Origin of the sequence: Janthinobacterium lividum (assembly GCF_034424625.1) — a bacterium.
Classification (GTDB): Bacteria; Pseudomonadota; Gammaproteobacteria; order Burkholderiales; family Burkholderiaceae_D; genus Janthinobacterium; species Janthinobacterium lividum.
The window spans coordinates 3310741-3368411 of record NZ_CP139976.1 but is presented as its reverse complement, the minus strand read 5'-3'; the positions used below and the strand labels follow the sequence as shown (position 1 = coordinate 3368411).

The window sequence follows — 57671 nt, the reverse complement described above, 5'->3', positions numbered from 1 at the left end:
CCGTCATGGAAGCGAAGGAAACACCACCAGAACCGGCCGTGCCGCCCGTCGAACAGCCTAGCGGGGAATGACGGCCGGCCGCCTGGCCACGCTCAGGTGGCCCGTCGGCGACACGACCAGCGCGGCGGCCAGGTCGCGCCGCGATCGGGCCTTGTCGTCCGCTTCGCTGATGTACGCCAGTTCGGCCGGCTGCAGCACGGTAAGCGTCAGCAGCAGCACTTCGCCATACGGCGTGTCGAAGGATGGGGGAATGCTGCTTGCGCCCTGGGCCAGCAGCACAGCCACCTGTTCGTTTTCGTCTTCCAGTCCCTCCGGTGCCTGCTGCAAGTCCAGCACCATCGACACGCTGCCATGGCGCTGCACCAGCAAATCGATGGAGCCATGGTCGGCCACGTTCTGGCTGACCTGGTAAATGACGTCGAAGAGCCAGGAATGCGCCACTTCCTTGCCGTCGAAGGCGGACAGCGGCGCCTCGATGCACACTTCCAGCAGATGGCCGCGCGGGACGAATACGTCGTCGTCATCCTCGAACGGATCGCTCAAGCCATCGCTGGCGATGAGGATGGAATCACTCCGTCGGATCACCCTCCAGGCCTGGCGCAACGATGGCCAGCGCGGGCCGCCCATGAAGGCGGGGTTGACCAGCGGCGCCAGCACGTCGGCGTCCATGCCGCCCAGGGTGGCATAGAAGGCGTCGCGCGCGGCGCAGGCCGTGGCCAGCATCTGCGCGCCCGCCTCCTTGCCGACGACGGCGTCGTCAGGTTGCGGTACTTGGGGGATAGCGTTTTCAGGCATGAGAATACTCTTTGAATTAGTCGGCGGGAGGAAAGTCGTCGTAGGAACGGGGCAAATAGCCCCAGATGCGCGCCACCCGGTCGCGCACTTCAAAATCGAAGCCGATGCGTTCCAGTTCCGGCACGATCCACACGCCGTGGTCGATGATCTTCCTGGGCAGCAGCATGGCCACGTGTTCTTCCGAATACAGGCTGATGTCCAGCCACTCCACGCCCATGAACGGGAACGGCGGGTGGTAATCCCATTCAGTATCCCAGCGCGACACATAGCCGGTGACGGAGCCGTAACGGTACGACGGCGCCCAATCGGGCTGCCCGCGCATGAAGGCCAGCAGTTCGTTCCATTTGCAGTCGTTGGCGGCGCCAGCCAGGTTGCGCCGCGCGATGTGGCCGCGCAGCTTGCGCTTGATGTCGTCGCCGCCGGCGTCGGCCTGCGGCAGGCTGGCCTCTGCCATCAGCGGGCGACCGGTTTCACTTTGGAAGCGGCCAGCACGGCGCGCGCGCGGGCCGTGTCGATATCGTCGGCCGTGGCCAGCGCCACGCCCATGCGGCGGCGGGCGAACGATTCCGGTTTGCCGAACAGGCGCAAGTCCGCGCCCGGCACGCTCAAGGCATCGGCCACGCCTTCGAAGGCGATGCCTTTCGCTTCCATCTGGCCGTAGATGACAGCCGAGGCGCCGGGCGAGCGCAGCGCCACGTTGACGGGCAAGCCGAGGATGGCTTTCGCGTGCAGCTCGAATTCGCTCTGCACCTGGCTGGCCATGGTGACCATGCCCGTGTCGTGCGGACGGGGGCTCACTTCCGAGAACCACACCATGTCGTCCTTGACGAACAGCTCCACGCCGAACAGGCCCAGGCCGCCCAGGTTGTCCGTCACCTTGCGGGCGATGTCGCGCGAATGCTCGAGGGCCAGCGGCGCCATGCGCGCCGGCTGCCACGATTCCACGTAGTCGCCATGCACCTGCAAGTGGCCGATCGGCTCGCAGAACTGCGTCTCGATCCGGCCCGAGGCACCGACGGCACGCACCGTCAGCAGGGTGATCTCGTAATCGAAGTCGATGAAGCCTTCGACGATGACGCGGCCCGTATCGACCCGGCTGCCGCTGGCCGCATACGCCCACGCCGCGTCCACCTCGGCGGCGCTATCGAGCTTGGACTGGCCCTTGCCCGACGACGACATGACGGGTTTGACCACGCACGGGAAGCCGATCTCCCGGCAAGCATCCTGCAACTCCTGCAGGCTGCTGGCGAAGCGGTACGGCGACGTCGCCACGCCCAGGGTTTCGGCCGCCAGGGTGCGGATGCCTTCGCGGTTCATCGTCAGCACGGCCGCGCGCGCATTCGGGATGCAGGTGATCTGGCCCGCCGCTTCCAGCGCCGCCAGGGTGTCCGTGGCGATGGCTTCGATTTCCGGCACGATCAAGTCCGGCTTTTCCAGGGCTATCAGGGCTGCCAGCGCCACGCCGTCGCTCATGTCGATCACGTGCGAGCGGTGCGCCACCGGATGGCCCGGCGCGTTCGGATAGCGGTCGACGGCGATCACTTCCACGCCCAGTCGCTGCAGTGAAATGATCACTTCCTTGCCCAGTTCGCCGGAACCCAGCAGCATGACCTTGATGGCGGTGGAAGACAGGGGCGTGCCGAAGGTGCGGGGCGCGATGGTGCTGCTGGTGCTTGTGGTCATGGCAGGGTCAGTAAGCGGATGGAAAGATGGCTGGGACTATAGCAAATGCCGGCCATCTTGGACAGGGCGCGCCGCTGGCGTGCGCCCCGCTCCACCCGCCCGATCGGCCAGACTAGCCCGCGTAGGCCCGCTTGATCTCGTCAATGTTGATCTTTTTCATGCCCATCATGGCTTTCATCACGCGCTGGGCCTTGACGGGATCGGGATCGCCCAACAGCTTGACCATGATGGTGGGCACGATTTGCCAGGACACGCCGAACTGGTCCTTGAGCCAGCTGCACTGCTGGGCTTCCGGCGGCCCGCCTTCGGACAGCTGGTTCCAGTAGTGGTCGACCTCGTCCTGGGTCTCGCAATTGACCTGGAACGAGATCGCTTCGGAAAACTGGAACAGGGGTCCGCCGTTCAGGCCCGTGAACGTCTGGCCGTCGAGTTCGAACGCCACCGTCAAGACGCTGCCAGGCTCCTGGCCGTGGATTTCCCTGCCCTCCTCGCCATAGCGCAGGATCTGGCCGATCTTCGAATTGGGAAAAATCCCCGTATAAAACAGGGCCGCCGCCTCGGCGTGGCCGTTGAACCATAAACACGGGGTAATCTTTTGTATGCTGTGCATGATGTCTCCCTTGGTCGATAGCAACACCTCCCCGCGCGGGAAGGCCAGCCTCCAATATAGTCATTATTGCGCCGTCGAGGCGCGCAGTTTGCCGCCGCTTTTAACGCCACCGTCCGGGATATCGTCCCGCCCCAGCACCCCGGCGCTGGCCAGCAGCCGCAGCCGGGCCGAACGCCATTCCGCCTGGCAACGGATGCGCTCCTGCTGCGCTTCGAGCAGCGCCGACTGGGTGTTCAGCATTTCCAGGATATCCGCCGCGCCCAGGCCAAACTTGCGCTGCACGCTGGCCAGGGCATCGCGCGCCGCGTCCAGCCACGCCTGCGAGGCGGCCAGGTTGGACAGCGCCGTGCTGGCCTCCGCATGCGTCTTCACGAGTGCCATCAGGGTCTGCTGCCGCACTTCCTCGGCCTCGGCCTCCCTTTGCCCGGCCTGCGCCAATGCGCCGCGCACCTTGTATTGGCGCGCAAAACCGTCGAACATGGGGATGTTCAATGAGATGCCTACCAGGGTTTCGCGCGTGGAAGCGGCGGACAAGCCCTGGTTGGGCCGGCCGTTCTGGTAGAGATTGGCCGTCAGGTCGATGCTGGGACGGCCCTCCGACCGGGTCACGTCCACCCGTTCGCGCGCCGCCGCCAGCTGCGCCTGCGCGGCCAGGATTGCCGGATGTTGCGCCTGGGCCAGCGCCAGCCAGGCTTGCAACTCATCTTGCAAACCCTCACGCAAGCCCGCCGCCGCGCCATCCGCATCGTCGTCCAGGATCACGCCCGCATCGGCCGGCAAGCCCAGGGTATATATCAGCACGGCGCGGGCCTTCTGGAACTCGCCATCGGCGCGGCTGGCGCCCAGGGACGCCTTGGCCAGGGCGCTCGTCGCCTGCAGGGTGTCGCTGTGAGAGCCGAGTCCCCGCTGCGCGCGGCGTTGCGTGGCCTGCACCGTTTCATTGGCCAGAGCCTGGTATTCCTGCCGCATCCGCACGCTGGCACGCGCCGTCTGCGCCTCGAAATACGCGCTGACGGTGGCCGCCAGGGTCTTTTGCAGCACGGCGTCACGGTTCGCCAGGGCCGCGTCAAGCAATGCCTGTGCCGAACGCTGGCCCGCCGCGCGCCCGCCAAAGTCGAACAGGCGCCAGGACAGATTCAGCGAGGCCGTATTGCTGTTCAAGCTGCCCGAAGCAGTGCTGGCGCCCGGATAGGCCGTGCGGTCGTGTACGCGGCTCACGCCCGCATTCAGGGTCGGCAGATAGGCGGCCCTGGCCTCGCCCAGCCCGGCCGCCTGCAGCCGGATGCCGGCCCAGGCGCCGTGCACTTGCGCGTTATGGCACAGGGCCAGGTCGACGGCCGCCGACAGGGTCAAAGGCACGGTCAGCAGCACACCAGCATCATGCGTGGATGGGCATGGCGCGGCGTCCATGGACTGGGCCCGGACTGGCGCGGCGGCCACGCACAGGCACAGGCCAGCGGCGGACAGGGCGGCGCGGCATCTAGCGTTCATGCAGCGCCTCCTTCTGGTGCTGCACCAGCGGCGAGAGCACATATTCGATCACCCTTCTCGTCCCCGTGCGGATTTCCGCGCGCACCGCCATGCCGGCCGACAGCGGCACCAATCTGCCGTCGATGACGATGGACGGTTGCTGCAGCGTGATTTTCACGGCATACACGAGACCCTTCTTCTCGTCTTCGATGGCGTCGCGCGAGACGCTGCTGACGACGGCGGGCACGGTGCCGTATTTCGTGTAGTCGAAGGCGTCGACCTTGACGGCCACCGCCTGCCCTTCCTGGACGAAACCGACGTCGCGGTTTTCCAGCATGGCGTCGATTTCCAGCTTGCCCTGGCGCGGCACGATCTGCATCAGCGCCTGCGCGGCCGGCACCACGCCGCCCACCGTATGCAGCTTCAGCTGCTGCACCGTGCCGTCGACGGGCGCCGTCAGGCGCAGCAGGCTGCCGCGGGCGCCGGCGCGGCGCGCATCCTGGCCGCTGGCCGCCGCCACTCTGGCCCCTTCCGTCAGCGCGTCGTAGGCGTCCTTGCGCGTCTGCGCCACCAGGGCCGCGCGCTCGCTGCGGGCCGACGCCAGCTGGCCGGCCAGGTCGATGCGCGCCTGCTCCTTTTCCAGCCACGCGTGTTCGGCCACGTCGCGCGTCGCCAGCAGGGCCCTGTAATCGCCGGCGCGCCGCGCGGCCAGCGGCAGCGCCTGGGCATAGCGGGCGATTTCCCCGTCGAGATGCGCCAGCCTGGCGCGGAAACTGGCGTACTGGCCATCGAGGTGGCCCTGCGCTTCCTCGCGCTGGGCGGTGGAAACGCCATCGGGCGCCGCCAGCTTCGGCGTATTCAAGGTGTCGATGGCGGCGATCAGCGCGCGCGAACGGGCCATCTGCAGCGCGGCCGCCACCGCGTCGCCGGCGGCCTTGTCGCGCTCGGCGTCCGGGCCGCGGCTGTCGAGCTCCACCAGCAGCTGGCCCGCCTGCACGGCCTGCCCCTCGCGCACATGCAGGGCGCGCACGGCCGCCACGTCGACGGAGGCGATGGTCTTGGTGTTGCCGGACGGAATGATCTTGCCGGCCGCATTGACGATGATGTCGACCTGGCCAAAGACAGCCCACAGCACCACGCAGCCGACCAGCAGCATCAGCACCCTGGCCGTCAGTCGCAACGACGGCGACACGGGCCGCTCCTGCAGCGCCAGCGCGGCCGGCAGGAAGGCCGCCTCGTCTTCGCTGAGCACGGGACCGCGCAATGCGGCGCGGTCGCGCCAGCTATGCCGCAGCACCTGGCCGTAGCGTTTGAACAGCTCGCCATACGCGGCCAGACGGTGGCCGGCGCTCATGCGGCGCTCCCGCTCGTTCCCTGCTGCAGGCTGTACAGATGGGCGTAGATGCCGCCCGGGTTCGCCAGCAGCGCCGCATGCGTGCCCAGTTCGGCCACTTGCCCCCGCTCCATGACCACGATGCGGTTCGCTTCGCGCACGGCCGACAGGCGGTGGGCGATGATCAGCACGGTGCGACCCGCGCAAATGCCGCGCATATTGTCCTGGATGATTTTTTCCGATTCATAGTCGAGCGCGCTTGTCGCTTCATCGAAAATCAGGATGCGCGGATTGCCGATGAGGGCGCGGGCGATGGCGATGCGCTGGCGCTGGCCGCCCGACAGGCCCGTGCCATGCTCGCCCACCATGGTGTCGTAGCCTTCTGGCAACTCGCAAATGAAATCGTGGGCACCGGCCAGTTTCGCCACGGCGATAACGGCATCGATGGGCAGCGCCGGGTCGCTCAGGGCGATGTTGTCGCGCACGGAGCGGTTAAAGAGGATGTTTTCCTGCAGCACCACACCGATCTGGCGCCGCAGCGACGCCGTGTCGATGACGGCGATATCCTGCCCGTCGATCAGTACCTTGCCCCGCTCGGGAATATACAGGCGCTGCGCCAGCCGCGTCAGGGTGCTCTTGCCGGAACCGGAACGCCCGACGATGCCGATCACTTCGCCAGGTGCAATGGCAATCGACACATTGCGCAGCACCTCGGCCGCATCGGGCCGGTAGCGGAAGCCCACTTGCTGGAAATCGATGGCGCCGGCGATGCGCGGCAGGCGCGCCTTCTGGCTGCCTGCTTCCGTGCGGGCGTTGAGGATATCGCCCAGCCGGCTCATGGAAATGCCCACTTGCTGGAAATCGTTCCACAGCTGCGCCAGGCGCAGGATGGGCGAGGCCACCTGCCCTGCCAGCATGTTGAAGGCGACCAGTTCGCCCACCGTCATCCTGCCGTCGATGACGAGAGTGGCGCCCCACCACATGATGGCCGCCGTCACCAGCTTGCTGACCAGGGTGACGCCGCCGCTGGCCAGCATGCCGATATTATTCGCCGACAAGCCCGCCGAGACATAGCCGGCCAGCTGCTTTTCCCACTGCTGCTGCCAGCGCGGTTCCACGGCCATGGCCTTGAGCGTGTCGACGCCGCTGATCGTCTCGACGAGGAAGGACTGGTTTTCCGCGCTGCGGTTGAATTTCTCGTTCAGGCGGCCCCGCAGCACGGGCGTGAGCAGCATCGACAGGGCCGCGTAGACGGGAATGGAAACGAGCACGACCACGCTCAGCGCGGCGCTGTACCACAGCATGGCGGCGATGAAGATGAAGGAAAACAGCAAGTCCAGCACCAGGGTCATCGCGTTGCCGGTAAGAAAAGAACGGATGTTTTCCAGTTCATGGATGCGCGCCACGGAATCGCCCACGCGGCGCGCCTGGAAGTAGGCGATCGGCAAGGCCAGCAAGTGGCGGAACAGGCGCGCGCCCAGTTCCACGTCGATCTTGCTGCTGGTGCGCGCGAATACATAGGTACGGATGAGACTGAGCACGGCTTCGAAGACGATGGCACAGACCAGGCCGATGGCGACGACGTTCAAGGTCTGCATGGCGTGGTTGACCAGCACCTTGTCCATCACCACCTGGAAAAACAGGGGCGTGGCCAGGCCGATCAGTTGCAGCACGAAGGAAATCAGCAGCACTTCGCCCAGCAGCCTGCGGTACTTGACGATGGCGGGGATGAACCAGCTGAAGTCGAAGCGGGCCGTTTCGCCCGCAAAGCTGGCCTTGCTGGTGAAAAAGATCAGTTCGCCCGTCCAGGCGGCAAGGAACGCTTCGCGGCCAAGGATTTGCGGCGGCTGGCCCGGATGCTGGATCAGCACCTTGCTCACGCCGTCATCGTCCGTTTCGACCTTGCCGAGAATAAAGAAACGGCCTGCGCTATCGATGGCGATGGCCGGCAGCGGCGATTGCGCCAGCCGTGCCGGCGCCTGGCGCACCAGCTTGGCCGTCAAGCCCAGCTGTTGCGCGGCCAGCAGGACGGTTTGCCGCGTGAACACGGCCTGGCCGAACGCATGCTTGAGCTGGGCGCCGTCGGCGGCGATGCCGTGCAGGCTGGCCATCAGCAGCAGCGACAGCAGGCCCGTGTCGGGCGCAGGTTGTATGGGTGGCGGATCGTTGCGGTATGAGAGGACTGTCATCGGGCAATATCAGAGATTCAATGGCGCAGCCGGGCCGTGGCGGGTCACCCCGGCCCGGCTGCGTGATGATAAGGCTAACTAGCTAACAACGCGGGCGATCAATGCGCTGCCGCCAGCTGGATCTGCGCCGACGCAGCGCCTTGCGCCGACCAGGGCGCCGATGCGCACGCCGACACGGCAAAGCCGGCCATCGCTTGCACCAGCTGCGCCGGATCCGCTGACCAACCGCCGAAGCCGCCCTGGCTGGCGCCAGCCGCTGGTGGCGCGGCGCGCCAGTTCTGCGCCAGCACCGGCGCCAGGATGGCGGCCGTACCGGCCGGCAAGGTCAGCTGGCCCGCTGGTGGCGGCGTCAAGCCCGCCATCGCCTGCACCAGGTTTTGCACATCGCTGCCCAGCAAGACTTTGCCATCGGCCATGCGGAATTCCTCGATGCGCACGGGCGTGTCCGCGTACCAGTTATTGACGGTGATCTTGTCCGTGGTGCCGATGGTGCTCACTTCCAGGTGCGCGCCCGCCTGGCGGAACCACAGCTGCTCGGCGCTGACGCCGGCCAGGAAGGAAACGACATCGTGGCTGCCCGCTTCCACGCCCTCGGCGATGATGTCGGCGCCGTCGCCGCGGCCGAAGAGATAGGTATCGTTGCCCTGCGCGCCAGCCAGGGTATCGTCGCCCTTGCCGCCATGGAACGTGTCGTTGCCGAGGCCACCGAAGAGGATATTCTTGACCTCATTGCCGGTCAGCACGTCATCGAACTTGCTGCCGATGACAATGTTGAAATTGGCCAGCACGTCGGCGCCCGGACGACCAATCATGGGGCCGCCGACCGGTGCGAAGGTGGCCGTCACGCCTGCCGTGGCGCTGGCGTAGTTGAGCGTGTTGCCGGTCCCGCCGCCGTCGAGCACGTTGCCGCCAGGCGTATCGACATAAAAGACATTGTTGTTGTAGGCGCTGCCCGTTACCGTCAGGCCCGAGCCGATGAGGCGCACATTCTCGACGTTGTCGGCCACCTTGTAGTCGACGCTGGTGTACACCGTATCGCTGCCGCCGTTGCCCCGTTCGACGATGAAATCGCCCCCGTGGTTGACGTAATAGGTGTCGTCGCCGCCCAGGCCTTCCAGCAAGTCGGCGCCGGCACTGCCGTTGATGACATCGGCGCCCGCCGTGCCGACAAAGTGCTGCCCCGTGGGCTGCGTGGGACCGTTGAAATGCCAGGCCTGGGCCAGCACGGGCGCCAGGGCGGCGGCCGTGCCGGCCGGCAGGGTCAGCTGGCCCAGCGGCGGCGGCGTCAATCCCGCCATTGCCTGTACCAGCAGCTGCACGTCGGCACCGCGCATGACGTGGCCGGCGGCCGTGCGGAATTCCTCGATGTTCGGCTTGGCAATGCTCCAGCCGCGGATGGTGATCTTGTCCGTGGTGCCGATGGTACTCACTTCCAGGTCCGCGCCCACCTGGCGGAACCACAGCTGGTCGATATTGACGCCGGCCAGGAAGGCGATGCTGTCGTATTTCGCATCGGCGGAGGGCTCGCCGATGATGTCCGCGCCGTCGCCACGCGCAAAGACATAGGTATCGTCACCCAGCCCGCCGACGAGGAAGTCGTCGCCCTTGCCGCCTTGTAAGGTATCGTTACCGAGGCCGCCGGACAGGGTGTTGGCCAGTTCGTTGCCCGTCAACACGTCGTCATAGGCGCTGCCAGTCACGCTGGAAATATTGACCAGCACATCGCTGCCCGGACGCGCCACGGGGGTGCCGCTGATGGAGGCGATGGCCGCCGTGGCGCCCGCCCTGGAACCCGCATAGGTGGCTGAATTATTGCTGCCGATGCCTTGCACCAGGTGACCGCCGGCCACATCGATGTGGAAGACATTGCCGCTGCCGTTGCCCCTTACGCCCAGGCCGGCCGCACTCAAGTGCAGCTCTTCGACGTTGGCGCCCATGGTGTAGCTGACCGTCGTGTAGACGGTGTCGCGGCCGCCGCCAGGCTGTTCAATCACCACGTCGTTGCCATGGTTGACGTAATAAATGTCGTCTCCGGCCCCGCCGGCCATCACGTCGGCGCCCGCCGTGCCCTTGATGATGTCAGGGTTCACCGTGCCTGCTCCCTCGGTGCGCCAGTTCTGCGCCAGTGCCGGGGCCAGGATGCCGGCGATGTTCGGCGGCAGGGTCAGCTGGCCGGCCGGGGGCGGCACCAGGCCCGCCATCGCCTGCACCAGATTTTGCACGTCGCTGCCCAGCAGCACGCGGCCGTCGGCCGTGCGGAATTCCTGGATGCGGGGCACGATGCCCGCGCTGAACCAGCCATTGATGGTGATCTTGTCGGTCGTGCCGATGGTGCTCACTTCCAGGTTCACGCCCACCTGGCGGAACCACAGCTGGTCGGCGCTGACGCCGGCCAGGAAGGAAACGACATTGTGGCCGCCGCCCTCGACCACCTCGACGATGATATCGGCGCCGTCACCGCGGGCAAAAATATAGGTGTCGTCGCCCACCGCGCCGAGCAGCGTATCGTCGCCCTTGCCACCCCGCAAGGTGTCGTTGCCGATGCCGCCAACCAGGAGGTTCTTGAGTTCATTGCCGGTCAGGACGTCGTCGAACTTGCTGCCCACGATGCTGGCGAAATTGACCAGCACATCGCTGCCCGGCGCTGCCGCCACCGGACCACTCGCCCCGGACAGGGTGGCCGTCACGCCCGCGCTGGAGCCAAGGTAATTGACCGAGTTGCCCGTGCCGCCACCGTCGAGCACATTCCCGCCGGCCACGCTGACATGAAAGATATTGTTGGTGTTGGCGCTCCCCGTCACCGTCAGACCGCTGGCGGCGAGGCGCACGTTCTCGACGTTGTCGGCCACCGTGTAGTTGACGCTGGTATACACGGTATCGGTGCCGCCATTGGCCAGCTCGACGATCACGTCGCCGCTGTCGTTGACGTAATACGTATCGTCGCCGGCCAGGCCTTCGAGCACGTCGGCGCCCGTGGTGCCGTTGAGCACATCGGCATCCGGCGTGCCGGTGAAACGCTGCAGCGCTACGGCGGCGGCACTGTTCAGGTATGCCTCGATGGCGGAAATGCCATCGTCAGCGGAGGTGGAAGTTTGCGATGCAAATTTTTCAGTCATGTTGCAGTTTCCTGTCGTTAAACGTCAAAACCAAGATTGAATATGTCGGCGCAAGCTGACATGCAAGGCAAAAGTCCCGGCCGCATCCACTTGCAGTTCAGCATGCACCTTCAACGGTCCGGCACTTTCGGTGCATGGACGGCGCGCGGTTGGTGGTCGCCACGCATGCACCCCCTACTGACGTTCAAGGGGGCGGAACACTGTTGTTTGTCATGCAAATGTCACACTGCATGGAGGAAAGAAAAGGAAATGCGGAATGGCGGAGTGGCGGAAAGGAGGAAAAAGCGCGCGGCTGGCGCAGGGCAGCACAATTTCTTTCACTGCTGCACCCATTGTGCGAGAATGCCCCTCCCCCTTGGATGGATGGTGCGCATGATAAGCAAACTCGCCGCAAGCATCACTGTAATGACACTCGTGCTGGCAGCTTGCAAGCCCGCGGCCACGGCACCTGCGCATGACATTCCTGCGGCCATGCGCCAGACCGCGACCACCCTGCTGCAGTCAAAATTCCTGCACGCGACCTCGATTGCCGTCGTTTATCGGGGCAAGGAATTCATTCTGCATCAAGGCGAGCTGGAGACCGGCAAAGGCAATCCGCCGAACGATGCAACGCTGTATGAAATCGGCTCAATCAGCAAGACTTTTGCTGGCCTGCTGCTGGCGAACGCTGTGCTGGATGGGAAGGCGGCGCTCGACGATCCCATACAAAAGTACCTGCCGGCCGCCTACCCGAACCTGCAGTCGCAGGGGCAGCCAGTTCGCTTGCGCCATTTGATCACGCACACCAGCACCATGCCGGGCATGCTGCCATTGCAGGTGAACACCATATTGAAGGATTTCACCGCACACGCCACGCCGGCAAAGCTCAATGCAGCCTACGCCAGCTACGGACAACAGCAATTCTGGCAGGACTTGCACACGGTCAGCATCCAGGGGCCGCTTGGCAAGGACTACGCCTATTCAAGCGCCGGTACCGAACTCATTGCGCACACGCTTGAAACAATCTACGGACTGCCCTACGAAGTCCTGCTCACGCAATTCGTCGCGCGCGCAGCCGGCATGCACGATACCAGGCTGAGACTCACTGCCACGGATGCCGGCCGGCTGGCACCCGGCTACCACAGCGACAATCCCGTCATGACGACACCGATGCCGCAACTGCCTTGGGGCGCAGCCGGCAACCTGAAGTCGAGCATGCCGGATATGACGAAATACCTGCGCCTGCAATTGGGTGCCGATCCCGCGGTCGTCGAATCGCACAAGCCGCTGGTACGCTTTCAGGACGACTTCAGCATTGGCTATTTCTGGAATATCGGCAGCAATCGCCAGTTGGGCACGCATTATGTACACCATGGCGGCGTGCCGCGTGCGCAAAGCTACGCCTACGTCATTCCAAAATACCAGCTTGGGATCTTCATCATCACCAACCAGAGCGGCGACGCAACGGCCGGCGCCATGGAAGGTGCGCTGGCGCATCTTTTTGACACCGTCGAATCCATGGAAAGCGCGCGGTAGGCCGCCAACAATACCAACGGCGCCGAAGTTTGAGGGGAATCGCGCCTATTTGCCTGGCGCCGCGGCCTGCAAGGCGCGCAAGGTGGCCATGCGGCCAGTCCATGCTGCGAGCGCTGCGTCCAGCGCCAGGCCCGGCCGGCTGGCGGTAAAATCGGCCCAGGCTGGCGCATGGCGCGCCGCCTCATCCCGGCCCTGCTGGCCATCCAGGTAGGCAATGGCCGCCATGGCTTGCTCCTGATCAAAGTGCAGCTGCGGCTGGCGCAAATAATGTTCAAGATAGCGGTGCAGATAGTCGCGGCTGCCGGGCGTGTCGAAGGCGGCCAGCGCCAGACAATACGCGCTGCCCGCGTAGCAGACTTCACTGGCCAGCAGCAGGCCGCCCAGCTGGTCCGTGAAGCCGGGACGATGCATCAATGCGGCCAGATAGGCGCCCGCCGTGCGGCTGCGCCAGTCGAATTGCCCCAGCAGGCGGGCGATGACGGTATCGTCGGCCTGCGCCAGCCGGGCCAGGCATGCCTGCGCCTGAGGCTGGTGCAAGCCCATATACAATGGCCGTACCCAGCCGTCGCGCAGGGCCGCCGTCAGCGGTTCCTGCGGGGTCAGCTGCGGCATGGGAAACGGATGCGCGTGGCGCACGGTGGCGCCAGCCACATGCAACTGCAAGGGCGTCAGGGAAACATCCTGCGTCATGGCAAAGCTCCAAAAGTTTGATCCTGTAACTGCTCCACCAGGAAATCGATGAAGACGCGCAAGCGCGGCGGCAGGTGGCGGCTGGCCGGCCACAGCAGCCAGAATGCCGTGCGCGCCTGCGTATGCTCGTCCAGCAGCGAGACCAGTTGCCCCGCCGCCAGTTCGCGCTGCACGGCAAATGCGGGCAGGTAGGCGATGCCCTGCCCCTGCACGACCAGGAAGATGCGCATTTCCAGGCTGTTGCAGACCATGCCGGGCGCCGGCGGGCTTGCCTCGTCCATCAGCGGCCACTGTTCCAGGCGGCCCGTGGCGGGAAAGCGGTAGTCCAGGCGCGCGTGCCGCAGCAGCCCGGCGCCATCGGCGGGCCGGCCATGGCGCGCCAGGTAGGCGGGCGACGCCACCAGCAGGCGGCGGAATGTACACAGTTTGCGCCGCATCAAGCCCGAATCGGCCAGCTCGCCCGTGCGCACGGCCGCGTCAAAACCGTCGCTGACGATGTTGACCATGGCGTCGGAAAAATCGAGGTCGAGGTCGATGGCCGGGTAGGCTTGCATGAAGGCGCCGATGGCCGGCTCGAACAGGCCGCTGTAGCGTGGCAGGCTGATGCGAAGGCGGCCGCTCGGCGCGCCGCCCGATTCCCCCAGCTCACGCTCGGCCGCTTCCACCTCGGCCAGGATGCGCTTGCAGCGCTGCAGGAATTTCTCCCCTTCCGCCGTCAATGCCAGGTGCCGCGTGCTGCGCTGGAACAGGCGCGCACCGAGCCGCGCCTCCATGCGCGCCACGCTCTTGCCGACCGCCGACGAAGATAGCCCCAGCAGCCGGCCCGTGGCTGAAAAACTGCCGCTGTCGGCCACCTGCACGAACATGGCGATGCCGCCCAAGCTATCCATTCATTCCCCATTCAAGACATTTGTGTCCGATATGTTGATCAGTTTAGCCCATTTTTCTTCAATGACGGGCGCGCCATACTCGCTCCTCCTTCTTTCCTATCCGACGCCCATGCCCCATTCCTCACGTCTTTCACTCCCCCTGCAAGTGCTGGCCGCTTGCCTGACGGGCTTGCTGATTCCCCTGTGTTTCACGGGTCCGGCCGTGGCCTTGCCCGCCCTCGGCGCCGAATTGCACGGCAGCGCTGCCGCCCTGAACTGGGTCATCAATGCGTATATCCTCAGCTATGGCAGCGCCATGATGGTGGCCGGCAGCCTGACGGACGTGCTGGGACGGCGCCGCGTCTGGCTGGCGGGGCTGGCGCTGTTTTGCGTGGCGACCCTGGCCATTGCCCACGCGCCATCGGTGGCATGGATCGCCGCGCTGCGCTTCGTGCAAGGCCTGGGCGGCGCGGCCGCATTCGCCGCCGCCATGTCTTCGCTGGCGCCCCTGTTCCACGGCGCGGCGCGCAGCCGCGTGATGAGCGTGCTGGGCACGACATTCGGCCTGGGCCTGGCCTTCGGTCCGCTGGCGGCCGGCGCCATGCTGGCACTGGCCCGCTGGCCCGCCATCTTTTATGCCACGGCCGCGCTGGGCGCCATCGGCATGCTGCTGGTATGGAGCAGCGTGCCGGCCGATCCGGCGCGCGGCAAGGGCCGGCTGGACTGGCCCGGCGCCCTCAGCTTCACCGCCGCGCTGGGCCTGTTGACCCTGGGCATGCTGCTGGCGCCCGAACACGGCTGGCGCAACGGCGCCGTGCTGCTGTCCGTCGCCTCGTCCATGCTGCTGTTTCTCGCCTTTGGCGCGATCGAGCGCAGGACGGCGCGGCCCATGCTGGATTTGTCGCTGTTCCGCCAGCGTCGCTTTGTCGCCGTGCAAGTGCTGGCCGCTTCGCCCGCCTTCCTGTTCATCGTGCTGATCGTCATGCTGCCGGGGCGCTTCATCGGCATCGACAGCATGTCCGCGCTGGCGGCAGGCCGTTTGATGATCGCCCTGGCCGCGCCATTGCTGCTCGTGCCCATGCTGGCGGCGCTGCTGTCGCGCTGGGTGGGGAGCGGCGCCCTGTGCGCGGCGGGATTGCTGCTGGCCGCGGCGGGCCTGGCCTGGCTGGCGCAGGTGCTGGGCGGCGGCGACGCTGGCGAACTGACCGGCCCCCTGCTGCTGATCGGCGTGGGCATCGGCTTGCCGTGGGGCTTGATGGATGGCATGGCCCTGAGCGTGGTGGAAACGGAGCGGGCCGGCATGGCGACGGGTATCTTCAATACCGTGCGCGTCAGCGCCGATGGCGTGGCGCTGGCCCTGGCGGGCGCCGTGCTGGCCGGCCTGATCGGTGTAGCCCTGGCGCGGCAGCTGCCCGCCGATCTACCGCTATTGGCGGCCGCCAGCCGCGCCGCGCTCGGCGATCTCCAACAGGCGACACAGCTGCTGGGCGGCCAGGAAACGCTGCTGCGCGCCAGCTATGACGCCGCCTTTCGTCAGCTGCTGAACGGCCTGGCGCTACTGGCCGTGGCGCTGGCGGCGCTGGTGCCGTACTTGCTCAGGAAGGAAGAAAAGCGCCTAACAAAACCGTAGCGAGCGGAAGGTAGAGGTGGTCGAGAAGCGTAACCGTACTAGAGTACGGTGAGCATCGCAGGCCGCCTATACCGACGCGCAGTAGGTTTTGGAAGGTGCTTTAGGCGTCGAGGCCGTAAAACACGGCCACCAGGATGGCGATATTGTTACAGGCGCGCGCAAACGTCGTTGTCGCGTAGGCAACGGCGACACTGGGGCCGCGGTAGCGCAGGTAGACAAAACTGAACATGGAGCCCGACCCCAGCGCGACGATGGCATGCAGCAAGCCGCCGCTGATGAAATGCACGATGGCCCACAGGATGGTGGCGATAAAAATGCTCAGCTGGCGGCTGGCGCCCTGGCGCCGGAGGATTTCCAGCGGCAGCAGCTGGCCAAGGAAGGTTTCCAGGATGGGAGAATAGATGACGACCCAGAACACCAGCAGGGGCAGCGACATTTCGCGCTTGAACTTGGACAGGCCTGTGTGTGCGCCCCAGTATTCGGGCGGCAACAGCCATTTGGTGAGGAACAGGATGGCAAAGCACAGCATGCAGGTGAGCAAACCCCAGCCGAGGCCGGCAAGGGCCAGCTGCAGCACGGGCGGCGCCGGTTTGTCGTCGTCCGGGCTGGATAGATCATGGCTGCGGCGCACTTGCATGAGAAGTCCTGGCGGTGATCCAGCTCTCATTGTAGCGCGGAATACGACTATTGGCGCATGGCGCGCCGTGCTGCCGCGCTCTCGGCATCAAGCCGCCAGGCGCAGCGGTCCGTTGGCCGGCTTGGCCAGTTTGAAGATGCCCACTTCCTGTTCCAGCTGCGCCGCCTGCTGCTGCAATTCCTGCGCGGCGGCGGCCGCCTGCTCGACCAGGGCCGCGTTTTGCTGGGTCACGCGGTCCATGTCGACGATGGCGCGGTTGACTTGCTCGATGCCGGCGCCCTGCTCCTGCGTGGCGTGGCTGATCTCGGCCATGATGCCCGTCACCCTGCCGATGCCGGCCACCACGTCGTGCATGGTGACGCCGGCCTGCTCGACGAGCAAGGTTCCGGTACCCACCTTGCTGACGGAATCGTCGATCAGGGCCTTGATTTCGCGTGCGGCGGCGCTAGAGCGTTGCGCCAGGCTGCGCACTTCCGTGGCGACGACGGCAAAACCGCGTCCCTGCTCGCCGGCGCGCGCCGCTTCCACTGCCGCGTTCAAGGCCAGGATATTCGTCTGGAAGGCGATGCTGTCGATCACGCCGATGATGTCGACGATCTTGTTCGACGAGGCATTGATCAGGCCCATCGTATGCACCACTTCGGCCACCGCCTTGCCGCCCTGCTCCGACACCTTCGACGCTTCGCGCGCCAGGCGGTTCGCCTGCTGGGCGTTGTCCGCATTCTGGCGCACGGTGGAAATCAGTTCCTCCATCGATGACGCCACTTCTTCCAGCGAGCCGGCCTGCTGCTCCGTGCGCTGCGACAGATCGCGGTTGCCCGTAGCGATCTCGGTCGAAGCCATGGCGATGCTTTCCGTGCCGTGGCGCACCTTGCCGACGATGGCGGCCAGGTTGTCGCGCATGGTCTTGATGGCAAACAGCAGGCTGCTGTCGTCGCCATGGCGCGTATGCACGTCGATGGCCAGTTCACCGAGCGCGATGCGCCCGGCAATCGAGGCCGCATATGCCGGTTCGCCGCCCAGCTGGCGCAGCAGGCCGCGCGTGATGACGGTGGCGACCGCAATGCAAATGAGCACGCTGAGCGCGGCCAGCACGCCGATCCAGCGCAGCGACTGGCCGTAGATGGCGCGCGCGGCCACGCTGGCCTGCTCCGATTCGCGCTGCACGTTTTTCAGCACCGTATCGATATCGGCGACGATCTGGCGCCGCAAAGGGCTGCACTCCTCGACGAGGAAGGTGCCATACTGCTCCATCTGTCCCGTGGCGCGGAACTGGCGCGGACGCTGCAATTCCCGCGCCATGGTTTTGAGGCCCGTGCTGACTTTCTCGAATTGCGCATCGCCGGCGAACTGCGGCGCCAGGCGGGCCAGCGCTTCCAGGTACAGCGCCTTCTGGCTGTCGAGGATGGCCAGCTCTTTTTCGGCGGCGGCCTGGTCGTGGAAGATATATGCGTTGCGGGCGGCCAGGCCCGTCTGGTCGAGCGCTTCGCGCGCCACGTACAGGGGTTCGAGTTTTTCCAGTTGTACTTTTTCTTGCGCGTCCATGGCGCCGGAGATGGCGCCGATGCGCAGCAGTGCGAAGGCAGCCAGCACCAGCATGAGCAGCACCAGCAGCCCGAAGCCTGCGCTCAGGCGCGCGCCTATCGTCAAACGATTGAATGACATCATTGTTGTTAGTGCCCTGTAATAAAGTTGATTGTTGCTGGTTAACTAAAAACCAGCGATCTGCTCGCCGTCGTGTTGCCGTTCCTGCATGGCGCAGGATGGGTCTCTAACTGGCGTTTTTTGGGCAGTCAGCTTCTAATTTCGGGCAATGCAGGCGCGCGGGACATACCCTCACGCCCTACAACAGCACACTGAATTATAAGCGAACAGCGTTATTTATGATTCCACGCGCTCGCTTTTAATGCCTTGACGCAAGTCAAGATGGGACGTATCAGCCCGCGCCCGGGGCATCGATGACAGCCATGGTGATGCGCGAAATGCAGCATAGTTTGCCGTCATCATCGGTGATGCGGATTTCCCAGACCTGGCTGGTGCGACCCCGGTGGATCGGCGTGGCGCGCCCCGTCACATGGCCGCCACGCACGCCGCGCACGTGGTTGGCATTGATTTCCTGGCCCACGCTCACCTGCCGGCTGGAATCGAGGCAGGCATTCGCGGCCATGCTGCCCAGGGTTTCGGCCAGCAGCACGGAAGCGCCGCCATGCAGCAGCTTGAATGGCTGCATGGTGCGGTGGTCGACGGGCATGGTCGCTTCGATCCAGTCGGGGCCGAAGGCCGTGAATGCGATGCCCAGGTGGCGCATGGCCGTGCCCTCGCTGGCGGCGTTGAGGGTGGCCAGGTCGAGCGGTGCGTGCCAGATTTCCATTGTTACCTCGTATCAGTGTGGAGAACAGCCATTGTAGGACAGAGCTCTCCCGTGCGCCGCTTCATCTTTCCTTCACCGTGGCCCGGGGTGGCGATGGCATTAACTGGTTATAATTGCCCCATTCTTAAAAAACGAGGTTGTGTATGAAGTGGGCCTTGCTGGGCATTTTTGTGTTTTCCGTTTTACATATTCATTTTCGTGGCAAGGTGCGCCTGCCGTTTCGCCGCCAGATCTTCGATCATTCCTCGTTCATGGCGCCGCTGAACCTGTTCATGCACACCTTTTCCAAGGTGCCGGCCACGCCATACCTTTCCGTCGATCAATTCCCGGAACTGGCGCCGCTGCAGCAGAACTGGCAAATCATCCGCGATGAGGCGCTGCGCATGCAGGAAATGAAAAAGATCAAGGCCGCGGAAAAGAACAATGACGTGGGTTTCAATTCCTTCTTCAAGTATGGCTGGAAGCGTTTCTACCTGAAATGGTATGACGCGAACCACCCGTCGGCGCAACAGATGTGCCCGCAAACCTATGCGCTGCTGCAATCGATTCCCTCGATCAAGGCGGCCATGTTCGCGGAACTGCCGCAAGGCGGCAAGCTCAACCCGCACCGCGACCCGTTCGCCGGCTCCCTGCGCTACCACCTGGGCTTGCAGACGCCGAACGACGACCGCTGCTTCATCGACGTCGATGGCGAGCGCCACAGCTGGCGCGACGGCCAGGCCGTGATGTTCGATGAAACGTATATCCACTGGGCCCGCAACGACGCCGACAGCGACCGCATCATCCTGTTCTGCGACATCGAGCGCCCGATGCGCTACCGCTGGGCGCAAGGCTTGAACCGCTGGCTGGGCCGCACCCTGATGACGGCCGCCGCCTCGCCGAACGAACTGGGCGACCAGGTGGGCGGCGTGAGCAAGCTGTTCCAGATTTCCTGGACCATGGGCCAGTACCGCCGCCGCTTCAAGGCGTGGAACAAGACGGCCTACCAGGTCACCCGCGTGGCGCTGGTCGTGGGCGTCATCGCGCTGATCTATTTTATCTAAACGCCGGCAGCGTTCATTGCCACGTAAAAAAACCGCCTTCGGGCGGTTTTTGCATTTCCGGCCGCCTGAAAAAATGCATAGCCTGCTATGCTCATCGAAATTATGATAGCATGCTATATTCTTTTCACCGGGGATGTTCGTGATCGACTTCCAGAAAGAGCAGTCCGCAGGCCACATGACGAGCCGGGCTGCACGCCTGTTTGCCAGGGTCATCGAGCGCAAGCTCAAGCTGATCGGCATGGCGCCGGGCCAGTTGCCCGTATTTTACGAACTGGCAAATGGCGCGCAGCTGACGCAGAAAGCACTGACCGTGGCCGCTGCCGTCGAGCAGCCGACCATGGCGGCCACGCTGGCGCGCATGGAACGTGACGGCCTGGTCAGCCGCCAACCCGATCCCAGCGATGGACGCAGCAGCCTGTTCGGCCTTACCCCGGCCGCATTACAGCAGTCGCCCCTGATCAAGGAAGCGATTCATGCCAGCAACCGCGAAGCCCTCGCCGGTTTCAGCGCCGAGGAAGAACACGCCTTGCTGGACATGCTCAGCCGCATCATCGCCAATCTCGACAGCAAATCCACCACGCCAAACCCGGGCTGAGCATCCCGCCCGCGGGCGGACACTCACCCCTCGCGCAACGGGGGAACCGAGTCTTGGTTATTCAGCATCACCTGGCGGCGCCTGGCCGCCCGGTCAACAATAAAAGGAATCATCGTGAACCCTTCCAGTTCATCCACACCCGCAACGCGGGGTCAAGCAGCGTCGCCGCTGCGCTACCTGCCAGCCGTGCTGCTCATCTTGTCCGGCCTCTTCCTCGCTATCGGCGGAGCCTACCTCGCGTATCTGGGCGGCAGCTGGTTTTACCTGCCGATGGGCATTGCCACGTTCGCCTCTGGCGTACTCGTCTGGCGGAGCAAGCCGGCCGGCGCCCTGCTGTTCGGTGCCGCCTTTATCGTTGCCCTGATCTGGGCCCCCATCGACGCGGGCTGGAACTTCTGGCCCCTGGTGTCGCGCCTGTTCGTCTTCGGCGTGCTGGCTTGCCTGGTAGCCCTCGCCTATCCCGGCTTGCGCCGCACCACCGGCGTGCCGGCTGGCAAAGGCGCCTTCGCGCTGGCGGGCCTGATCGCCGTCTGCCTGGCCATCACGGGCGTCAATTTCTTCCTGCCCAAGTCCGTCATTGAAGCCGATGTCGTGGCGGGCGTGACGCCGGTCGCTCCCGGCGCGCAGCAGAAAAACTGGCTGCACTGGGGTAACACCACGGCCGGCAACCGCTTCGCCGCGCTGGACCAGATCAACAAGGGCAACGTCGGCCAGCTGAAACTGGCCTGGACGGCGCACACGGGCGACATCCCGCAAAGCAATGGTTCTGGCGCGGAAGACCAGAACACGCCGCTGCAAGTGGGCGATACCCTGTACGTCTGCACGGCCTACGGCAAGGTCGTGGCGCTGGACGCCGATACGGGCGCCGAGCGCTGGAAATACGACCCGCAAGGTTCCGCGCCAAACTGGCAGCGCTGCCGCGGCCTGGGCTACCATGAAGCGCCCGCCGCGCAGCCGCTGCCGGCCAGCGCCCCCAGCGACGCCGCCCCGGCCGCCTGCCGCAAGCGCATCTTGCTGCCGACCATCGATGCGCGCCTGATCGCGCTCGACGCGGGTACCGGTGAGCCTTGCGCCGATTTTGGCGAGCACGGCACCGTCGACTTGAAGGTGGGCATGGGCGAAGTCAAGCCCGGCTACTACCAGCAAACATCGACGCCGCTGATCGCGGGCGACCTGGTCGTCGTCGGCGGCCGCGTGGCCGACAATTTCTCCACCGGCGAGCCGCCCGGCGTGGTACGCGCGTTTGACGTGCGCAGCGGCGAACTGGCGTGGGCCTGGGACCCGGGCAACCCTGCCATCACGAAACTGCCGCCGCAAGGCCAGACCTACACGCGCGGCACGCCGAACGTCTGGTCGGCCATGTCGTACGACGCCCAGCTGGACACCATCTACCTGCCGACCGGCAATGCCACGCCCGACTTCTTCGGCGGCACGCGCACGGCGCTGGACGACAAGTACAGCTCGTCCATCGTTGCCGTCAACGCGAAAACGGGCAAGGTGCGCTGGACCTTCCAGACCACCCACCACGACCTGTGGGACTTCGACTTGCCGGCCCAGCCGCTGCTGTACGACATTCCTGACGGCAAAGGCGGCACCCTGCCCGCGCTGGCGCAAGTGACGAAACAAGGCGAAATCTTCCTTCTCAACCGCGTGACGGGCGAGCCCATCGCGGCCGTGGAAGAGCGTCCTGTACCGCAAGGCAAGGTGCCTGGCGAGCGCTATTCGCCCACGCAGCCGTTTTCCGTCGGCATGCCGTCGATCGGCAACGCCACCTTGCACGAGTCCGACATGTGGGGCGGCACCGTGTTTGACCAGTTGCTGTGCCGCATCGAGTTCAAGGGCATGCGCCACGAAGGCGTCTACACGCCGCCAGGCCTCGACCGTTCGCTGCAGTTCCCAGGCTCGCTGGGCGGCATGAACTGGGGCAGCGTCTCCGTCGACCCGACCACCAACTACATGTTTGTCAACGACATGCGTTTGGGCCTGGCCAACTACATGATCCCGCGCGCCGCCATTCCGAAGGGTGCCAGCGGCATCGAGATGGGCGTCGTGCCGCAGGAAGGCACGCCGTTCGGCGCCATGCGCGAACGTTTCCTGTCGAAAGCGGGCATTCCCTGCCAGAAGCCGCCGTTCGGCACCATGTCGGCCATCGACCTGAAAACCCGCAAGCTCGTGTGGCAGGTACCGGTCGGCACGGTGCAGGATACGGGTCCGATGGGCATCCGCATGAAAATGCCGATTCCGATCGGCATGCCGACCCTGGGCGCGTCGATGTCGACGCAGTCCGGCTTGCTGTTCTTTGCCGGCACGCAGGATTTCTACCTGCGCGCCTTTGACAGCGCCACCGGCAAGGAAATCTGGAAACAGCGCCTGCCCGTGGGCAGCCAGTCCGGCCCGATGACGTATGTCTCGCCGAAAACGGGCAAGCAATACATCGTCGTCAGCGCCGGCGGCGCGCGCCAGTCGCCGGACCGCGGCGACTACGTGCTGGCATACGCCTTGCCTGACAGGAAATAAGCGGCAATACAGTGCACACACAAAACCGCCTTCGGGCGGTTTTTTCACGTCTTGCTGCATGGTGTGCCAACTGCCGCCGCGCTTGCGGTACGATGGCGCCTCTATCAGACAGTCACCGCGCATGCGGGAAAGCAAACATGACGGAACGCGACCATCAATACGATATCCAGATTGCCGAAGACGCATGGATCGAACACATCGACATCGGGGAGCGCTATGCGCAAGCCGTCGGCATCGACGAGCACCTGGAGGGGCTGTGGCCGCTGATCTGCCGCCTGGAAACCCATTGCGCCGCCGGCTGTTGCGGCATCGATGCCTTCGATTTCACGCGTGCAGGCGTCGCCGCGGCGCTGCTTGAGCTTGACCGCGCGCAACTGCATGCCGCCTGCGCACAAGCCCGCGGTGCCGTGGCAGCGGCCGCCAGCGACGTCTTCATGAGCAACACGATGAATCACATTGCCGATAAACGCGTGTTCGTGCAATTGATCGGGCATCTCGACCGCTGCATTACGGGGCCTCAAACCGGCCAGCCGGCAAGCCAGCCGCGCTGACATCGGCGATAATACGGGCTCACACCACTCTCTTCTTTTATTTATGCGCGACATCATTGCCGGATTTCTACGTTTCCAGAAGGAAGTCTTTCCTGAACGCCGAGAGTTGTTCAAGACACTGGCCACGGGACAGACGCCCAAGGCCCTGTTCATTTCCTGTTCCGACAGCCGCATGGTGCCGGAACTGGTGACGCAGCGCGAACCTGGCGAACTGTTTGTGATTCGCAACGCGGGCAACATCGTGCCCTCGTTTGGCCCGGAACCGGGCGGCGTGAGCGCGTCCGTCGAATTTGCCGTTGCGGCCCTGAATGTGACGGACATCGTCATTTGCGGCCATTCCGATTGCGGCGCGATGAAGGCCATCGCCACCTGCACCTGTCTCGATCACATGCCGGCAGTCAAGAACTGGCTGCGGCACGCAGATGCGGCGCGCATGATCAATGAATCGATCGAGCATGCCACGGAACAGGACCGCATCGACGGCATGGTACGCGCCAATGTCGTGGCGCAACTCAACAACATCCGCACGCACCCCTCGGTAGCGCTGGGCATCACGCAAAAGCGCCTGACCCTGCATGGCTGGGTGTATGACATCGAAAATGGCTCACTGGACGCGCTCGACGAGGCTACCGGCCAGTTTGTCCCGCTGGCGGAACATCCGGCATCGAAGATGTAAGCGCAGAAAGCCCCCGTTCAGGCGCAACATTGCGCTTGACCTTATCAAGGCGGGAAGGTTCAAGGTAGCGGTATTCAAGCGACATCAAGGAGAATCCCGCATGCCAAAAATTACCGTCCTGCCCCATCCCGAGCTGGCCCCCGACGGCGCCGTGTTTGACGCGCCGCAGAACATGAGCATTTGCGACGCATTGCTGCTCAATCAGATAGACATGGAACACGCGTGCGGCCAGGTGGGCGCCTGTTCCACCTGCCACGTGGTCGTGGTGCAGGGTTTCGATACGCTCAACGAACTGGGCGACAATGAGGAAGACATGCTCGACCAGGCCTGGGGTTTGCAGCCCCATTCGCGCCTGTCCTGCCAGGCCCGCCTCGCCCAGGAAGACCTGACGGTGGAGCTGCCCAGGTACACGCTCAACCACGCTAAGGAATAGTCCGCGGCGCGGTGCGCGACTGCCCTACGGGCTTACCACATGATTTACCACATGATCACGCGCTGCTCGGGCGGCAGGTACATCGGGTCGCCTGGCTTGATGCCGAACGCTTCATAGAAACCGGGCTGGTTCTTGACCGTGCCCTTGGCGCGGAATTCACCCGGCGAATGGGGGTCGCTCTTGATCTGCGCGATGGCCGCTTCGGGACGCAATTTCGCGCGCCATTTCTGCGCAAAGCCGATGTACAGGCGCTGTTCGCCCGTCAGGCCATCGATGACTGGTGAAGGCTTGCCGTTCAAGGAACGCTGGTACGCCTTGTAGGTGATCGACAGGCCGGAATTGTCGCCGATGTTTTCGCCCAGCGTCAGTTCGCCATTGATGTGGTAGCCCGGCACGGGGCTGTAGGCGCCATATTGCTTGACGAGGCCGGCGGCCAGGGCCTTGAACGCCGTGCGGTCCTCTGCCGTCCACCAGTTGCGCAGACGGCCTTTGGCGTCGTACTGGCTACCGGAATCGTCGAAGGCATGGCTGATTTCATGGCCGAAGGTAATGCCCAGCAAGCCGTAGTTGACGGCATCTTCCGCTTTCACGTTGAAGAATGGCGGCTGCAAAATGGCGGCCGGAATCGTGATGGCGTTGAGCGACGGGCTGTAGCTGGCGTTCACGGTTTGCGGCGTCATCGACCATTCGTCGCGGTCGACCGGCTTGCCCAGCTTGGCCAGGTTTTGCTGGCGGCTCCAGGCGCGCGCGGCGCGCACGTTGGCGATCAGGTCATTCGGCTGCGTCTGCATGCTGCTGTAGTCGCGCCAGGTATCGGGATACGCGATCTTCGGCTTCAAGGCTGCCAGCTTGAGCTGGGCTTCCTTCTTGGTTTCCGGGCCCATCCAGTCGAGCTGCTCGATGCCATCCTTGAACGAGGCGACGAAATTGTCGAACATGGCCATCACGCGGGGCCGGGTTTCCGGCGGCAGATACATTTCCACGTAACGCTTGCCGACGGCGTCGCTGATGGCGCCATCCGTGAAGCGCAGCGCCAGTTGCCACTGCGGTTCGCTTTGCGGCACGCCGCGCAGCACCGTGCCGTCGAAGGCGAAACGCTCCTTGACCGTGGCGCTGTCCAGGAAGGAGGCATAGCTTTCGATGATGCGCCAGTTCAGATAGCTCTTCCAGGATTCCAGCGGCACGGCGGCCACGGTCTCGGAAAAGCCGGTCATGAAGCTGGGCTGGCGCACCACGGCCGACGTGGCTTTCGGCGCCAGGCCGGCGGCAGTAAAGTAGACATTCCAGTCGAAGGCCGGCGCCAGTGCCGCGAATTTGTCGAAATCGACGCGGTTGTACGATTTGACGGGGTCGCGCATCTGCACGCGCGTCCACTGCACGGCCGCCAGGCGCGTTTCGAGGTCGAGGATTTGCGCCGCGTGTGCGGCAGCGGCCTTGTCGCCGCTCATGGCCAGCATGGTTTCGATATGCTTGAGGTATTTGGCGCGCACGGCTTGCAGCTTGGCGTCGTCCTCCTTCAGGTAGTAATCGCGGTCAGGCAAGCCCAGGCCGGACTGGCTGATGTTGACCGTGTAGCGCTCGGGGTCTTGCGCATCGGGTGCCACATAGGCGGAAAACGGCGTGGCAACGCCATTGCCTTGCAGGTAGGCCAGCAGCGCCGGCAAGTCTTTCTTGTCCTTGACGGCGGCGACGCGGGCCAGTTCGGCGCGCAGGGGCTTGAAGCCGGCCGCATTGCGCGCCTTGTCGTTCATGAAGCTCGTGTACAGGTCGGCGATCTTGTGCGCCTCGCTGCCGGGCTTGCCGGGGTTCTTGACGGTGGCATCGATCAGGCCGCGCAACTGGCCCTGGGCGATTTCACGCAATTCGATATACGTGCCCCAGACGGATTTGTCGGCCGGGATTTCCGTATTGCGCGTCCAGACGCCGTTGACGTAGCCGTAGAAATCATCCCTGGGGCTCACGGCCGGGTCCAGGGTTTTCAGGTCGATGCCGGAGACGGGCGCGCTGGCATTGGTGGCTTGCTGGGCGTACAGCGCGGGCGAGGAGAAGGCGAACAAGGCGCAGCAGGCGGCGCTGATGAGTGAGCGTTTCACGAAGATTCCTTTAATTGTTTTAACTTCATGTTGGGGAACATGCTGTGTCCAGGCATGAGAGGCAGGATTATAGTCGGCCTGCTTGCGGGGCAACAATGGCGGTTGAACAACTCCTGTGATCCGATGTTCGCTGAAGCACGCCTCAAGCCCGCGCCGATGATCAGCAAATGTTACCATCTAGCAATAGCCATACCTGTCGCTCGCCACATCTTTTTGCCTGGCTCTTTAACTGGAGAAGTTTGATGCAGGAATTCAGATTCAATATTTTCGGCACGCTGATTGGTGTCCGGGAGAGTCAGGGCGCCTGGCGCGCCTTCTATCTCGGTGCGGAAGGCAAGCGCAGGCCCGCCGATTTCATTATTCCGGACGATATTCAAGCAGATGCGCTATGCGAGTACCTGGCTGACCTGTTTCATGAAGAGGCGACGCCGCGCAATAACACGGCCACGCAAATCGGCGCGCCCGCGTTCGAGGCCTAAGCTACTTCACCGCTACTTCACCGGCTCGAAAGTCACGGTCAGCCCATTGCCCGTGGTCCTGATCTGCGTGGGCACGAATTGCACGCCCGCATAGCGCAATTCGTCGGGTTTGAACGTATAGATCGGCGTTTCGTGCATGAGCTGGTCGGCCACCAGGCTGGCCACCTTGGCGAACTGGCGCTGCTGCGACTCGTCCATGCCATCGATGGTGACCTTGTCCACGCTCGCTTCGCTCAGGTAGACGGCGTTGCGCTGGGCGTCGAGCACGAGGCGGCCCGACATGGCCAGGCTGCCGCGCCAGCTCTGGCGGATAAAGGGCGGCAAGACGCTGGCGTCCACGCTGAGGGCAACCCGTTCGCGCTCGGGCTGTAGCGACAGTTGCGGGTGGGTCAGTTTGACATCCAGCACGGACAGCACGCGCTTGTCGATGGGAAAGCGACGCTCCAGGCCTTGCTGCATCTTGCTCAGCGACACATTCACGTCGCGCGGGCCGATCAGGGTGGAACACGAGGCCAGCACGCTGCAGGCAAAGGCAGCAATGGCGGCGGTTTTCAGCAAGGGACGCAGGGCGGTCAAGGTCATGGATAGTCTCGGTGGAAAGATCGCGCCATCTTACACATGGACCCGCTTCAACACAAACGGCGCCCGGCTTGCGGCGGGCGCCGTTTTTTACGTCAACGTCTTATTAATTATTAATGCACGAACAGGGCGATCAGTATGACGATGGGCAATGGAATGCCCAGCAGCAGCAAGAGGATGGAACGCATGGCAGTCTCCTAGATTAAATCGGTGAATTAAATGGTCACATGGCGCAGCACGCGCTCATGGTCGCGCTGGCGGCCGCCAAACGTTGCCGCCAGGCTGGCAACGAAAGCGCCCAGCAACAAGGCGACGAACATCCACAGCGCCGTGTGGGCACCGGCCTTGCGGGCCGTTTCAGCCGCTTGCTGAGCGGCAGCCTTGGCATCGGCGGCAGCCTTGGCGGCGCGGGCGTAGACGGCGTCGACGCGCGCTTCCGCTTCCGCCTGCGTCAAGCCCGTGCGGCTGGCCACGACCTGGCCCAGGTAGGCTCGGTCATCTGCGGCCAGGCTGCCCGTGGACAGGCCGGTGGCGAAGATCTTGCCGATTTCCACGCGCTGCTCGGCGGTGCTGGCATTGGCCGCAGGCGCCGCCAGGGTGCCGGTGGCGGTGGTAGCCGGTGCGGCAGGCGCGGCGCGCAGCAGCATGTCCGAGAAATAGTCGAGCGGATTGGCGCCGCTGCCCTCGCCTTGCTTGGCGCCAGCAGCACCTGCGCCCGCTGCCGCTGCGGGGGCTATGGCGGCCGCCACGCCGCTGCCCGCGTCGATGGCGCCGCTCAGCACGGCACGCGTGCCGCCGGCCAGCACAGCCACGGTGATCAGGGTGGCCACGGCCCAGGCCAGCAAGCCGTGGGCCGTATCGCGGAAATGCACCTCATCCGTGTGGATGGAACTCCATTTCACGCGCAGCCGGCCCGCCATGTAGCCGCCGATGCCGGACGCGGCCAGTTGCATGAAGGCCAGCCAGGCGATGGTCGACACGCCGATGGCCGTCGCGTTGAACGACCACGGCGACACGGACGACAGGCCCAGGCCCACGCCGAGAATCAGCAAAATGAAGGACAAGGCGGCCGCGGCGGCTGCACCCGCCAGCACGGCACCCCAGGATACGCCCGGATTGTTCAGGTCCGACACGGACAATTGTGTAGCTTGCATGGAATACTCCCTTGGTTGTTGATTTTTTAAGCCGCTCAGGCGGCGACGCCCGTCAGCTGTTCCTTGCGCGCGGCCATTTCCTTGCCCAGCGCGTCGAGGTCGACGGCCGTATGGCGCACTTTGGGAAACATGTCGCCCTCTTCTTCCTTGACGTGGTGCTCGATCTGCTCCGACAGCACCTTGACCTTGGCGTCGTACAGGTCGTCGGCGGGATCCATCGCGGTAATCTGCGCGATGAGCTCCTTGGCGCTCGCGTGCTCGACGACGGCTTCATCCATCAGGTCGCCGTCATGGATCGGGCGGCGCACGGCCGGGTAGAAGATTTCTTCTTCCAGCTGCGTGTGCACGGTCAATTCCTGGCAGATCTGGTCGGCCAGTTTTTTCTTGGTGGCAAAGGAGCGGTCGCTCAGGTTCTCATACTGCGCAAACAGGGCCTTGACGGCCTTGTGGTCCTTCATCAATAAATTGATCGCGTTCATAACCCCTCCTTGTTGTTGATGAGGCTAGGATGCGCCGTGACGGCGCCAGCGTATGTGCGACGCCATACACAATCTTGATATTTAATCCATATCAGTAAGACGGCTTACTTGATGCCGTGGTGCCCCATCAAGTCATACAGGGTGGGCCGGCTCACGCCCAGCAGTTCGGCCGCCTTGGCGATATTGCCGTCGGCGCGGGCCAGCGCGCGCACCATGACCTTGTACTCGGCCGCTTCGCGGGCCTGACGCAGATTGATGGATTCATCGGCGGGAGCGGCCTGGGCGCTGGCGGGCAAGCCCAGGTCATCGGCCGCGATCTGCGGCCCGTCGCTCATGATGACGGCCCGCTTGATGCAGTTTTCCACTTCGCGCACATTGCCGGGCCAGCCATAGCTTTCGATCAGCTGCAGCGCGCCGGCGCTGAAATGCAGGTTGCTGCGGCCTTCGCTGGCGCAGAACTTGTGCTTGAAATGCTGCGCCAGCAAGGTGCAATCGCCGGCCCGCTCGCGCAGCGGCGGGATGCGCAAGACAATTTCGCTGAGCCGGTAAAACAGGTCTTCGCGGAAACGCCCCTGTTCCGCCAGCACTTTCAGATCCTGGTGCGTGGCACAGACGATGCGCACGTCGATGGCGATCTCGGCACGGCCGCCCACCCTTTCGATCACTCTTTCCTGCAAGAAGCGCAGCAATTTCGCCTGCAACGCCATCGGCATGTCGCCTATTTCGTCGAGAAAGAAGGTGCCGCCATGGGCCAGTTCGATCTTGCCCAGGGTTTGCCTGGCCGCGCCCGTAAACGCCCCCCGCTCATAGCCGAACAGCTCGCTTTCCAGCAGGTTCTCCGGGATGGCCGCGCAATTGATGGCCACGAAACGTTGCGCATGTCGGCTCGACAGCGCATGCAAGCCCCGCGCAATCAATTCCTTGCCGCTGCCCGAGTCGCCCAGCAGCATCACGCTGGCCGACGAGGGCGCCACTTTTTCCACGCTGCGGCACAGTTTCAGCATGCCCGGATCGCGGCTGACGATGCCGGCCAGCGGAGAATCCGCCTGCGTCTGCAGCATGCGGCGGTTTTCCTGCTGCATCGCGTGCAGATAAAACGCGCGGGCGATGACCAGGCCCAGCATGTCGGCCTCGAACGGTTTCTGGTGGAAATCGTAAGCGCCCAGCGCGATGGCTTTCAAGGCATGCGCGCGCTCCTGGTTGCCCGACAGGATGATGACTTTCGTGTCCGGCGCCAGCGCAAGGATTTGCTGCAAGGTGGCGAGGCCTTCCGTGGCACCGTCCGGATCGGGCGGCAAGCCCAGGTCCATCGTCACGACGGCCGGCTGGTGGCGCCGCACCAGCGCCAGCGCCGCCTCGCGCTCGCCCGCCAGCAAGACTTCGTAGCCGTCAAAGCTCCAGTGCAACTGTTTTTGCAGGCCGGGATCGTCTTCGATGACCAGCAGTTTTTGCTTGCCCATGGCACCCCACTCCTTTGCTATGCCGCATGCAGCGGCAGGATCACGCGAAACGTCGTGCCCACCTGCGGCTCGCTGCGCACTTCCAGGCTGCCGCCCACTTCGCGCAGGTATTCGCGGCTTTCGAACACGCCGATGCCCATGCCCGCCGTCTTGGTCGTGTCGAACGGTTTGAACAGGCGCTCGCGGATGAATTGCTCGCTCATGCCCTGCCCCGTATCGTCGAGCTCGACAACGGCCGTGTGCTGTACGCGCCGCAGCCGCACGGCCACCTTGCCATCGCTGGCCGTGGCCTCGATGGCGTTCTGGATCAAATGTCCCAGCACCCGCTCCAGCCGCGCGCGGTTGGCCAGCACCGTCAGTTCGCCATCGACGATTTCCAGCCGGGGCGCCGGCGCCAGGCTGGCCTTGGCCGCCACGGCTTGGCGCAGCAAGCCGTCGAGCTGCAGCGGCGCCGGTGCTTCCGGCGCCTCGCCGCGCGCCAGTTTTTGCAGCAAGGTCTTCATTTTCTGCACGGAATGGTCGAGGGTGCCCAGCATGTCTTCCTGGAAGGCGGGATTGGCGCGGTGCTTTTCCGCATTGCTCAGTAGCAGCGACAACTGGAACACCAAATTCTTGAGATCGTGCACGATGAAAGTGGACATGCGGTTGAACGAGTCGAACTGGCGCGCCACCGTCAGGGTATCGAGCGACTCGCGGTGCGCCAGGTAGCTGGCGGCCTGGCTGCCGGCAATTTTCAGCACGTCGCGGATTTCCCAGTTCAAGACTATGCGCGTGCGGGGCCGCGCCAGCGCCACAAAGGCGAACAGCTGGCCATGCAGCATCAGGGGCACCAGCAGCCACACGTCGGGCAGCGCCAGCAGCGCGGGCGGCAAGCGCAAGCCGCCGTACTGGCGCGGGTTTTGCTGGCAATCGGGCACGTCGATCACCCAGAGTCTTGCCTCCAGAAACTGGCACAGGGGACCGGACGCCGGCTCGCTCCACGTGCCCGGCGGCCAGTTCCAGCTGGCGGCCGGGGCAAATTGCCCTTGCTCGCGCAAGATCCACAGCGCGCCGGCGCGGCTTTCCACCAGCTGCGCCATGGCCTGTATCGTGCGTTCACCCAGCGCCGGGCCATCCTCGGACAGCGCGCGCGTAAATCGCAGCCATTCCTCGCGGTAATCGAAGATGGCATTGTAAAAATGTTTATTGATCGTCACCTTGAGCTTGGCGCGCAGGCTGCCGGAAAACAGCACGCCCGCCAGCAGCAGGGCCGCGCCGCCCAGGTAAGCCATCTGCATCAGGGAACCCCAGGTGCCGCCGAAATAGCGCAAGTAATAGGCGCTGGCCGCCATGGCCAGCAGGTAGATGGCCGAGCCCAGCAAGGCAGCCGAGCGGTACAGCATCTGGCGCGAGACGGACAGGCCCAGTGCCCAGCCCGGATTGCGCGCGGCAGAGACGGCCAGCAACGGCGCGCACAGGGCGTCGACGATGCCGCGCGCCGCCCAGATGTCATCGTTGACCGTGCGAAACAGCAAGGCGTCGCTGTACAGATAGAAATCGTAGGCGAACAGCCCGCCCACGCCCAGGCAGGCAAACTTGATGCCCCAGCGTTTCAACGGTGGCGTGTTGCGGTACCACTGTTCCACCAGCAACATGCCCAGCACGGCCAGCAGCAAACGGCAGACACTGGCAATGGTGCGCGCAGGCAATGGCAAGGCCAGCCAGGATGACGCCAGGGAGAGCAGCCAGGGCGCCAGCGCCGTGAGGGCGATGCCGGCCAGCACCAGACGCAGGCGGGGCCGCGACGGTTCGATCAGCAGCAGCAAAAACACCAGCCAGGCCAGGGTGCGCAGCAGTTCCAGCGCGTCGCCGGCCAACGCGGTACGCTGTCCCAGCAGCACCAGCACCACCGCGCCCGTCGCCCAGCCGCCCGTCGCCAGGCAAGCCACCAGCAAGGCGCGCACATTCTGCCGCGCGCGCCAGTTGCTGATGAGCAGCAGCGCCAGCACGAAGAAGGCCAGCGACGCCAGGCCATGGCTGAGGGCCGCCGCGTCGGCCGCCGCCAGCCAGTCCGACTGCGCCCGTATCATCGGCTGCCCTTGCCAAACAGCACCACCTGCACCGTGTCGAGCAGGATCAGCAAGTCGAGGAACAGGCTATTGTTCTTCACATAATACAAATCGTATTGCAGTTTGTTCACCGCATCGTCGACAGAAGCGCCATATTGATAGCGCACCTGCGCCAGGCCCGTGATGCCCGGCTTGATGCTGTGACGGATGTTGTAGTACGGCACCTGCTCCTTCAGTTGCTCGACAAAGTAGGCGCGCTCGGGGCGCGGTCCCACGAAACTCATCTCGCCGCGAAACACATTGAGCATTTGCGGCAGCTCGTCGATCCGCAGCTTGCGGATCAGCTTGCCCACACGCGTGATGCGCGCATCGTTGTCCAGCGCCCAGATGGGCTTGCCATCGCGCTCCGCGTCGCAGCGCATGCTGCGAAATTTCAGCACATTGAAGGGCAAGCCGTCGCGCCCTACCCGCTCTTGCTGGTAAAACACGGGGCCGCCATCTTCCAGGCGGATGCACAGGGCCGTCGCCAGCATCACGGGCAGCGCGGCCAGGCAGATGACGCCGCTGGCGGCCAGGTCGAACAGGCGCTTCGAGGCGGCGCGGAAAAAGCTCTGATCGAAGCCGCCGCCATAGATCAGATAGCTCGGTTGCAGGGAATCGATGCGGATCTGGCACGCTTCGCGCTCGAAGAACGTGGCCGCGTCAATCACCTTGACGCCGCCCAGCGCGCATTCCAGCAGTTGCTTGGCAGGAAACGCCCCATTGCGCCGGTCGCTGACGGACACGACGATCTCATGCGCGTCATGGCGCTGGGCCATGGCCAGCAGCGACGGTTCGGCCGGCAGCAAGGCCGAGGCCGGTACGCAGCAGCGCTCGCCCGCCACATCGATGCAGCCGACCACCGTAAACTGGTGGAAACCGATCTTGCTCGCCGCCAGCTCCATGCATTCGCGCGCCAGCGCCCCGCCGCCCACCAGGATCAGCCGGCCTTCCATCAGCGCCGATTGCGAGGATTTGAACACCACCAGGCGCGCCAGCAGCACGCCGATGGCGCCCAGGCCGAAGATCAGCACGCTGCCGCGTCCGAAATGCAAGGAAGGAATAAAACGGATCAGCACGCTCAGCACGGCAAAACCCAAGGCGAACGACGGCAGGATGCGCAATAAGGTGTTGCGGATATCTTCGCGCGAGCGGTGCTGGTACATGCCCAGCGCGCTCATGCTGAAAACGATGACCAGGGCAAAGATCGAGGAAGACAGGTAAACCTCGCTCACCCGCAGCACGCGGCTGCCATCCGCCAGCCACAGCAGCGACGTCAGGGTGGCCGACAGCAGCAAGATCATGATTTCCAGCAACAGCAAGATAAACGCTGTTTTCGAGACGTAATGGCTGAAGATGCGGATCATGGGGCCTCCTGCGGCAAAGGCGGCACGCCGCGCACAGGGCGGCTTGCCACCGGTCTTGCCATCATGGCGAACTGTTCCACGAAGACATTGATACGCCACAAGCTACGGCCCCAGCTATCTTTCACTGGCAGAATTTATCTCAACACATTACCGATTGATGTGAAATGGACTATAGTATGCTTCCCCTGAAAAAAGATAAATGTCATGAAATTTGATGTAGCGATTGTCGGCAGTGGCCTGGCGGGTTTATCGGTTGCACTGCATTTAGCTGAGACGCGCACCGTCGCGATCATTTCCAAACGTGCGCTGCTCGATGGCGCCAGCAACTGGGCGCAAGGCGGGATCGCGGCCGTGCTGGACTCGGGCGACAGCCACCAGCAGCACATCGAAGACACCCTGATCGCCGGCGGCGGCCTGTGCGACGAGAGCGCCACGCGCTACATCGTCGAGCACGGCCGCGAAGCCATCGAATGGCTGATCGAGCAAGGCGTGCCGTTTACGCGCGATGCCACAGCCGAGCTGGGTTTCCACCTGACCCGTGAAGGCGGACACAGCCAGCGCCGCATCATCCACGCGGCCGACGCCACCGGGCATGCCGTGCAAGTAACCCTGGAAGAAAAGGTGCGCGCCCACCCGAACATCAGCCTGTTCGAACACCATTGCGCGATCGACCTGATCACCTCCGACAAGCTGGGCATGAAGCCCACGCAGCGCAATGCCCAGCCCCATTGCCACGGCCTGTACGTGCAGGATGAGCAAACGGGTAAAGTGCTGACGTTTGCCGCCGAGCACACCGTGCTGGCCACGGGCGGCGCCGGCAAGGTGTATTTATATACAACGAATCCCGACACGGCCAGCGGCGACGGCATCGCCATGGCCTGGCGCGCCGGCTGCCGCGTGTCGAACATGGAATTCATTCAGTTCCACCCCACGTGCTTGTACCACCCGTATGCGAAATCGTTTTTGATCACCGAAGCCATCCGTGGCGAAGGCGGTTTGCTGAAACTGCCGCCCGAAGCGGGCGCGGCAGCCGGCCAGCGCTTCATGCTGGCCCACGACGAACGGGCCGAACTGGCGCCGCGCGACGTGGTGGCGCGCGCCATCGACTTCGAGATCAAGAAACGGGGCCTCGATTACGTGCACCTGGACATCAGCCACAAACCGGCCGAATTCCTCATCGAACACTTCCCGACCATCTACGCGCGCTGCCTGGAACTGGGCATCGACATCACCAAGCAGCCTATCCCCATCGTGCCCGCCGCCCACTATACGTGCGGCGGCGTCGTGACGGATCTGGCGGGCCGGGCCGACTTGCCGGGCCTGTATGCGGTCGGCGAGACAGCCTGCACGGGCCTGCATGGGGCGAACCGACTGGCCTCGAATTCCTTGCTGGAATGCATCGTCATCGGCCGCGCCTGCGCGCAGGACATCGAAAGCAAGGAAAAGCTGGGCACGCCATACCTGCCCGACTGGGATGAAAGCCGGGTCACGGATGCGGATGAGGAAGTGGTGATTTCCCACAATTGGGACGAGCTGCGCCGCTTCATGTGGAATTACGTGGGCATCGTACGCACGACCAAGCGCCTGGAACGGGCCCAGCACCGCATCGCGCTCTTGAAGGAAGAGATCGACGAGTACTACCGCAACTTCCGCATCACGCACGACTTATTGGAACTGCGCAACCTCGTCGACGTGGCCTCGATGATCGTCAACAGCGCCCTGTCCCGCCGCGAAAGCCGCGGCCTGCACTTCAGCCGCGATTATCCGGAAACCTTGCCGAAGGCGATCGCCAGCGTGCTGACGCCGCCGCACCGGTAGACTGTTCGTGATCGGGGAGATGCCTCGCCGGCATACTCCCTTGCGGCTCATCAGACCACCCTTCTCTTTTATTTTTGCGTTCCCCACACAGACGGCTGTGGCAGTGGCTGCGTTGGTTGTAACGATGGTAGAGGTTGCAGTGGTTGAATCTCCTGGCGTGGCGCTGGCTTTGCCTGAGGCTGATATCCGTAAGGGCTATCTGCTTGATTTGGAACAGTTCCAGCCTTCCCCGTGTAGGGATTGACATTGCCCTGTGTGCTGTAATTATTCGAAATGGTGCTGTCAGGTGCGGTTCTTTGATGCGGTGCCACGTAAGTTCCATCTTTTTTCGTGTACCCATTTACATGCACTTGGGCATTGGCAATGCTGGTGAACAACACCATTGATATCGCTAAGTATTTGATCATTTACTTCTTTCAGGTTCCGGCATAGTGGCGTGTCGTTGCGCCCTCAAAAAAGATTGCCGTTTCCTTGAGGCTATATTTTTTGGTATGGTGACTATAGGCCAATTCTCATAGGTAAAAAATAAAGTATTTCTTTCCAATACAAATAGAGGAAATTGACTGATTTTCTGTAGTAAATATGCAACCATCTAGATAAATGCGGTATGTATCAAACTGCCGCAGCACCGTTGGAATACACGTCAAGTATCAAGCCTCCGGCATCTCAAACTCGATCCCATCCTCCGTGTACGACATCTTGGCCGACGCCCCCGTACACGCGCCCTGCGGCTCGTCCGCCACATAGCGGCACTCGCTTTCCACACTGCCATCTTCCCGCCAGTGCCGCGTCCAGCCCTGGCGTTCGCCATCCACGTACTCGATCAGCTGCCTCGGCTTGCCATTCGCATACCAGGAACGCAGCGCGCCCTCCTCGCGGCCGCCCTCGTTCCACAGCTTGTGCACGATCAATACGCCCGTCCGGCTGAAACGCTGTGTGCTGCGCAAGACAAAGTGGCCGCTGTGCGTACGCTTGATGGCGACTTTACCGTCCGGATAGTATTCGACGCTCTCGCCGACTGGCTTGCCGTCAACGTAATTGGCGGTGCGCTGCACCTTGCCATCCGGGAAGTAGCGGGTGCTCGGTCCCGTCATGATGCCGTTGTCATGCCGGCTGCGGCTTTCCACCTTGCCATCCGGATAGAACAGCAGCAGCTCGCCATCCGTCCGGCCCTTGACCTGGGTCGTGCGCGTGCGCAGCTTGCCGTCCTTGTCGAACGTTTCCACCACGCCATCGGCGCGGGCGCCGTTGCGGTAGGTGCGCGACTCGATCAGCTTGCCATTCTGGTGGTAAGCCTGTTCCTCCCCCTCCTGCACGCCATTGCGCCAGGTAGTCCGCATGGACAGCTGACCGTCCGGATAATAGCGGACCTGCACGCCCTCCTGCACGCCGCGCCCATCCTGCTCCACCTGCATTTCCAGCTGGCCATGCGGGTAATACATGCTGTAGTTGCCCACCAGCTTGCCACGCAGATAATCGGTATCGTTGACCTGGCCAATCAGCCGCTTCGGCTCGCCTTCGCGCACATGATAGATCTCGACTTGCCAGGTGCCCGGTGTCTTGCCGGGCGGCAGCGGCAGGAGCAGCGCATAGCGCGCCTGTTCCATCACTTCGCCGCGCGACAGGTTGTGGTTCAAATATAACCGCGCCTTGCCGTCGGCACAGTGCGCATCGCAGCCGCGCAGCATGTGGATGAGGGGAATGGCCTCGGCCTCGGCCTTGGCCCCAGTCCGGCCGGGCGCCGGGCAGGCGCGCAGGCGCACGAGCAAGGGGTTCTTGTCGCGTATCATGTTGGCCAGCTCGGCCTTCATGACGCCATACTGCTCCTCGTTCAGTCCGACTGACGCCGCATCCATGCGCAGCTGCCGTCCGCCGCAGCCCGTGTCCTCGTCCACGGTCAGGATATCGCCGCTGCCAGGCGCGGCCGTGATCGCCGTGATCACCTGGCGCTGCACGATCTCGGCGTGGGCCAGCGCCGGCAACAGCAGCATGGCGCCAAACAGATGTTTCACAGTGCGCGCCATGCCTGCTCCTTGCGCTGCAATTCCGGCGCTGGTGGCGCGTCACCACATGCGCCCTGGGGCTTGCCTGCCACATACCGGCATTCGCTTTTCAAGCTGCCATCCTCGTGCCAGCTGCGGCTCCAACCGTCGCGCCGGTCGTTCACGTACTCGATGGCTTGCTCGGGCTTGCCGTTCTCGTGCCACGAGCGCGACGTGCCTTGCTCGCGCCATTGCGCATCCCAGCGTCTTTCCAGCACCAGCACGCCTTGGGGACTATAACGCTGGATACTCAGCAGTCCGCCTGCGTCGCCATATTGCTGGCGGCTTTGCACCTTGCCGTCAGGATAAAATTCCAGCGCCTCGCCCGTGGGTAAATCGTTGACCTGCGTCATCCTGGCGTGCACGGCGCCATCGGGGTAGTAATTCGTCGTCACGCCATTGGACTTGCCATTTTGCATTTCCGAGCGGCTGGAGACTTTTCCATCCGGGAAATACGTGAGCATCTCGCCTTCCATCTTGCCGTCGCGCAAAGTGTAGCTGGTGCTCGGCTTGCCATTTTCATCGAAGGTTTGCACGGGCCCGTCCAGGCGCTGGCCGTCGCGGTAGCTGCTCGTCTCGCTCAGCTTGCCCGTCGCGTGATAGCGCTGGTGTTCGCCCTCGGGCATGCCATGGCGCCAGTTGCCGCGCAGCTCCAGGGTGCCGTCCGGATAATACTTGCTGCCGATGCCGTGCTGGCGGCCTTGCCCATCCTGCGCCACCTGCTTCTCGATCTTGCCATTGGGATAATACGCGACATAGCCGTCCACCAGCTCGCCCTGCGCATAGTCGGCGCGGTTGACCTGGCCCGACAGACGCAGCTTGTGTCCCGCCACGCTATAAATCTCCACCTTCCACGTGCCCGGCAGTTTGCCTTTCGGCAAGGGCAACAACAGCACGTTGGGTGCGTTTTCCTGCTCGATGGGGTAGAAACGTTCGTGCAGGTACAGCCGCGCCCGGCCATCGGCGCAGGCGGCTGGCGTGCAGGCGGCGATCTGGCGCACGATGGGCACGCTCGCATCCTCCGGGCATTTTTTCAGGGTGACGAGCATGGGCGTCTTGTCCCGGATGCGCCGGGCCAGTTCGGCTTTCAGCGCTTCGTACGGCGCCTCGTCCAGGTTCACCGAGCGGGCATCCATGCGTATCTGCTTGCCGCCGCAGGCCGTCGTGCCGGCAATCGTGAACACGTCGCCGCCTTCGCTGTCCTGTTCGGCGGCGATGGCTGTCAGCACCTGGCGCTGCACGATTTCCGCCTGCGACAGCGCGGGCCACAGCAAGGAAGCGCCAAACAGCGCGCAGAGGGTCTTGATTTTCATGTCATTCCTTTAATCGTCCGGCGAGACACGCGGCTCGGCCGGCACAAAGCTGACCCGGCCATTGCGGTAGCGCACCAGCACCTCCGCCTTGGCATCCCGCAACTGGCCATGCTTGACGGCCGGCAAATAGGTCCAGCGCTTCACGCTGTCCTGCATGACCTTGTTCAACTGGGGTTCCATCGGCATTTCCGCCACCGCATGAGTCAGGGTGCCGTCGGCGGCAATCGACAGGGTCAAGCGGTTTTCGCCAGTCGCATTCTGCTTGTCGAGCACGCCGTAATCAACCGTCGTCATCGTCTCGCGCAGCACGCCCGCAGGCTGGTCCGGCAAGGGCTGCAAGGCCTTGAGTTTTGCCGCCAGCAGCGCGCCATCGGCAAGCGCCTTGTCCCAGCGCTTCTGGTAGGCCCCCCCCTGAGCCAGGCGCAGCACCTTGGCGGCCCGGTCCATGCGTTTTTCCGTGGCGGCGACACCATTGTCGGACGGCTCGCCCGGTTCCGTCGGCATGGCGTTTTCTACCGCGTAACGGTAAGACGTCAGCTGCGCCAGCGCCACCAGGTTGACGGCATCCTGCTCATCGCCGCCACGCAGCAGGGCCGTGGCCGCGATGCCGAGCCAGGCCACGCCATCGGTGGGACGGCCCCACACGGCTTGTTCGAAGTACTGGCGCGCCGCCTGCGGTTCGTTCAGGCTCAGGTGCATGCGGCCCATGGCCGCCGCTGCCAGGTGGTCGCGCGGGTCGGCTTGCAACTGGTCAAGATAGGTCTTCGCCAATTCCGGGGCATAGCCGGGCATCGCGCCCAGGCCTTCCATCAAGGTGGTACGCAGGCGCGCGCGCACCTTGTCGCCCTCGTAGCGCGACGACTTGTCCTCGCCGGCCCGGTACAGCAGCTGCAAGCCGCGCGTGACGGCGTCATCGTCGCCCTTGGTCATCGCTTGCGACAGGCTATGCACGGCCTTGCGCGCATCGGACTGCTGGAAGCCGGCCGCCTTGCGCTGGCGCCAGCTGAATACTTCCAGGCCAGCCGCCTGGTCCGCTTGCGCCTGCAGGCTGGCCTTGTCCTTGACTTCGTCCGGCGACGAGGTCCAGGCCGTAAAGCCGATCAGGAACAGCACGATCAGCAGCACCACCACGGCCCAGCCCTTGCCGGAAATGCCGCCCGCATTGGCCTGCGCGGCGCCCGCAGCCAGCCGCACGGGCGCCTGACCCGGCGCCGTGCGGCGCGCGCTGCGCTGCTGCGGCGGCTGTTGCACCTGCATCTGCTGCGCCTGCGCCGAGGCTTGCGCGGCCGCAGCGATAACCTTGTCGCGCGCGCAGGCAGCGCAACCCTGGCCCGCAAAATGCTGGTGTTCGGGATTCGCCGTACACACGACGAGCTTGCCGCCGCTGCGCTGCGCATAGCCGCGCAGCAACTGTGCCCAGTCGGCCGCCGATGGCCGCTGCGGTTTGGGGGATGGGGAAAACGCGTGGTCGAACATGGCGCGCAATTCGGGCGGCATCAGCGTGTGGCCGCTGGTGGCATTCGGCGCCAGCTGTTTGTGGCGTTTTATTCCGTACGCATAGCAGCCGTCGCGGATGCGCCCGGGAATGTCGGTCGCCACTTGCGCATTGCCGGGCCGCCCGCTGTACGGGTGGATGCCAAAGTTGAGCAACTGGAAGATGACGACGGCCAGCGCAAAACGGTCTTGCGCCATTTCCGTTCCCGCCGGCATGCCCTTGCGCTGGAATTCCGGCGCCAGGTAGTCGGCCGTGAATTGCTCGGCAGGAAAACGCTCCGCATGGCCCTGGATGCTGAAGCCGTCGCAGTCGAGCATGGCGATGTACAGCGAGTCGCGGTAAAAGCGCAGGTTCACGGGTTTAAGATCGACCACGTAATGCTGCTGCTGGTGCAGCGCATCGATGACGGCGGCCAGGTTGGCGGCCAGGGTCAGCTTGGGACCGAGTCCCGTGGGCAGGCCTGCCGCGCGCGCTTGCCGCTCCTGCATGATCTGTTCCAGCTCGGCCGTCTGCGCCATGTCCAGCAGGGGCATGACGAAGCCGGCGAAGCCGCCCTGGCCGTCGAACACGGCCGCCTGCGGCCAGGCGATCTGCACGTAGCGCTTGCCGTTTTCCAGTTGGTCGGGCAACTCGGGCGACAGTTCCAGCATCGCTTCGAGCTTGCGCCGGTTGGCGGCCCGGTCCAGGTGCGGGTGGTACAGCTTGGCGACCTGCGCAGGCGCGCCCGGCAACAGATACACGCTGCCCGCGCCGCCGCTCTTGACGAGTTTGCCCAAGATCAAACTGCGGACTTTATCCAGCCAAATTTTTCCACCCGGACTCAGGCCCGGTGTCACACCTTGCTTCCGGCTCATGCGCGCAAGGCCAGCAGCAGGGTCTTGTCGTCGCCCGTGATCTGGTGCGTGCGCGGGTCGGCCAGGGTGGATGCCAGCGCCGCATTACCCAGCTCCACGCTGTCGACTGTGCGCAGATAGCCTTGCACGGCATCCATGAACGGCGCGTACAGGGCCCCATTATTCTTGCTCATGGCAAAGGGCATGCAGCCGTCGGACATCAGCACGATGCCGCGCACGGACTTGGGAATCGGCAGCAGGCGCAGCTGTTCGCGCCAGCGCTCGCCGCTGATGAAGTAGGTTTCGTTCGCGTATTCGCCGTTGGCGGGCAGCGAGATCAGTTCGCCGCCATCGATCAGCTGCGCCACGCCCAGGCCATCGCCCAGGTGGAAAAAGAAACCGTTGTCGCGGCCCATGACCACGCCCACCACGGTGCTGGCGTAGTCATCCAGGGTGGCGTTGGCGGCGCGGGCGATGTCGTCCAGCGCGGCGCGGATCTGCGCCAGGGTGCCCGCCAGCGCGCCGTCGTGCAAATCCTGCACGGTGGCGCCCTGCTCCAGCCGCCCGGCCAGCGCCTGCACGGTGTGCGCGGCAACAAACTGCGCGCCCTGCTCGCTGAGGCGGGCCGATCCGGCGCCATCGCAGACGATGGCGACCAAAACATCGTCCACGACGGCATGTGCGTGCGCATCCTGGCAAGGAATATCTTTATCCAGGTGCGCCTTGCCCGTGACGGAGGCGCCGAACACGCGCCAATGCTTGTTTACTATCGTCATGGATCAACGGGCTTTCACGTACTCACGACGGACCAGCCGTCCGTCGAGGCCAGTTGCGCCTGCGCGCCGGGACGCGATTGCGACACCACCTGCATGCTGGCGCTCAGCCACAGGAACAGTTCGCGGAACTGCAAGCCTTTCAACTGCTTCACGCCCCGCTCGCCTCGGCTGGAGAATTCGCCCAGGGTATCGATGTTTGCGTGGTCGCCCACGGCGATGGGGAAGATCGCCACTTTATTGGCCTGCTCGGCCGCGCGCGCCTGTTCGGCGCCGTGCTGCCAGCGGTCCGTCGGCTCGCCGTCGGACATCAAAAACAGCCACGGCCGCGTATACGCCACGCCCGCTGCGCGGAAGCGCTGCTTTTCCTGCTCGATCTCGGCCAGGGCCAGTTCGACGGCCGCGCCGGTCGGCGTAGTGCCGTTCGCTTCCAGCCGTGGCGCCGTGAAATCCATGGCATCGCACCAGTTGCTGGCGACTACGGCTTCATCGTGGGCGCCATATTGAATCACGAGGATGCGCACGCGCTTGGCGGCGATGACATCGGACTTGAGTTCCTGTTCCAGCAAGGCCAGGCCTTCGTTCAGCAGCGAGACAGGCTCGCCATCCATGCTGCCGGAGCAGTCCAGCACGAGCACGAGCGGCGTGCGTTGTTCGGTATTGTCGACCAGGGCGACGTCGGGGATCATTATGGAGGTCATGTAATTTTGATAGAGTTGCGAAATAGCTTAGCCCCGAAGCTTACCCTATGGATATGTTTTCCATGTGTCCGATTGCTTCGGATGCTATAGCACGCGGTCAAAATCGCCATTTTTCCAGGATTTTTTGTCCCTGGCCCGTGCCGCCTGCCAGTTTCCTTGTCCTCGCCCATCGGGCGCCTGATAAAACCGCCAACTTGCCCTGAAAGCAACAACCTCGTACACTGAACCATTCCGGCCATCCAGTAGCGGCCGGAAACGGATAGGTGGCAACTAAATTTAAGGTTATTCATGAAGAAAATCGTTGCGGCACTTCTGCTGTCTGTTTCCCCTTTCGCCGCTTGCGCTTCTCCTAAAGCGTCCGAATTGGCTACCGCGCAGGTCGTTGACCAGTTCGTTCAAGGCTGTTTTATGAACTTCCCCTATCCCGAAAAATTCCAGGCTTGGTTAGCACGGCCGGGCTTTCAAAGGCTATCAAGCATCGATGCGGCAGCATATTTGGGCGCTTACTCTGGTAACGCCTGGAACGTGCAACTCGACAACTCGCGCTTCGTCCTGACGAGTATCGGCGAGAGCGCATGCAATGTCTTTGCAAATGACTTGGACGCGTCGATGACCAGGAATCTGGTGGTCGGCTTCCTGGATTATTTGAAGACCCAGGGGGCCACCTACCAATCGAAGATGGTCACGCCGGCCAGTGCGACCGCAAGCCTATCGAGCACGAGCTATGCGGTATCGATGAACGGCCAAGTCATCATGCATTTGACTTTGACCATTGCTGCCCCTGGCACCGGTCCATTCCAGGTTGCACTGACTGCAGCCAGAGCGGAGACTTGATCATTGCACGCGAACGTCACAGGCGCGCTCGGCCCAAAAGAGCTTGGTGACCTTGTGTTCATGCCAGGGATGCCAAATCCCGCATGCTCCTGGAACGCCTGATTGCCGAAAGTGCGTAACGGACATCCGCAATCCGCTACAGCGCCGCATTGCAGCGGTGCCATATTTATACTATCTTGAAAGATGCCCAGGCCAGATGGCAGCGTCCAGCCCTTCCTTACAAAGGTGGGGCCAAGTGCTGCACCACACTGCCCTTACCCAGTTCCGCACCTGCACGCCCGCGGCACACTGATGTAATCAGGATTGGGGGCAAGCATGAGCACGGCAATGAATGTGGGCAAACTGATCGGCGCCATGTACGACTCGGCCTGCGGCATCGGCGACTGGCCGCAGCTCGACAGTGCCGGCCTCAGCGGCCAGCAATGGCAGGAACTCCTGCCGCATCTGCAACGCGCCCTGTGCCTGCAGCAGCGCCTGCGCGAAGCGCAACTGGCCAGCCACTGCGCGCTGGCGGCGCTAGACGCCATGGGCGCCGCCGTGCTGGTACTCGACACCAACCTCGGACTGCGTTTCGCCACCCCCGCCGGCCACGCCCTGCATGCGGCGCAACTGGCACACGCCGTGCCGCCCGCCCTGGTGCGCGCCGTGCGCCTGGTGATCGCCAGCGCCGGTGGCGCAGCGCAATGCCAGTCGCTGCGCCTGCCGCGCAAGCAGCAAGCGCCGTTGGCCCTGACTGTCACCCCGCTTGCCGATTGCCAGCCCGCCTGCGCCCTGCTGATCGCGCGCGACCCCACAAAAACGTGCACGTCCGTCCCTGCCTTGCGCCAACTGTTTGACTTGACGCAAGCCGAGGCGCAAGTGGGCAAGGCGCTGGCGCAAGGGGCCACCATCGAGGAAATCGCCGCGCAGGGCGGCATCAGCGTCAACACCGTCAAAACGCATCTGCACCACACCTATTTGAAGACGGATACGCGGCGCCAGGGCGAGCTGATCGCCCTGATCCACGGCGCCACGGCGCACCTGGCCGTACTCGATGCATGAGGCCGTGTCATCCGATCGGATGATGCGCGGCACATCTTGCCTGCCTACACTGGCAACACCGGCAGCCCGCGCCTTGCCAGTGTGACAGCAGCGCTTGCGGACGAGCCGGTTCTGTTTCCCTGGCAAACACAACAACATCGCCGCGCCGGCAGCGGACGGCACCAAAGTTCAAGGATGGGTAAGAAAATGAAAACATGGATCCTGGCCGGCACCCTGGGCGTCTGCGCCCTGCTGGCAAATGCGCAAACGCTGCCCGACAGCCAGACCGTCGTCGTTCCCGGCGGACGCCTGCACACGATCGAATTGCCGGCACACAAACATTTCATGAGTGCGGAAAGGTTTGCCCCGTTCCGCGGCGCCTATGAGCTGTCGAACGGTCAAGTGCTCTACCTGCGCAACGCGGGAACTATCGGCGCCATGATGTATGCGCGCATCGATGACCAGGAAGAACACCGCATCATCGCCACCGGCAGCGACAGCTTCGTGGCGCTCGACCGGCAACTGGCCATGCGCATCGACCTGCGCGACGATGGCAGCGTGGGCGGCGAAGTGCTGATGCAAATGCCGGCCGAAAAACTGGCCAGCGGCGCCATCGTGCCAGCCCATGTTCAAAGCATGGGCCTGGCATCGCGCTAGGGCGGCAAGCCGCATGCCGCATGGGTGGCAGCCATGAGCAAGCAGTATTCCGTGCAACAGCAAAACGCGCTGACCCAGGCCGCCATCAAGCAGACGGCGGCCTGGTGGCGCGCCCGCCCCTTGCCGGACGCCTTGCGCCAGTGCGCGGCCAGCCATGGCGTGGCGCTCGATGCGGCCCTCATGCTCGACCTGCAACTGGCCTGGCCCGGCATGCCCGCCGTCTACGGCAGGCTGCTGAGCGCTGACGGCCACTTCATCCATTTCGAGATGGACCTGGACGACAACTTGCGCCCCTTGCCCGGCAGCGTGACGTGGGACGACATCAGCGCCGGCTACGACCTGGCCGCACACAAGCGCGGCACGGGCGTGGGCTATGGGGTGTTGTGCAAGAAAGTGCTGCAGGAATTGAATCGCGGCGCGTCCTAAGGGAACCGCTGCCTTCGCATGCTATCATCGGCGCCCCGTTCATGAGACAAATGGCAACGCCACATGCAGCATCCATCCGGCAGTCAATCCCGATCCATGCTGCGCCGCGTCCTGCGCCTGCTGGCCTGGCCCTTGCTGGCCCTGGTCAGCGCCGCCTGCACCAGCACCACGCGCCATCCTGCCAGCGAGCCCACGCAAGTCGTCCTGCGCTTTACCTATGACGACGGCAAGCCGATGCGGCATGACGATTACCTGGCCAATGCGCGCCAGCAAACGTACATCAAGCGCTGCAGCAAGATAGGCAGCACCACTGTCTGCGACGTCGGCTCGGATCCACTGTTCATGGGCGGCGACGCCCCGCTGGACGCCAACGGCGAAGTGCGCGTCACCCTGCACTCGACCGGCCCCATCGGCAACAATCCGACCACTCATTGCATCAAGGGCAAAGGCTACGTCTTTGATTCCGGCGACTGGAAGCGCGGTCCCTTCAGCCCCGGCCAGGTGATCGAGATCCGCTACAGGATACGCGAAGTGGACATGGCGTGCCCCTGGTCGTCGGGCACGCCGCCGTGGTGGGACAAGAGTTAAGCCAGCCGGGGCCGGCTGGCCTGGCTTTACTGCAACTCGAACTCCGCCGGAGTCAAGCCCAGCTCGCGCGCGATCTTGCTGGCCACGCGCTGCTCGTTGGCATCGAAATTGCCGTCCGACGAAGCGACGGCGATGATCATGCGCACCAGCAAGCGCGACGCCTCCACATTCGACTTCATCTTGCCCAGCGCCTGATACGCCTTGGCTTCGCCGATATCCTTGTCGAACTCCAGCTGGCCCACATATTCCTGGAAAGCCTTGATCACGTCCGTGGTGGTAAACACGGATAGCGCATCATTGCTTTCAATAAACTTCACCATCTTCTGCTTCTCTTCCGCACTGACGCTGCCGTCGGCCATGGCGATCAGGGCCGATCCCGCCATCGCGGCGTTGAGGAAATCCTTGTTCTTGAACTTCAGTGCTTCGGTCTTCAGTTCGCTGGCTTTGGTCTTCAGTTTGGACAGAAAGGAATCGAAACTCATGGTGTACCTCCGGGTTGTTCATTGATCAATGCGGCAAGACACGCCGCCATGCTCGGTAGTTGAGGGTGCAAGCTTGAAATACAAGCAAGGGATAAGCTTAAGTGTGCCGGCGGTATTGACCTCACCCACAGGCAAAAAGCCGGGGTCAGACACTTCGTGATCGGCATATCCCCCACTGGGGAATATGCCCCCTGTAGGGTCTGCCCCCAGTTTCAGCCTTGGGGTGAAACTCAGTCAACTCCACACAAACCAGCATAAACCACCACAAAACCCCAATCACATAAAATTAGCTTATTTGCAGTTGAAAAATAAGTAACTTCATGGCAGCATGGAATTACATTTTCTTTACTGCAAGGTTGTGATGGACAAGCAATTGCTGTTGATTTGCGCACTGACGTTCATCATCCACATCATCGGCACCCTCGCCTACTCCGTGCGCATCGCCGGCATCCGCACGCGGCGCATCGCCGTCTCGCTGGCCCTGTTCAGCATTTTGATGCTGCTGTCGCGCACGTCGAACTCATTCCTGGGGCCATTCCTGGCCAAGCGCGTGGAAACGGGCATCGACCAGCATGTTGCCGCCGGCACGCTATTACTGGACTTCCGCTGGCTGCTGTTCTCCGCCAGCCTGGCGACGATACTGGGCGCCATCCTGATCCCCACCTTCCAGCGCGCCTTTTGCCGCGCCGTCGAACACTTCCAGGTGCACAGGTCGGTGCCGAAACTGCTGCTGCACGCCGTTTTCAAGGGCGGCTTGTCCTACCTCAAGACCTCCGCCAGCCTGCCCAAGCCCGCCAACGTCACGGGCCTGCGCGAAAAATCCGGCGTCTCCGTCTCCATGACAGCCATGAACGTTATCGCCACGGCCCTGTGGACGGTAGGCGTCTTCGCCGCCCTGTATGCCGGCGTGCTCGATCCGAGCGTGCGCGTCACCTCCAGCACGCTTTCATCGATCATCAACGGCGGCGCCACCATCATGATGGCCGTCTTCATCGACCCGCACATGTCAGGCATGACGGATGACGTCATCGAAGGAAAGATCGAAGAATCGCAGTTCAGACGGGCGGTGGTGTGGCTGGTAGGAAGTAGATTGGCGGGGACGCTGATTGCGCAGTTTTTATTGGTGCCGTCGGCGATGGTGATTGTGGGGGTGGCGAAAAGCCTATAACTAAAAAACATCATAAAAAATTAAAAATTCAATAAATATTCAATACAACGAAAGAATATATGGACACAATACACGATCCAATTCGCCACCTCCGATATTTAAGGCAATCTTTATCTCAAGACAATGAGGCAATAGGATTTTTTATATCCGCTGGCTGCCCCCTCTCCGTCTCAATGCCTGAAGGAAAATGGCCACTAATACCTGATGTAGCGAATTTATCAAAATTCATAAACACTCAATTAAAGGACAACCCCGAGTACAAAATACTTCTTGACGAGCTAGGAAAAGCAGAGAAAAACATCGAAAACATAGAAGATATTTTGAGTTTCCTTAGAAGTTTGTTAACCGTCTCAAAAGGCGGAACGGTCAGAGGATTAACCGAAATAAATTTAATATCTTTACAGCACGAAATATGTGCGGAAATAGTTAAAAAATTAAACGTTAGCTTACCAGACAAAGAAACGCCATATCACGGACTGGGAAACTGGATAAAATCGATTGATCGAAGAATAGCGATAGAATTATTTACCACGAATTATGACATTTTAATGGAACAAGCATTAGAGGATCTAGAAATTCCATATTTTGACGGCTTTACAGGATCCCACAGATCATTTTTTGATTTGCGTGCAGTGGAAGACAACTTAATCCCTATTCATTGGTCAAGACTATGGAAAATACATGGATCAATTAATTGGTATCAGCAGTTATCAGCCAAACAAAGAAAAGTATTCCGATCCTCAGAAGTTCGCACCGAAATAACTTTAGGAGAAGAATCACATTTAATATATCCATCGCACTTAAAATATGAAGAGAGCAGAAAAATGCCTTACTTAGCTTTAATTGATCAGCTAAGTAGATTCATAAGAAGAAAATCATCATTTTTAATTTTATCAGGATACTCATTTAGTGATGGGCATATTAATGATGCAATAATAAATGCACTAAAAGCGAATCCAACTGCAATGGTTCTGGGCTTAATGTTCGGAACTTTTAATTTTGACAATGGCGAGGAGCGATATCCTGAAGCATATCGACTTGCAAAAAACCAACACAATCTAAATATTTGGACATTTGATCGGGCAATAATTGGAACAAATATTGGAAAATGGATCAATGGAAAAAATCCTGAAGATGTAGAAAGTGAAATACTTGATTTCATAGAAAAAAATGAAAATGATGAAAATTCAAATATTGTTAAATTAGGTGATTTCTTAAAATTTTCTCATTTTCTAAAAAGAATGATTGGTTCACGAGGAGCGAACCATGTCAAATAAAGAGACATATTTAGGCGATGTTAAAGATGTAAATGGAACAAGCGTCAGCATAAAATTATCCAAACATTCGTTGAGCGGTTTTATTTATATAGACGGACAAGGATACAGAGCTGGACAAATAGGAAGCTTTATTAGAATACCAATTGGTTTTGTTGATTTGTTTGGAATAATTAACCAGGTTGGGGCGAGTGCCATTCCTGAAAACTCCATTCAACTTGAAGGTCAATCTGACAAATGGATGAAAATTCAGTTGATAGGTGAGAGCCAAAGAAATGGCGCCTTCCATCGGGGTCTATCGCAATACCCTACTGTCGGAGATGAAGTCCATCTCGTCTCAGAAAAAGAACTTAAAGGCATTTACGGTCAACCTGAAAAGCCATATTTCGTAAAAGTCGGTCACATATCAAATGCAGAGTCAATTCCGGCGCTGATTGACGTAAATAAATTAATCACCAGACATTCCGCGATAGTTGGGACCACCGGATCAGGGAAATCCACTACAGTGGCAAGCATTATAAATGCTCTATCCGAAAATTCTCGGTATCCATCCGCCCGAATTCTAATGCTAGATATTCATGGAGAATATGGCCATGCCCTGCGTGATCGTGCCAATATATTTAAAATTAAAGCAGACGAGACATCTAAAGAAAAAGAGCATGGGCTTGTTGTACCATTCTGGGCACTCAATTTCGAAGAGTTATGCGAGATTTGCTTCGGAGAATTTTCGAGCGAAAAAGATAAAAATGTAGTATTGGAAAGAGTTCATAAGTATAAATTAGAATCATTAAAAATAACGCCTAGAAAAGGCGCATCAATAGATAGCTTAAGTGTGGAATCTCCAATTCCATTTAACATTCATGAACTATGGCATGAATTATATATAGAGACATTTGGAACATACTACAAAGACAAACCCGGAAGACCTGAAGATAATATAGCATACGAACTCGACTCTGAAGGAAATGAACTACGAGGCGTCGCTGAAAAAGGCATCCCACCGACATTCAAAAATATAGTAACCACGGCAGGTGAGGCGAAAATAAATTACTTACCCGGCTCACTGTCAATAGGAAAACAAATTCAATTACTTGGATCAAAACTCAGAATACCAAGGTACGATTTTATTTTTAAGCCGTCCGATTTTAGCCCAAAGAAAGATGGGATTACAATTTCCGACCTTGATTATCTTCTAAAAACGTGGATTGGGGAAAAGCCCGTATCAATTTTAGATCTTTCAGGAGTTCCCGCCGACATATTACAAACCACAATAGGGGCAGTATTAAGGATATTATATGAATTATTATTTTGGGCCAGAAACTTATCTCAAGGCGGTCGCCACCGCCCTCTTCTTTTGGTTATGGAAGAAGCTCACATTTACCTCAATTCAAACTCCAAAGGAATGGCATCGAAAATTGTACAAAGAATAGTAAAAGAAGGAAGGAAATATGGCATTGGCGCAATGATTGTTAGCCAACGACCTTCCGAAATTGACTCAACAATACTATCTCAATGTGGAACTTTTTTTGCATTGCGACTAGCAAATTCAGCCGATAGAAGCCACATTACTTCTGCTATGTCGGACAATCTAGAAGGTCTAACTGGAATGCTACCAATATTAAGAACTGGCGAAGCAATAATTCTTGGTGAAGCTGTAAAACTACCCATGAGGACTTTAATTGAGCCCCCCCCAAGAAACAGGAGACCAGATAGCCAAGACCCTATAATTTACGATGAATTTGATTTGGAAAATACACAAGCACCTGGAGGCTGGGGAATTCCAATGGAAAGCAATGCTAATTACAAGGAGGTATTGGAAACTTGGAGAGCGCAACACCCGATAATCGAACGAGTGAAAAAATAGAGGATTGATATGGAAAGAATTTCTGTTGAATCAAGTAATGTTGAGGCAATTGGCTATGACTCTGAGAGTCAAACTCTAGAAGTAGAGTTTAAAAATGGTTCTGTTTATCAATATTTTGACGTGCCAGAGAAAATATATGAAGAATTTAGTGCGGCAAGTACGATTGGCGGATATCTTGCATCTAGCATAAAGGGAGTATATCGTTATTCTCGCGTCTAAGGCCTACAAATAAAAGGGCCGCTTTCCTTATGTCAGCGGCCCTATTTTGTAGTAACTCAGGTCTTCAAATCACCCCACAAACTTCCGTGCATTCCTGAACATGCGCATCCACGGCGAATCCTCGCCCCATGCTTCAGGGTGATACGACTGCTGGACGCTGCGGAACACGCGCTCCGCGTGCGGCATTAACACTGTGAAGCGGCCGTCTGGCGTGGTGACGGAGGTGATGCCTTCCGGCGAGCCGTTCGGGTTGTACGGATACGCTTCGGTAGCGGCGCCCTTGTTGTCGACGAAGCGCATGGCTTTGGTGACCTGGGTGATGTCGCCCGTTTGCGAGAAGTCGGCGTAGCCTTCGCCGTGGGCGATGGCGATGCCGGCTTGGGTGCCGGCCATGCCGTTGAAGAAGATCGATGGGGAATCCATCACTTCGACCATGGCAAAGCGGCCTTCGAATTTCTCCGACTTGTTGCGCGTGAACTTAGGCCAGGCGTGGGCGCCGGGGATGATGGATTTCAGGTTGCTCATCATCTGGCAGCCGTTGCAGATGCCCAAACCAAAGCTGTCCGTGCGGTTGAAGAAGCGCGCGAACTGTTCCGCCAGGCTGGCGTTGAACAGGATGGTTTTCGCCCAGCCTTCGCCCGCGCCCAGCACGTCGCCGTACGAGAAGCCGCCCACGGCGATGACGCCCTGGAAGTCGTCCAGTTTGACGCGGCCAGCAATCAGGTCGCTCATGTGCACGTCGACAGCCGTGAAGCCTGCCTGGTGCATCACGTATGCCGTCTCGATGTGCGAGTTAACGCCCTGCTCGCGCAGGATGGCGACACGCGGACGCACGCCGGTGGCGATGAATGGCGCGGCGATGTTGTCGTTCTGGTCGAAGGTGACGATAGGCGACATGCCCGGATCCTGCGCATCCAGCAGGCGGTCGTACTCGGCGTCCGCGCAAGCCGGATTGTCGCGCAGGCGGGCGATGCGCCAGCTCGTTTCGCTCCACAGGCGGTGCAGTTCGGCGCGCGGCTGGGTGTAGATCAGCTTGGCGTCGCGCGTGAATTCGATGACATCGCGGTCGTTCAATTTGCCGATGATATGGCTGCAGGCGCCCAGGTTGAAGGTACGCAGCACGTCCATGACGAGCGACTTTTCTTCCGCGCGCACCTGGATCACCGCGCCCAGCTCTTCGCTGAACAAGGCGCGCAGCGTCAGTTCGTTGCGGCGTTCCGCCACCTGGCCCGTCCAGTTCTTGGCGTCGCCCCAGTCGCTTGAGTGCTCGCCTTCCATGGTCAGCATGTCCAGGTTGACGGACATGCCCGTGTGGCCGGCGAAGGCCATTTCCGTCAGGGTGGCGTACAGGCCGCCGTCCGAACGGTCATGGTAGGCCAGCAGCTTGTCGTCGCTATTGAGCTTTTGAATGGCGGCGAAGAAGCCTTTCAAGTCTTCCGCGCTGTCGACGTCCGGCGTTTCATTGCCCAACTGGCCCATGACTTGCGCCAGCGCCGAAGCGCCCAGGCGGTTCTTGCCGCGGCCCAGGTCGATCAGGATCAGCGACGTGTCGCCCTGGTCCGTCTTCAGCTGCGGCGTGAGCGACTTGCGCACGTCCGTCACTGGCGCGAACGAGGAAACGATCAGCGACACTGGCGACGTGACGGATTTCGCCGCGCCCGTGCTGTCGTCTTTCCACGTCGTGCGCATCGACAGCGAATCCTTGCCGACGGGGATGCTGATGCCCAGCGCCGGGCACAGGTCCATGCCGACAGCCTTGACCGTGTCGTACAGGGCCGCGTCCTGGCCAGGCTGGCCGCAGGCGGCCATCCAGTTGGCGGACAGCTTGATGTCGGAAATGTCGGCAATCGCGGCGGCGGCGATGTTGGTGACGGCTTCGCCCACGGCCATGCGGCCGGAAGCTGCCGCGTCGATGACGGCCAGCGGCGTGCGTTCGCCCATGGCCATCGCTTCGCCCAGATAGCCTTCAAAGCTCATGGTGGTGACGGCGCAATCGGCCACCGGCACTTGCCATGGTCCCACCATCTGGTCGCGCACGGTCATGCCGCCCACGCTGCGGTCGCCGATGGTGATCAGGAAGGATTTGTCGGCCACGGTCGGCAGCAGCAGCACTTTTTGCGCGACATCAACCAGGTCCATGCCGGTGAGATCAATGGCAGGGAAATCGTTGGCCACGTGGACCACGTCGCGCTGCATCTTCGGCGGCTTGCCCAGCAAGACGTCCATCGGCATGTCGACCGGCTCGTTACCCAGTTCCGGGTCGATCAGCTTCAATTGACGCTCTTCGGTGGCCACGCCCACGGCGGCGAACAGGCAGCGTTCGCGTTCGCACATGGCTTTGAACAGTGGCAGGCTTTCCGGCGCGATGGCCAGGACGTAGCGTTCCTGCGACTCATTGCTCCAGATTTCCTTCGGCGCCATGCCCGATTCTTCCAGCGGCACCTTGCGCAGGTCGAAAATCGCGCCGCGCTTGGCGTCGTTGGTGATTTCCGGGAACGCGTTCGACAAGCCGCCCGCACCCACGTCGTGGATGGAGATGATCGGGTTGTCGGCGCCCATTTGCCAGCAGGCGTTGATGACTTCCTGGGCACGGCGTTCCATTTCAGGATTGCCGCGCTGGACGGAATCGAAGTCCAGGTCGGCCGTGTTGCTGCCGGTGGTCATCGACGAGGCGGCGCTGCCGCCCATGCCGATGCGCATGCCCGGGCCACCGAGCTGCACCAGCAGGCTGCCGACGGGAATGTCGTTCTTGTGCGTGTGCTGCGCCGAGATATTGCCGATGCCGCCAGCGATCATGATCGGCTTGTGGTAGCCGAAGACGGCGTCTTTGTCTGCGCCGACGTTCTGCTCATACGTGCGGAAGTAGCCGCCCAGGACTGGACGGCCGAATTCGTTCGAGAACGCGGCGCCGCCCAATGGGCCTTCGATCATGATCTGCAGGGGCGACGCGATGCGTTCCGGTTTGCCGTATTGGTCCGCATCCGTGCGCGAGGCCAATGGCGCCGTCACGGAAGCGGCCGTTTCCCAGCTGCGCACGGCGTCCGGCAGCGACAAATTCGATACCGTGAAGCCCGTCAAACCGGCTTTCGGCTTGGCGCCGCGGCCCGTTGCGCCTTCGTCGCGGATCTCGCCGCCCGCGCCCGTGGAGGCGCCCGGGAATGGAGAGATGGCCGTCGGGTGGTTATGCGTTTCCACCTTCATCAGGGTGTGCGTCAGTTCCGTCGATGCAGCGTATTCGTGCTTGTCGCCGCGCGGGTAGAAGCGCGACACGGTGGCGCCTTCCATGATGGACGAGTTGTCGCTGTAGGCGACGACGGTGCCCTTCGGCTGCAGCTCATGCGTGTTCTTGATCATGCCGAACAGGGACTTGGGTTGCGCCACGCCGTCGATGGTCCAGTCGGCGTTGAAGATCTTGTGGCGGCAATGTTCGCTGTTCGCCTGCGCGAACATCATCAGTTCCACGTCCGTCGGGTTGCGGCCGGCCTTGGTGAAGGCGGCGTCCAGGTAGTCGATTTCGTCTTCCGACATCGCCAGGCCTAGTTCCGTGTTCGCCGTTTCCAGCGCGCGCTTGCCCTGCCCCAGCAAGTCGATCGATTCCAGAGGGCGCGCTTCCAGGGTGCGGAACAGGTCCTTGGCGTCGTCCGCGCTGCGCAGCACGGATTCCGTCATGCGGTCGTGCAGCAGGTCGGCCACAGCTTGCACTTGCTCGTCCGTCAATTTGCCGGCGCCAATGGCGCTGCCCAGGATGCCCGATTTCAGGTTGATGCGGAAAGCGATGCCGCGTTCGACGCGCTTGATGTGCGCCATGCCGCAGTTGTGCGCGATGTCGGTGGCTTTCGAAGCCCACGGCGAAATCGTGCCGAAACGGGGGATGACGAAGAATTCTTCGGCAGCGCCTTCCGTATTGTCAGCGTGGGCCGGCTCGCCGTACGTCAGCAAAGCGCCAAGGCGCGTGCTGTCGTCATTGGTGAGAGGCGCGCTGGCATCGATGAAATGGACATAGCGTGCTTGTACGGCAACAATCGCAGGCGAGACGGCTTGCAGTTGGCTTAACAGACGGTGGCTACGGAAATGGGACAGGGCATTGGAACCCGGCAGTATCAACATGATTGGAAGGTGGTTGATGCAGCGTGGCTGCGGGTTAAAGGTAGGTATGACAATATCTTTCGTACGGCAAATTTCCTTTGCGCGCATTATACCCGTTTTACCCCTGTCTTATGACCGGAACTTATGGCTTTGCGGCCATTTTGCCCCTGAAACCGGCAGTTTTTGCCAACTTGCAACAACGGAGCCAGGCATTCACCAGACAGCCGCATCAGGCAGCCGTCAGGCGATCACGTAGCGGTTCTTGCCCTGGCGCTTGGCCAGGTACAGCGCCTCGTCGGCCAGCCGGTAGCTGTGGCCCAGGTCCTTGTCCCGGTCCAGTTCGGCCACGCCCACGCTGATCGAGACGAACTGTGCCGCATGGAAAGCCTGGCTGACGGCCTCGACCAGGCCGCCGGCAAAGGCGCCCGCATCCTCGCGGTTGCCCGCGTAGACGATGCCGAATTCCTCGCCGCCCAGGCGCCCGCACAGATGGCCTTGCGCCTTGCCGGCGATGATGGCGGCCGTGCGCACGAGCACCTCGTCGCCCGCGTCGTGGCCCTGCTGGTCGTTGATGATCTTGAAATCGTCGATGTCGATCATCAGGAAGTACAAGGTGCCGCCATGCGGCGCGCCATGCATCTGCTGGGCGCGCTGCGTAAACATGCGGCGGTTGTTCAGGCCCGTCAGGCTGTCCTGGAAGGCCAGCCGCGTCAATTCCAGCTTGGAGTGGTAGTTACGCAAGCGCAACAAGCTGAAGCTGACATTCAGCGCCAGCCCGAACAGGATGCTGACGGCGATCATCAACGGCGCCCAGGACTGGTCGGGCAAGCCCGCATTGACGGGATACAGGCCGTGGCCCACGTTCCACCACACGCCGGCCACCACGGCCAGGTAGCTGAGGCCGCCATTGAAGATGGAGGCGATGGCCAGGGTCATGAAGACGCCCACGGGCAAGACCCAGAAGCTGGCGTGATGGACGGCGTCGGCCATGGTGCGCAAACCAAAAGTCAGGGTCAGCACGGCGCAGGCGCCCGTGATGGTCAGCACGGGCAAGGTGGTGCAGCGGTAGCGCACGATCAGACTCGTCAACATGCCCAGCAGCGCCAGCACGGCGTGCGAGAAGTTCGGATGATACGGCTCCGGCATCATCAGCCAGGTCAGGCTGTAGGCAATGATGCCCAGCAGCTGCGTGACCATGCCGACCCGGTGCAGCTCCGCAAAATAGGTGTGCTGCTGTTCGCTGTTGCCGCCAAATGCTAGGGGGACAGCAATGCGCCGCAGGGAAGAAAGGTCAGGAACACGCATACGGGTATCAACACCAGAAAGAAGAAAAGCGCCCGGTACAGCCTTGCGCATGCCTGGCCGCAAGATTGCGCGGCATCCAACATTAGTTGTAATTAGGATACTATCATGCTAGTCAACTATTTGCTGGGATATGCGTCGCCGGCACCCGCGCGCAGGGCCGCCGCGCCATGAAATACAACGCCGCGCGCCACCGGATGCACCCGGTACCCTGCCCCGCGCCCGATTGCATGCATTTTGCTGGCAGTGTCGCCCGGCTTTGCAGTATGCTGATAAAAAGTAATACTGCCAGACAGATACATATAAGAAGAGTTCCCGCAAATGACCGAACAGATGAACGAGAGCTGAACCATGC

General features: G+C 62.2%; 49 protein-coding genes (2 of these 49 only partly in view). 21 read left to right on the top strand and 28 right to left on the bottom strand.

Translation table 11 applies throughout. The features are described 5' to 3' along the window. Positions 1 to 71: the 3' end of an ABC transporter permease gene (locus U0004_RS15175; RefSeq protein WP_070254369.1), read on the top strand. It extends 619 nt beyond the left edge of the window; only the last 71 of its 690 coding nucleotides appear in the window; the start codon falls outside the window, past its left edge; it ends in the stop codon at positions 69 to 71. On the opposite strand, the gene U0004_RS15170 is transcribed toward U0004_RS15175, so the two are convergent. The 8 genes from U0004_RS15170 to U0004_RS15135 all read right to left on the bottom strand — a co-directional run bounded on the left by U0004_RS15170 (position 58) and on the right by U0004_RS15135 (position 11196). Then, positions 58 to 795: a hypothetical protein gene (locus U0004_RS15170; RefSeq protein WP_070254368.1), complete on the bottom strand. Its 738-nt coding sequence runs from the start codon at positions 793 to 795 to the stop codon at positions 58 to 60. The two genes, U0004_RS15175 and U0004_RS15170, sit on opposite strands and share 14 nt — an antisense overlap. Positions 796 to 811: 16 nt before the next feature. Then, positions 812 to 1249, bottom strand: coding sequence for a DUF6678 family protein (locus tag U0004_RS15165; RefSeq protein WP_070254367.1), 438 nt, complete (start codon positions 1247 to 1249; stop codon positions 812 to 814). Next, positions 1249 to 2478 (bottom strand): formate-dependent phosphoribosylglycinamide formyltransferase, encoded by a 1230-nt coding sequence (purT, locus tag U0004_RS15160; protein WP_071653633.1) that lies wholly within the window; start codon positions 2476 to 2478, stop codon positions 1249 to 1251. The genes U0004_RS15165 and purT overlap by 1 nt, the downstream gene beginning before the upstream one ends. A gap of 112 nt (positions 2479 to 2590) precedes the next feature. Further along, on the bottom strand, positions 2591 to 3088 hold the full coding sequence (locus tag U0004_RS15155; protein WP_070254453.1) for a VOC family protein: 498 nt from the start codon (positions 3086 to 3088) through the stop codon (positions 2591 to 2593). A 63-nt stretch (positions 3089 to 3151) separates the two neighbouring features. Further along, a complete protein-coding gene (locus tag U0004_RS15150) occupies positions 3152 to 4579 on the bottom strand; it encodes a TolC family protein (RefSeq protein ID WP_070254366.1) in 1428 nt (475 codons plus the stop codon). After that, positions 4569 to 5912: an HlyD family type I secretion periplasmic adaptor subunit gene (locus tag U0004_RS15145; protein WP_115057486.1), complete on the bottom strand. Its 1344-nt coding sequence runs from the start codon at positions 5910 to 5912 to the stop codon at positions 4569 to 4571. The genes U0004_RS15150 and U0004_RS15145 overlap by 11 nt, the downstream gene beginning before the upstream one ends. Next, a complete protein-coding gene (locus U0004_RS15140; protein WP_070259834.1) occupies positions 5909 to 8080 on the bottom strand; it encodes a type I secretion system permease/ATPase in 2172 nt (723 codons plus the stop codon). The genes U0004_RS15145 and U0004_RS15140 overlap by 4 nt, the downstream gene beginning before the upstream one ends. Before the next feature lie 98 nt (positions 8081 to 8178). After that, positions 8179 to 11196, bottom strand: a complete 3018-nt coding sequence (locus U0004_RS15135) for a calcium-binding protein (protein WP_070259833.1) — start codon at positions 11194 to 11196, stop codon at positions 8179 to 8181. A 372-nt stretch (positions 11197 to 11568) separates the two neighbouring features. Between U0004_RS15135 and U0004_RS15130 the strand changes: the two genes are divergently transcribed. Continuing rightward, on the top strand, positions 11569 to 12711 hold the full coding sequence (locus U0004_RS15130; protein ID WP_217495273.1) for a serine hydrolase domain-containing protein: 1143 nt from the start codon (positions 11569 to 11571) through the stop codon (positions 12709 to 12711). A gap of 45 nt (positions 12712 to 12756) precedes the next feature. Here the strand turns inward: U0004_RS15130 and U0004_RS15125 are convergent, their stop codons facing one another. Further along, positions 12757 to 13401: a DUF6000 family protein gene (locus tag U0004_RS15125; RefSeq protein WP_070259829.1), complete on the bottom strand. Its 645-nt coding sequence runs from the start codon at positions 13399 to 13401 to the stop codon at positions 12757 to 12759. Next, entirely contained in the window at positions 13398 to 14291 is an 894-nt protein-coding gene (locus tag U0004_RS15120; protein ID WP_070259828.1) for a LysR family transcriptional regulator, read from the bottom strand. The genes U0004_RS15125 and U0004_RS15120 overlap by 4 nt, the downstream gene beginning before the upstream one ends. Before the next feature lie 109 nt (positions 14292 to 14400). Here U0004_RS15120 and U0004_RS15115 point away from each other — a divergent pair, with 109 nt between their 5' ends. Beyond that, entirely contained in the window at positions 14401 to 15900 is a 1500-nt protein-coding gene (locus U0004_RS15115) for an MFS transporter (RefSeq protein ID WP_115057485.1), read from the top strand. A gap of 100 nt (positions 15901 to 16000) precedes the next feature. Here the strand turns inward: U0004_RS15115 and U0004_RS15110 are convergent, their stop codons facing one another. The 3 genes from U0004_RS15110 to U0004_RS15100 all read right to left on the bottom strand — a co-directional run bounded on the left by U0004_RS15110 (position 16001) and on the right by U0004_RS15100 (position 18908). Continuing rightward, a complete protein-coding gene (locus tag U0004_RS15110; protein ID WP_070259826.1) occupies positions 16001 to 16537 on the bottom strand; it encodes a CPBP family glutamic-type intramembrane protease in 537 nt (178 codons plus the stop codon). Positions 16538 to 16624: 87 nt separating this feature from the next. After that, complete coding sequence (locus tag U0004_RS15105) at positions 16625 to 18205, bottom strand: methyl-accepting chemotaxis protein (protein ID WP_034787362.1); 1581 nt, start codon at positions 18203 to 18205, stop codon at positions 16625 to 16627. Between the two features lie 268 nt (positions 18206 to 18473). Continuing rightward, positions 18474 to 18908 carry a hotdog fold thioesterase gene (locus U0004_RS15100; RefSeq protein ID WP_070259825.1) on the bottom strand — a complete coding sequence of 145 codons (435 nt, stop codon included), beginning with the start codon at positions 18906 to 18908 and terminating at the stop codon, positions 18474 to 18476. Between the two features lie 143 nt (positions 18909 to 19051). Here U0004_RS15100 and lpxO point away from each other — a divergent pair, with 143 nt between their 5' ends. The 6 genes from lpxO (at position 19052) to fdx (ending at position 24723) form a co-directional block, all read left to right on the top strand. Next, positions 19052 to 19951, top strand: a complete 900-nt coding sequence (gene lpxO, locus U0004_RS15095; RefSeq protein ID WP_070259823.1) for a lipid A hydroxylase LpxO — start codon at positions 19052 to 19054, stop codon at positions 19949 to 19951. A gap of 175 nt (positions 19952 to 20126) precedes the next feature. Further along, positions 20127 to 20546, top strand: a complete 420-nt coding sequence (locus tag U0004_RS15090; RefSeq protein ID WP_205412602.1) for a MarR family winged helix-turn-helix transcriptional regulator — start codon at positions 20127 to 20129, stop codon at positions 20544 to 20546. A gap of 186 nt (positions 20547 to 20732) precedes the next feature. After that, positions 20733 to 23063: a glucose/quinate/shikimate family membrane-bound PQQ-dependent dehydrogenase gene (locus U0004_RS15085; protein ID WP_231958282.1), complete on the top strand. Its 2331-nt coding sequence runs from the start codon at positions 20733 to 20735 to the stop codon at positions 23061 to 23063. 137 nt (positions 23064 to 23200) lie between these two features. Then, positions 23201 to 23614 (top strand): DUF6331 family protein, encoded by a 414-nt coding sequence (locus U0004_RS15080; RefSeq protein WP_070259821.1) that lies wholly within the window; start codon positions 23201 to 23203, stop codon positions 23612 to 23614. 43 nt (positions 23615 to 23657) lie between these two features. Continuing rightward, complete coding sequence (locus U0004_RS15075) at positions 23658 to 24290, top strand: carbonic anhydrase (protein ID WP_034787358.1); 633 nt, start codon at positions 23658 to 23660, stop codon at positions 24288 to 24290. A gap of 100 nt (positions 24291 to 24390) precedes the next feature. Next, positions 24391 to 24723: an ISC system 2Fe-2S type ferredoxin gene (gene fdx / locus U0004_RS15070; protein ID WP_070259819.1), complete on the top strand. Its 333-nt coding sequence runs from the start codon at positions 24391 to 24393 to the stop codon at positions 24721 to 24723. Positions 24724 to 24767: 44 nt separating this feature from the next. Here the strand turns inward: fdx and U0004_RS15065 are convergent, their stop codons facing one another. Then, a complete protein-coding gene (locus U0004_RS15065; protein ID WP_070259817.1) occupies positions 24768 to 26816 on the bottom strand; it encodes a M13 family metallopeptidase in 2049 nt (682 codons plus the stop codon). Between the two features lie 242 nt (positions 26817 to 27058). On the opposite strand from U0004_RS15065, the gene U0004_RS15060 reads away from it, so the two are divergent. Next, entirely contained in the window at positions 27059 to 27295 is a 237-nt protein-coding gene (locus U0004_RS15060; protein ID WP_034787355.1) for a DUF7661 family protein, read from the top strand. A 12-nt stretch (positions 27296 to 27307) separates the two neighbouring features. Here U0004_RS15060 and U0004_RS15055 read toward each other — a convergent pair whose 3' ends face one another. The 6 genes from U0004_RS15055 to U0004_RS15030 all read right to left on the bottom strand — a co-directional run bounded on the left by U0004_RS15055 (position 27308) and on the right by U0004_RS15030 (position 34421). After that, positions 27308 to 27877, bottom strand: coding sequence for a DUF1439 domain-containing protein (locus U0004_RS15055; RefSeq protein WP_070259815.1), 570 nt, complete (start codon positions 27875 to 27877; stop codon positions 27308 to 27310). Positions 27878 to 28089: 212 nt separating this feature from the next. Continuing rightward, positions 28090 to 29028, bottom strand: a complete 939-nt coding sequence (locus U0004_RS15050; RefSeq protein WP_070259813.1) for a hypothetical protein — start codon at positions 29026 to 29028, stop codon at positions 28090 to 28092. A 35-nt stretch (positions 29029 to 29063) separates the two neighbouring features. Beyond that, positions 29064 to 29507 (bottom strand): hemerythrin domain-containing protein, encoded by a 444-nt coding sequence (locus U0004_RS15045; protein WP_034787351.1) that lies wholly within the window; start codon positions 29505 to 29507, stop codon positions 29064 to 29066. Between the two features lie 104 nt (positions 29508 to 29611). Then, positions 29612 to 30967 carry a PEP-CTERM-box response regulator transcription factor gene (gene prsR / locus U0004_RS15040; RefSeq protein WP_070259811.1) on the bottom strand — a complete coding sequence of 452 codons (1356 nt, stop codon included), beginning with the start codon at positions 30965 to 30967 and terminating at the stop codon, positions 29612 to 29614. Positions 30968 to 30984: 17 nt separating this feature from the next. After that, positions 30985 to 33036, bottom strand: coding sequence for an XrtA/PEP-CTERM system histidine kinase PrsK (gene prsK, locus U0004_RS15035; RefSeq protein WP_070259810.1), 2052 nt, complete (start codon positions 33034 to 33036; stop codon positions 30985 to 30987). Next, positions 33033 to 34421 (bottom strand): TIGR03013 family XrtA/PEP-CTERM system glycosyltransferase, encoded by a 1389-nt coding sequence (locus tag U0004_RS15030; RefSeq protein ID WP_070259808.1) that lies wholly within the window; start codon positions 34419 to 34421, stop codon positions 33033 to 33035. The genes prsK and U0004_RS15030 overlap by 4 nt, the downstream gene beginning before the upstream one ends. A gap of 204 nt (positions 34422 to 34625) precedes the next feature. Here U0004_RS15030 and nadB point away from each other — a divergent pair, with 204 nt between their 5' ends. Further along, positions 34626 to 36239 (top strand): L-aspartate oxidase, encoded by a 1614-nt coding sequence (gene nadB, locus U0004_RS15025; RefSeq protein ID WP_034787348.1) that lies wholly within the window; start codon positions 34626 to 34628, stop codon positions 36237 to 36239. A 650-nt stretch (positions 36240 to 36889) separates the two neighbouring features. Here nadB and U0004_RS15020 read toward each other — a convergent pair. The 5 genes from U0004_RS15020 to U0004_RS15000 all read right to left on the bottom strand — a co-directional run bounded on the left by U0004_RS15020 (position 36890) and on the right by U0004_RS15000 (position 43396). Next, positions 36890 to 38263: a toxin-antitoxin system YwqK family antitoxin gene (locus U0004_RS15020; RefSeq protein WP_070259806.1), complete on the bottom strand. Its 1374-nt coding sequence runs from the start codon at positions 38261 to 38263 to the stop codon at positions 36890 to 36892. Next, positions 38248 to 39594 (bottom strand): toxin-antitoxin system YwqK family antitoxin, encoded by a 1347-nt coding sequence (locus U0004_RS15015; protein ID WP_070259804.1) that lies wholly within the window; start codon positions 39592 to 39594, stop codon positions 38248 to 38250. The genes U0004_RS15020 and U0004_RS15015 overlap by 16 nt, the downstream gene beginning before the upstream one ends. Before the next feature lie 9 nt (positions 39595 to 39603). Next, positions 39604 to 41865, bottom strand: coding sequence for a hypothetical protein (locus U0004_RS15010; protein WP_175494857.1), 2262 nt, complete (start codon positions 41863 to 41865; stop codon positions 39604 to 39606). Positions 41866 to 41939: 74 nt separating this feature from the next. Next, complete coding sequence (locus tag U0004_RS15005) at positions 41940 to 42698, bottom strand: PP2C family serine/threonine-protein phosphatase (protein ID WP_070259800.1); 759 nt, start codon at positions 42696 to 42698, stop codon at positions 41940 to 41942. Between the two features lie 14 nt (positions 42699 to 42712). Beyond that, positions 42713 to 43396: a vWA domain-containing protein gene (locus U0004_RS15000; RefSeq protein WP_034787343.1), complete on the bottom strand. Its 684-nt coding sequence runs from the start codon at positions 43394 to 43396 to the stop codon at positions 42713 to 42715. 288 nt (positions 43397 to 43684) lie between these two features. On the opposite strand from U0004_RS15000, the gene U0004_RS14995 reads away from it, so the two are divergent. The 5 genes from U0004_RS14995 (at position 43685) to U0004_RS14975 (ending at position 46921) form a co-directional block, all read left to right on the top strand. Beyond that, positions 43685 to 44230 carry an NMCC_0638 family (lipo)protein gene (locus U0004_RS14995; RefSeq protein ID WP_070259798.1) on the top strand — a complete coding sequence of 182 codons (546 nt, stop codon included), beginning with the start codon at positions 43685 to 43687 and terminating at the stop codon, positions 44228 to 44230. Positions 44231 to 44545: 315 nt separating this feature from the next. Beyond that, positions 44546 to 45271, top strand: coding sequence for a helix-turn-helix transcriptional regulator (locus U0004_RS14990; RefSeq protein WP_081345875.1), 726 nt, complete (start codon positions 44546 to 44548; stop codon positions 45269 to 45271). A 186-nt stretch (positions 45272 to 45457) separates the two neighbouring features. Continuing rightward, complete coding sequence (locus U0004_RS14985; protein ID WP_070259795.1) at positions 45458 to 45907, top strand: hypothetical protein; 450 nt, start codon at positions 45458 to 45460, stop codon at positions 45905 to 45907. Between the two features lie 33 nt (positions 45908 to 45940). Next, entirely contained in the window at positions 45941 to 46333 is a 393-nt protein-coding gene (locus U0004_RS14980) for a hypothetical protein (protein WP_070259793.1), read from the top strand. Between the two features lie 63 nt (positions 46334 to 46396). Beyond that, a complete protein-coding gene (locus tag U0004_RS14975; RefSeq protein WP_139144272.1) occupies positions 46397 to 46921 on the top strand; it encodes a hypothetical protein in 525 nt (174 codons plus the stop codon). 26 nt (positions 46922 to 46947) lie between these two features. Here U0004_RS14975 and U0004_RS14970 read toward each other — a convergent pair whose 3' ends face one another. Beyond that, the gene (locus tag U0004_RS14970) at positions 46948 to 47403 is read right to left on the bottom strand and encodes a tellurite resistance TerB family protein (protein ID WP_070259789.1); all 456 of its coding nucleotides are present in this window, start codon (positions 47401 to 47403) and stop codon (positions 46948 to 46950) included. A gap of 361 nt (positions 47404 to 47764) precedes the next feature. Between U0004_RS14970 and U0004_RS14965 the strand changes: the two genes are divergently transcribed. From U0004_RS14965 to U0004_RS14950, 4 genes are read left to right on the top strand one after another with little or no spacing between them, the layout of a single operon-like run. Continuing rightward, on the top strand, positions 47765 to 48571 hold the full coding sequence (locus U0004_RS14965; RefSeq protein ID WP_070259787.1) for a lipid II flippase Amj family protein: 807 nt from the start codon (positions 47765 to 47767) through the stop codon (positions 48569 to 48571). A gap of 59 nt (positions 48572 to 48630) precedes the next feature. Next, positions 48631 to 49848 carry an SIR2 family protein gene (locus U0004_RS14960; RefSeq protein WP_071653747.1) on the top strand — a complete coding sequence of 406 codons (1218 nt, stop codon included), beginning with the start codon at positions 48631 to 48633 and terminating at the stop codon, positions 49846 to 49848. Beyond that, entirely contained in the window at positions 49838 to 51709 is a 1872-nt protein-coding gene (locus U0004_RS14955; RefSeq protein WP_071653746.1) for an ATP-binding protein, read from the top strand. The genes U0004_RS14960 and U0004_RS14955 overlap by 11 nt, the downstream gene beginning before the upstream one ends. 9 nt (positions 51710 to 51718) lie before the next feature. Then, on the top strand, positions 51719 to 51928 hold the full coding sequence (locus tag U0004_RS14950) for a KTSC domain-containing protein (RefSeq protein WP_071653745.1): 210 nt from the start codon (positions 51719 to 51721) through the stop codon (positions 51926 to 51928). 69 nt (positions 51929 to 51997) lie between these two features. On the opposite strand, the gene purL is transcribed toward U0004_RS14950, so the two are convergent. After that, complete coding sequence (purL, locus tag U0004_RS14945; RefSeq protein WP_070259785.1) at positions 51998 to 56035, bottom strand: phosphoribosylformylglycinamidine synthase; 4038 nt, start codon at positions 56033 to 56035, stop codon at positions 51998 to 52000. A 219-nt stretch (positions 56036 to 56254) separates the two neighbouring features. After that, the gene (locus U0004_RS14940; protein WP_167468660.1) at positions 56255 to 57319 is read right to left on the bottom strand and encodes a GGDEF domain-containing protein; all 1065 of its coding nucleotides are present in this window, start codon (positions 57317 to 57319) and stop codon (positions 56255 to 56257) included. Positions 57320 to 57667: 348 nt separating this feature from the next. On the opposite strand from U0004_RS14940, the gene U0004_RS14935 reads away from it, so the two are divergent. Further along, on the top strand, positions 57668 to 57671 hold the 5' end (the start) of the coding sequence (locus tag U0004_RS14935; protein WP_070259783.1) for a tetratricopeptide repeat-containing response regulator. The gene runs 1622 nt beyond the window's last position; the window shows 4 of its 1626 coding nt (coding positions 1–4); the start codon lies at positions 57668 to 57670; its stop codon lies off the right edge, out of view.

Bases quoted from the DNA above. Each gene is read 5' to 3' on its own strand.
- U0004_RS15170 (WP_070254368.1), bottom strand. From the start codon at position 795: ATGCCTGAAAACGCTATCCCCCAAGTACCGCAACCTGACGACGCCGTC.
- U0004_RS15165 (WP_070254367.1), bottom strand. From the start codon at position 1,249: ATGGCAGAGGCCAGCCTGCCGCAGGCCGACGCCGGCGGCGACGACATC.
- purT (WP_071653633.1), bottom strand. From the start codon at position 2,478: ATGACCACAAGCACCAGCAGCACCATCGCGCCCCGCACCTTCGGCACG.
- U0004_RS15155 (WP_070254453.1), bottom strand. From the start codon at position 3,088: ATGCACAGCATACAAAAGATTACCCCGTGTTTATGGTTCAACGGCCAC.
- U0004_RS15150 (WP_070254366.1), bottom strand. From the start codon at position 4,579: ATGAACGCTAGATGCCGCGCCGCCCTGTCCGCCGCTGGCCTGTGCCTG.
- U0004_RS15145 (WP_115057486.1), bottom strand. From the start codon at position 5,912: ATGAGCGCCGGCCACCGTCTGGCCGCGTATGGCGAGCTGTTCAAACGC.
- U0004_RS15140 (WP_070259834.1), bottom strand. From the start codon at position 8,080: ATGACAGTCCTCTCATACCGCAACGATCCGCCACCCATACAACCTGCG.
- U0004_RS15135 (WP_070259833.1), bottom strand. From the start codon at position 11,196: ATGACTGAAAAATTTGCATCGCAAACTTCCACCTCCGCTGACGATGGC.
- U0004_RS15130 (WP_217495273.1), top strand. From the start codon at position 11,569: ATGATAAGCAAACTCGCCGCAAGCATCACTGTAATGACACTCGTGCTG.
- U0004_RS15125 (WP_070259829.1), bottom strand. From the start codon at position 13,401: ATGACGCAGGATGTTTCCCTGACGCCCTTGCAGTTGCATGTGGCTGGC.
- U0004_RS15120 (WP_070259828.1), bottom strand. From the start codon at position 14,291: ATGGATAGCTTGGGCGGCATCGCCATGTTCGTGCAGGTGGCCGACAGC.
- U0004_RS15115 (WP_115057485.1), top strand. From the start codon at position 14,401: ATGCCCCATTCCTCACGTCTTTCACTCCCCCTGCAAGTGCTGGCCGCT.
- U0004_RS15110 (WP_070259826.1), bottom strand. From the start codon at position 16,537: ATGCAAGTGCGCCGCAGCCATGATCTATCCAGCCCGGACGACGACAAA.
- U0004_RS15105 (WP_034787362.1), bottom strand. From the start codon at position 18,205: ATGATGTCATTCAATCGTTTGACGATAGGCGCGCGCCTGAGCGCAGGC.
- U0004_RS15100 (WP_070259825.1), bottom strand. From the start codon at position 18,908: ATGGAAATCTGGCACGCACCGCTCGACCTGGCCACCCTCAACGCCGCC.
- lpxO (WP_070259823.1), top strand. From the start codon at position 19,052: ATGAAGTGGGCCTTGCTGGGCATTTTTGTGTTTTCCGTTTTACATATT.
- U0004_RS15090 (WP_205412602.1), top strand. From the start codon at position 20,127: ATGACGAGCCGGGCTGCACGCCTGTTTGCCAGGGTCATCGAGCGCAAG.
- U0004_RS15080 (WP_070259821.1), top strand. From the start codon at position 23,201: ATGACGGAACGCGACCATCAATACGATATCCAGATTGCCGAAGACGCA.
- U0004_RS15075 (WP_034787358.1), top strand. From the start codon at position 23,658: ATGCGCGACATCATTGCCGGATTTCTACGTTTCCAGAAGGAAGTCTTT.
- fdx (WP_070259819.1), top strand. From the start codon at position 24,391: ATGCCAAAAATTACCGTCCTGCCCCATCCCGAGCTGGCCCCCGACGGC.
- U0004_RS15060 (WP_034787355.1), top strand. From the start codon at position 27,059: ATGCAGGAATTCAGATTCAATATTTTCGGCACGCTGATTGGTGTCCGG.
- U0004_RS15055 (WP_070259815.1), bottom strand. From the start codon at position 27,877: ATGACCTTGACCGCCCTGCGTCCCTTGCTGAAAACCGCCGCCATTGCT.
- U0004_RS15050 (WP_070259813.1), bottom strand. From the start codon at position 29,028: ATGCAAGCTACACAATTGTCCGTGTCGGACCTGAACAATCCGGGCGTA.
- U0004_RS15045 (WP_034787351.1), bottom strand. From the start codon at position 29,507: ATGAACGCGATCAATTTATTGATGAAGGACCACAAGGCCGTCAAGGCC.
- prsR (WP_070259811.1), bottom strand. From the start codon at position 30,967: ATGGGCAAGCAAAAACTGCTGGTCATCGAAGACGATCCCGGCCTGCAA.
- prsK (WP_070259810.1), bottom strand. From the start codon at position 33,036: ATGATACGGGCGCAGTCGGACTGGCTGGCGGCGGCCGACGCGGCGGCC.
- U0004_RS15030 (WP_070259808.1), bottom strand. From the start codon at position 34,421: ATGATCCGCATCTTCAGCCATTACGTCTCGAAAACAGCGTTTATCTTG.
- nadB (WP_034787348.1), top strand. From the start codon at position 34,626: ATGAAATTTGATGTAGCGATTGTCGGCAGTGGCCTGGCGGGTTTATCG.
- U0004_RS15020 (WP_070259806.1), bottom strand. From the start codon at position 38,263: ATGGCGCGCACTGTGAAACATCTGTTTGGCGCCATGCTGCTGTTGCCG.
- U0004_RS15015 (WP_070259804.1), bottom strand. From the start codon at position 39,594: ATGAAAATCAAGACCCTCTGCGCGCTGTTTGGCGCTTCCTTGCTGTGG.
- U0004_RS15005 (WP_070259800.1), bottom strand. From the start codon at position 42,698: ATGACGATAGTAAACAAGCATTGGCGCGTGTTCGGCGCCTCCGTCACG.
- U0004_RS15000 (WP_034787343.1), bottom strand. From the start codon at position 43,396: ATGACCTCCATAATGATCCCCGACGTCGCCCTGGTCGACAATACCGAA.
- U0004_RS14995 (WP_070259798.1), top strand. From the start codon at position 43,685: ATGAAGAAAATCGTTGCGGCACTTCTGCTGTCTGTTTCCCCTTTCGCC.
- U0004_RS14990 (WP_081345875.1), top strand. From the start codon at position 44,546: ATGAGCACGGCAATGAATGTGGGCAAACTGATCGGCGCCATGTACGAC.
- U0004_RS14985 (WP_070259795.1), top strand. From the start codon at position 45,458: ATGAAAACATGGATCCTGGCCGGCACCCTGGGCGTCTGCGCCCTGCTG.
- U0004_RS14980 (WP_070259793.1), top strand. From the start codon at position 45,941: ATGAGCAAGCAGTATTCCGTGCAACAGCAAAACGCGCTGACCCAGGCC.
- U0004_RS14975 (WP_139144272.1), top strand. From the start codon at position 46,397: ATGCAGCATCCATCCGGCAGTCAATCCCGATCCATGCTGCGCCGCGTC.
- U0004_RS14970 (WP_070259789.1), bottom strand. From the start codon at position 47,403: ATGAGTTTCGATTCCTTTCTGTCCAAACTGAAGACCAAAGCCAGCGAA.
- U0004_RS14965 (WP_070259787.1), top strand. From the start codon at position 47,765: ATGGACAAGCAATTGCTGTTGATTTGCGCACTGACGTTCATCATCCAC.
- U0004_RS14960 (WP_071653747.1), top strand. From the start codon at position 48,631: ATGGACACAATACACGATCCAATTCGCCACCTCCGATATTTAAGGCAA.
- U0004_RS14955 (WP_071653746.1), top strand. From the start codon at position 49,838: ATGTCAAATAAAGAGACATATTTAGGCGATGTTAAAGATGTAAATGGA.
- U0004_RS14950 (WP_071653745.1), top strand. From the start codon at position 51,719: ATGGAAAGAATTTCTGTTGAATCAAGTAATGTTGAGGCAATTGGCTAT.
- purL (WP_070259785.1), bottom strand. From the start codon at position 56,035: ATGTTGATACTGCCGGGTTCCAATGCCCTGTCCCATTTCCGTAGCCAC.
- U0004_RS14940 (WP_167468660.1), bottom strand. From the start codon at position 57,319: ATGCGTGTTCCTGACCTTTCTTCCCTGCGGCGCATTGCTGTCCCCCTA.